This is a genomic window from Streptomyces sp. CA189 (assembly GCF_056428985.1).
Genome location: NZ_JBWJVM010000055.1, coordinates 1 through 57,671 on the forward strand (window position 1 = coordinate 1; position 57,671 = coordinate 57,671).

A 57,671-nucleotide genomic window follows, 5' to 3' on the forward strand; every position below is an offset into this window, starting at 1 on the left:
AGAAGAAACTGAAGCGGGAACAGCGCCGTCTGTCCCGCAAGGCCAAGGGCTCCAGCAACCGGGCCAAGGCCCGTATCAAGGTCGCCCGCGCTCACGCGCGGGTGGCCGACGCGCGGCGCGAGTTCCACCACCAGCTCTCCACGAAGCTGATCCGCGAAAATCAAGCGGTCGCAGTGGAAGACCTGGCGGTCAAGGGACTCGCCCGCACGCGCATGGCCAAGTCCGTCCACGACGCCGGATGGTCGGCGTTCCTGACGATGCTGGAGTACAAGGCAGCCCGGTACGGGCGCACCTTCGTACGCATCGGCCGCTTCGAGCCGACGTCTCAGGTCTGCTCGCAGTGCGGCGTCAAAGACGGCCCCAAGCCCCTCGGTGTGCGCATCTGGCAGTGCCGGGCGTGCGACGCGTGGCTGGACCGGGACATCAACGCGGCGGTCAACGTCGCCAAGGCCGCAGGACTTGCGGTATCAGCCTGTCGAGCGCGGGTAAGACCGGGACTTGTCCCGGCACAGCGCGAAGAAGCAGGAACCCACCGAGACGGTCAGCCGACCGTGGTAGGAATCCCCTCCCCTTAGGGAGGGGAGCGGAAGTCAAGACAAGGTGTTCTGCATGCTGGACCTCCGCCCGGACGCTCAAGGGGGCGCGGCCTAGCGGGAGTCCGGGGGCCGGGCTCGGAGGATTCAGCGGAATCAGAGGAAGTAGAGCCGCCCGAGCGAGATGGAGTCGGCCGGCTCCGAGACCAGCGGCTCCCCGTCGAGCGACACCATGCCCGTGCCGGGATGGACGTCGACGCTGCCGATACGGCTGTTGCGGAGCATGTGCTTCGGCCCGATGCCCCGGGTCCCGCGGACCGCGACCCTGCGGCGACGGGTGGGCATCATGTCGCCGTTCTGGACGGCCGCTTCCGCGACGAACGCCACGGATATGTCGGCCGCGGTGGCCCCGTACGAGCCGAACTGCGGCCCGAGGACCAGCGGTTCGCAGCGGTCGGTGGAGGCGTTCGGATCGCCGGTGACCCCGTACGCCGGGAAGCCGCCCTTCAGGACCAGTTGCGGCTTGGCGCCGAAGTACTCCGGCCACCACATCACGAGGTCCGCGAGCTTGCCGACCTCGATGGAGCCGACCTCGTGCGCGAGGCCGTGGGCGATGGCCGGGTTGATGGTCAGCTTGGCCATGTAGCGCAGCACGCGCTCGTTGTCGTCGCCGCTCTCCGCCGTGCCGTAGGAGCCCTCGCCGTCCAGCGGGCCGAGCTCGGCCTTCATCTTCCCGGCCATGGCGAAGGTGCGGCGTACGGTCTCGCCCGCGCGGCCCATGCCCTGGGCGTCGGAGGAGGTGATGCCGATGACCCCGAGGTCGTGCAGGAGGTCCTCGGCACCCATCGTCCCGGCGCGGATCCGGTCGCGGGCCATGGCGGCGTCGCCGGGCAGGTCGACCTTGAGGTCGTGGGCCGAGACGATCATGCCGAAATGCTCGCCCAGCGCGTCCCGGCCGAAGGGCAGGGTCGGGTTCGTCGAGGAGCCGATGACGTTCTCCACGCCGGCCATCTTCAGGACGTTGGGGACGTGGCCGCCGCCGCAGCCCTCGATGTGGAAGGCGTGGATGGTCCGGCCGTCCAGCACCCGAAGGGTGTCCTCGACCGAGAGGCACTCGTTCAACCCGTCCGTGTGCAGCGCGACTTGTACGTCGTGCTCCTCGGCCACGCGCAGGGCGGTGTCCAGGGCGCGGGTGTGCGCGCCCATGTCCTCGTGGACCTTGAAGCCGGACGCCCCGCCCTCGGCCAGGGCCTCGATCAGCGGGGCCGGGTCCGATGAGGAACCGCGGGCCAGGAAGCCGATGTTGACGGGCCAGGCGTCGAAGGCGTTGAACGCGTGCTTCAGCGCCCAGGGCGAGTTGACGCCGACCGCCCAGACGGGGCCGAACTCCTGCCCGATGATCGTGGTGACCCCGGACGCCAGCGAGGCTTCCATGATGCGCGGGGAGAGCAGGTGCACGTGGGTGTCGACGGCGCCGGCGGTGGCGATCATGCCCTCGCCGGAGACGATGCTCGTCCCCGTGCCGACCACCACGTCCACCCCGTCGAGGGTGTCGGGGTTGCCGGCCCGGCCGATCGCGTGGATGCGCCCTTCGCGGATGCCGATGCTGGTCTTGCGGATGCCGAGCACGGCGTCGATGACCAGGGCGTTGCTGATGACGATGTCGCAGGTGTCGCGTACGGCGGCGTCCTTCAGGTGCAGTCCGTCGCGGGCGGTCTTGCCGAAGCCGGCCAGGAACTCGTCCCCGGGCTTCAGTCGGACTCCACCCGGACGATGAGCCCGGAGTCGCCGAGCCGGATCCGGTCGCCCGCCCGGGGACCGTGGACGGTCATGTAGTCGTGCGGGTCGCTGCTGTCCGCCGGGGCGGCGCCCGGGCGGCCGTGGCAGCTCGCGGAGTCGAAGACGCTGCCGCTCATGCCTGCTCCTGTCCTGGTGCGTGTTCCTCGTACGAGGCCGCGTCTTCCTCTGCGGTTTCCTCGTACGAGGTGAGGTATCCGGTGGCCCGGGCCTTGGCCAGGGCGGCCTCGCGCGCGCCGGGCGCGTCCAGGGGGCCGTCGACGAGGCCGGCGAAGCCGATGGCCACGCGCGCCCCGCCGATGGGCAGCAGGTCCACCACGACGGAGGCTCCGACGTCGAAGCGGACCGAGGAGCCCGCCGGTACGGCGAGCCGGGTGCCGTAGGCGGCGGCGCGGTCGAAGGCGAGGCGCGGGTTCGACTCGAAGAAGTGGAAGTGCGAGGTGACGCTGATGGGCACGCTCGACGTGTTCCGCACGGCAACGCGCACCGTCGGGGTGGTGGGCCCGTAGCCCGCACCGTCCCCCGGCAGGCCGGCGCCCGGGGCGTCGGCCCCGAGCGAACCCTGCTGCCGGAAGGGGTCGTCGATGACGCAGAGCCTCGTGCCGTCGTCGAAGACGGCCTCGACCTGGATCGACGTGACCACGTCGGGGACCCCGGGCAGCACCTCGTCGGCGCGGAGCACGAGGCGGCCCGCCTCGATGGCCTCGGCCAGCCTGCGGCCGTCCCGCGCCGCCTCGCACACCGTGTCGGTGATCAGCGCGGTGGCCTCGGGGACGTTGAGCTTCACCCCGCGCGCGCGGCGGGCGCGGGCCAGCTCGGCCGCCGTGAAGATCAGGAGCCGGTCCCGCTCGGTCGGTGTCAGTCGCATACGGCCTCATCTGTGAAGGGGAGGGCGGGCCCGCCCCCGGTGTACTGCCGGTGCCGGAAGCCGTGCCGGTACTCGTTCCGGAACTGGCGGTCTACGGGCGGGGTTCGGCCATCGTGGAGCAGTGGATGCCGCCGCCCCCGGCCATCAGCCGGTCCACGTTGAGCTGGACCACGGTGCGGCCGGGGAAGGCAGCCGCCAGGGCCCGCTTCGCCGCCGCGTCCTTCGCGGAGTCACCGAACTGGGCGGTGATGACAGCCCCGTTGACCACGTGGAAGTTCATGTACGAGTCGACGAACTCGGGGTTCTTCGAGCGCGTGGTGTCGGGACCGTCGACCTTGATGACGGTCAATCGCCGGCCCCGGGCGTCCGTCGCCGCGGAGAGGATGGAGAACTGCTGGCGGGCGTCGCGCGCCCAGATGTCGTCGCGGCCGGCCGGCGGCAGCTGGACCATGACCACGCCGGGGCGGATGAAGCGCGAGGTCACGTCGATGTGGTCGTCGGTGATGTCCTTGCCCTTGATGCCGGGCATCCAGATCATCTTGTCGGCCCCGTACGCGTGCAGAACCGCGTCCTCGACCTCGGCCCGGCTCCAGCCCCGGTTGCGGTTCTTGTTGACGAGGCTGCTCTCCGTGGCCATCACGGTCCCGTCGCCGTCGGTCTCGATCGACCCGCCCTCGCCGACGAAGTCCGCCTTGCTGAAGGGGAGATGGGACTCGTACGCGATGCTCTCCGCGACGTGGGCGTCGTAGGCGTGGGTCTGCTTGTTGCCCCAGCCGTTGAAGTTCAGGCCGATCGCGTCGATTCCGCCGCGGCCGTCCCGGCGGAAGACCGGTGCGGTATCGCGCATCCAGAGGTCGTCGGTGCCGATGGCGGTGGTCACGGTCACGGACGGACCGCACCAGGAGCGGGCGGTGGCGGCCGTGGAGGAGTCCGGCGCGCACATGACGACGGGCTCGTAGCGCGCGATCGTCTTCGCGATCAGGGCGATGTCCTCCTGGACCCCGGTCAGCGCGCGACCGCCCCAGATCGACGAGCGCGAGGGCCAGGACATCCAGGTGCGGGCGTGGGGAACGTCGTCGAGGTCGACCCGCCAGCGCTGCACCGCCGCGCTCGGCGACCGGAGCGCCCCCGGGGCTGCGGCGGCCGCGGTGCCGAGCGCGACTCCCGCCGCTCCGAGTCCCGCGGCCCCGAGGACGCGCCTGCGGGAGGGGGCGGAGCCGAAGAACCGCCCGAGGAGGGAGCGGCTGTCGTCGGTGGAGTCGTGCATCGAGGGGCCTCCGGATCAAGTGGGGGTGCCGGCCGAGAGCGGCCATGGCCAGAACTCTGTCACTGACTGAAAATTCAGTCAAGACGCGTGCCGTGCGTGATCCCTGCGGATGGAGGGGTGTCCGCGGTGTGCGGGGTGTCCTACGAGGCCTGCGGGTCGGGGCGGGTCAGCTACGGGCGAGGCGGTCCAGCTCGGCGGCGATGGACGACACCATCAGCTCACGCGCGTGCGCCAGGGGCAGGCTGCCGCTGAGCCAGCGCGAGCTCAGCCCCTCCACCAGGGCGGTCAGCCGCTCGGCGGCACCGGAGAGGGCGGCGACTCCGGCCATGGGGCGGACCTGCCCGAGCAGCTCGCCCACTTCCTGGATCCACACACGGGTGGCGTCGGCGAGGTCTTCTCGCAGGTCGGGGTCGAACACCGCGCTGGCCCGCAGCTCTCCCCAGGCGGTGCTGTTCTCCCGCACCGCGGGGTCGTCCTGGAACTCCAGCAGGAGCGTCTGCTCCAGCTCGCCCAGGGCGTCGAGCGGCGGATCGGCGGGGTCCCGCTCCGTGGTGTAGCGGCCGGCGCGGTCGTTGATGAACTCCAGGGTGGCGCGGAGGATCCCCGCGCGGTCCTTGAAGTGGTAGTAGATCAAGGCCGTGGACACGCCCGCCTCGGCGGCGAGCTCCTCCACGCGCAGACCGCGGACGCCGCGCCGGGCGATGACCCGCGCGGCGCCTTCCATGATTGCCGTTCGACGATCAGCCACGGTCCGACACCTTACCCGGAGGGTCCTGCCGATCGCCTGGGCAGGGTGACCGATGTCCAGTCAGAAATCGCTGCGGACGGCGATCCGGGAGGGCAGCGTGTCGAGACCGTAAATCTGGGGCGAAGGCAAGTTGATGCGGAAATCCTCCAAGGCGTGCGTACCTACCAGGGGGGAGACGTCGACGGTGCCTTTCAGGGCGGCCTTGCCCCAGAGCCTGCACTGGGTGAGGCGGGGGAAGGCGTGTGGCAGCCTATCGATGATCTTCTGCCCGGTGAGTGTGTCGTCGAGGCCCGTCACGTCGAGATGGGTGAGTTCCGCCAGGACGATGTCGGACGGAAGGGCGTCGAACGAGGCCGCGTCCAGGGTGAGCCAGGACAGTGCCTGAAGGCAGGAGAATTCCTGCCAGCCTTCGGACGTCGCGGAGCCGGAGAAACCGAGGGATTCGAGCAGTGGGAAGCGGCCGAATCCCTCGAGTTCCGAGTTGTGAGAGACGTCGCTGAACATCTGGAGGTTTCGGAGGGGAGCGTCCGGATGGAAGTCGGCCGGCGTCCAGCTCTGGAGGTCCTCGCCGGAGACCGAGAGGTTGCTGAGTTCCGGCAGCTGACGCAACGGACGGAGGTCCACGTCCGAAGAGATGTCGATGTATAGCCGTCGGAGGGGAAGCCCGACGAGCGGGGAGAGGTCGGCGACCGGGCTACAGGACAAAGTGGTGAACGATTCGAGCCGTGTCTGGCCGACGAGGAACGACAGGTCCGGCAGCGTGCGATTCGAGAGCCTCAAGCTCGTCAGTGCGTGCCGGGAGAGGTACGAGGCGAGCACCTCCTGGGACGGGCCGCTCCTGACGTCCAGGGATTCCACGGGCACCCCCAGCCGTTCCAGGAGGTGCAACTGCTCATCGGAGGTGACGGTGTAATCCAGCCCCTCCGGGTTCAGCAGCGCGATGATCTCTTCCGCGTACCGGGCTGCGTCGAAGCGCGACCAGGACCACACGAGCTGGCTGCGGATCGCGAGAGGCGAGTTCCATTCGTCGGCGTACCGTGCCAGGAAGGGCAGCGTGGCGTCGGACGTGACGTGGGAGGCCGCGACGACCACGTAGCGCCCGTCTGCTGGATCGACGGCGTCCGGGCCGGGGAGCAGGTCCAGGATCAGGGGACCCACCTTTGCCAGTGCGCGGGCCTCGTCCTCGTCGTTCGGCGGGATCAGGTTGGCGGTGCGCTCTTCCACGGCCGCGCGGACGGCCGGCTTCAGCGTCGTGGCGTGCTCCAGGCAAGCCGCGGCGAGGAGGTAGACGCGGAAGCGGACGCGTTGGTCCTCGGTGCCGTCGCCGAGCCTCAGCATGTCCTCGAAGAGGGCCACCCGCTCGCGCGGCCGGGCCAGGGCGACCGCCATGCGGATGACGTCCTCCCACTGGTCGTCCGCGGCGTGCGCGGCGAGCAGGCCGAAGTCGCCCTCCTCCACCGCCGCCCGGGCTCCCAGGAAGTCCTGGAAGGTGCGGTGGATGAAGTGCACGGTTCCCGGGGCCGGTTCGCGGAGCAGGCCGCTGCGCTGGAGGAAGTGGTCGAAGACGGCCGGCGCCTCGCCCAGTGCCGCCGCCTCAGGGACGGCGGGCAGGGCCCGGCCGATGATGTCCTCGGCCTGGGAGCGGTCCATCTCCGTACGGCCGTTCTTGATCAGCCAGTACGCGAGGCGTTGGAGCAGTTCGAGCTGCGGCTCCTCCCGGAGGTCGGGGACCTTCATGTCCCGTTCCCGGTCGCGGCGGCTGATCAGCATCGACAGCGCGGCCTCGTACAAGTCCTTCCGGCCGTACGGGAGATAGCCCCGCCGGTCGCGGTGGAGCGCGCAGATCAGTCCGCACATCAGGGGGTTGGTGGCCAGCCTGCCGAGGTCGGCCTTCGTACGGACGGCGGTGAGGAGCTGCGCCTCGTACGCGTCGAGCTCGGCTGCGGGCGCGGACCCGTCGCGGGCGGCCGCGTGCCAGCGCTTGATGAAGGTGGCGGTGTCGGCAGGTCCCATGGAGGACAGCGCCAGTTCGCGGAACCCTTCTTCCGTGAGCCAGTCCTGACCGACGGCCGACGGGCGCGAGGTGACCAGCCAGCGGTTGTCGCCGTCGTACGTGTCGATGAGGTCCCGCAGCCAGCGGCGGGTTCGCTCCCGCTCGGGCTCCGGAATCTCGTCGATGCCGTCCACGAGGATCAGCCCCCGCCCGGCGGTCAGCACCCGGTGCTCCCAACCGGCGGGCTGGGAGCCTGCGAGGGGGCAGCCGATCGTGGCGAGGAAGTCCTTGGGGGCGGGGAGCCGTTCGCCGTGGCGGGTGAGGGTGCGGAGCGGGAGCACGAAGGGGATCCGCTCGCGGAGGTACGCGGGCCGGTCCGGGCGGTCCTGCTGCGCCGCGGTGACCGCCAGCCACTGGACGAGCGTGGTCTTGCCGGAACCGGCTTCGCCCCGCAGGAGGACGCGGGGGGTGCGAGCCAGTGCTTGATCCGCGGGCTGGGATTCCAGGGTCCGTTGCGCCGCGAGGAAATCGTCCGCGGCCTCGTAGGCGTCCCAGGAAGTCTCCGTGCGCCCCAGCGGGGCCGCCTCCAGGCTGAGGTAGGCCACGTCCAGCGGCCAGCGTGCCGGTGAGTTGCTGAGGTCGATGCCGTAGATGGTGAGCTTGGAGTGCTTCCTGGTCACGTACGGCAGGTACGTCGCCTCGAACGCGGCGTCCACCGCGTCCGGCATCGGCGTGCGGCGAATCAACTCGTTCGTCTTCAGCGTGAGTTCGTCGACCGCCCGGGTCTGACTGACCAGCGCGTGGGCCGTGAAGGTCTTGCGCTGGGTGAAGAACTCCAGGATGTGCAGCGAGGCGGCTCCGAGCAGGGCCTCGTAGAAGTGCGTGGCGTCGGCGGAGAGATGGCGCTCCGGACGGTCGGCCGCGCGGCGCAGTTCGCGGGCGAAGGCCTCCGGGCCGAGGCGGACGGCGTCGACGTCCGTGATCGTGAGGTCGCCGAGGGCGTGCAGGGTGGTGGCGAGGGCGTCGGTCACGGCGTTCTCCTCGTCCGCCGGGATCCGGCGTTCGCCCGTGCTCAGGGCCTGCTGGACGAGGGCGGCGGCCAGGGTGCGCACGTCGGACTCGGTGAGGGTGCGCTTCTCGCCCTTGAACGAGACGTACCCGGAGAGCCGGACCGGCTTGTCGACCAGTCCCGCGCCCGGGGCGTCGGCCACGAAGAATTTTCTGATGAGCGGGCCGATCACGGCCGTCGCCAACTTGAGCCCGATGGCTGTGGGTTCCACGTGTGCCCCCCGCGTAGAGCTGTGACCGGTGCCGTCGTGATTCTAGAGTGCGCGGCGCCCGTGCCGCCGGGGTGGCGGGGCGGCGGGCTGCGGCATCATGGCCAGCGGATCGGGTGCGGGGGAGGGGGAGCGCGGTGGCGGAGGACGAGGTGAGCGGCAGCGTCGTGGTGGCCGGGCGGTACCGCCTGGAAGACCGGCTGGGCCGGGGCGGGATGGGCACCGTCTGGCGGGCCGTCGACGAACTCCTCGGGCGTCCCGTCGCCGTCAAGGAACTGCACGTGGGTGAGGGCGACGGGGACGGTGTGGCCGCGGGGGCGCTGCGCGAGGCGCGTGCCGCGGCCCACGTGCGCCACCCCCATGTCGTCGTGGTCCACGATGTCGTCGAACATGACGGCCGCCCTTGCATCGTGATGGAACTGGTCGACGGCGGGTCGCTCGCCGACCTGATCTCCGCGGGGAAGACCCTCACCCCGGTTGAAACGGCCAGGACCGCACTCGCCCTGCTCGGCGCCCTGACCGCGGCGCACGGCCGGGGGGTGCTCCACCGGGACGTCAAACCGGCCAACGTCCTCGTGGAGTCGGGAACCGGCCGGGTGGTGCTCACCGACTTCGGCATCGCCCGGTTCTCCGGGGCCACCACCATCAGCGAGACGGGCGCCTTCGTCGGCTCGCCCGAGTACACCGCTCCGGAGCGGATGCAGGGAGCCGAAGCCGGGCCGGCCGCCGATCTGTGGTCGCTCGGAACGCTCATGTGCACCGCGCTGACCGGGGAGTCACCCTTCCGCCGCGATTCGCTGGGCGGCGTCCTGCACGCCGTCGTCTCCGCGGAGATCCGCACGCCCGCCCAGGCCGGGCCGCTCCTGCCGGTGATCCGGGGCCTGCTGGAACGCGACCCGGAGCGGAGGATGGCGGCGGCGGAGGCGGACCGGCTGTTGTCGGCGTACCTGGCCGGAGCCGGCCGCGGCGGCCCCGTACCGGCCGACCGTGCGCCCGTACGCCCTGACGGGATGCCCGCATCCGGGTCCGCGGCCGACTCCGACTCCGCCGGCGGACCTCCGCCGGCCCCGGAGTCCGAGGGGCTGACGGCCCCGGCCGTGGCTCCGCGCCCGACGGCCAGGCAGCGCGTCGCCGCCCGGCCGGGCCTGCGGATCGGGCTGATCGTGGCCGCCACCGTCCTGGTGGCGGCCGGGGCGGTGGTGGGAGCCGACCCGCTGCGCTCACTGCTCGGGGTGCAGGAGCCGGGGCAGGGGTCGCGGAGCGCGCCGGCGGCCCCCGGCGGCTCCGCGAGCCTGCCCGCGACCCCGGACGGGGCCGCCGCCACCCCGAGTCCGGTGGGCGTGACTCCGAGCGGACCGCCCTCCGGGTACCGGACCCTCGCCGACCCGCAGGGCTTCGCCATCGCCGTGCCCGAGGGGTACCAGCGGGCCACCGACGACCAACGGGTCTTCTACGTCTCCCCGGACGGGGCCTTCCGCATCGGGATCCGGGTGAAGATGCCGGTGCCCGGCGGCCCGCTCGGCGTGATGCGGCAGGCCCACGCCAGGGGACCGGACACCAACCCCGGCTATCGCGGCGGCGCGGTCGTCGCCACGACCCACCGCGAACTTCCGGCGGCCCTCTGGGAGTTCACCTGGAACGGGTTCACACCGGCCGAGGGCGCCCGGCACACCTACGACCTCTGCTGGGACCAGAACGGCCGGATGTACGACATCTGGGTCTCCGCCCCGGTGGGTGAACTGGACGAAGCCAAGCGGCACTTCGACACCGCCGTGGCCACCTTCGTCCCCGGCGCACCCGGCTCCGTCACCCCCTGAACCCTGCCGCCCCGCGCAGGGTTCAGGTCAGGTCCGCAGCACCACCAGCCCGTCGAGCCCGTCGGGCGTCCGCAGGCTGCCGGGCACCAGCGGGGCGAAGGTGCGCGGGAGCACCAGGCCCGGGGCCCCGTCGCCCTCGGGGGCGTCGAAGAGGTACGCCGCCTCCGAGGCGCTGTCGCTGACCAGATGGGGCCCGTCCGCCCCGGCCGTGGCCCGCGTCAGCGGAGTCCGGAAGAGGCCGCGCAGCTGGCGCAGGGTCTCCGCGGTGACCGGTACCGGCATCGGCTGCGGCTCCGCCGGCCCCCACGAGGACTCCGGGCCGGCTGCGCCGTCGGCCGGGCCGGACCCGCCCGGACCGTCGGCTGCGAACACGGCGTCGATGGCGTCCGTACCGCCCGTACCGCCCGAGCCGCCCATGCCGCCCATGCCGTCCGTGCCGTCCGGCGGGATCGCCCCCGCCAGCAGAAGCGCCAGCAGCACCGGAACCGCCTTGAGGCGGAGCGCCTCGGTGGCCCGGCCCAGCCGGTGCGCGTGGCCGCCGGGCAGCGACAGCGCGAGGCTGCCCGCCGCGTCGCCGAGCGTGAGCGGCACCGCCGCGCACACCACGCCGGGGGCGTACTCGCGCAGGTCGAAGACGGGGGCCCCGGGGGCCACCGCGTCGAGCGCGCTGAACAGGGCCCGGCTGTCGGTGATGGTCCGCTCGGTCAGCCGGGCGGGCCGGTGCCGGGCCACGTGGTCGGCGCGGCCGTCGTGGTCGAGCTGGCTCAGCAGGCACTTGCCCACCGCGCTGGCGTGCGCGGCATCGCGGAAGTCCACCCACTCCCGCACCGGCGGGGCGCCGGGTCCGTCCGCCATCTGGGTGATCCGCACCTCCCCCTCCGCGTACCGGCTCAGGTACACGGCCGCGCCCGCGCTGTCCCGGGCCAGGGCCAGCGTGCGCTGCAACTGGCCCGCCAGACCCCGGCCGCCCGGGGCCGCGAGCCGGTCGAGGGCGGGCCCGGGGGCGTAGACCCCGACGCCGGACCGGTACGCGTACCCCTCCTCGCAGAGCATCGACAGCAGTGGCCCGAGCTCCGCCTCGGCCAGGCCGGCCTCCCGCCCGAGCCGGCCGGCCCGTACGCCGAGCGGCCGCCGCTGCAGGACCCGTACGACGGCCAGGGCGCGCCGCGCCGCCGCCAGGGCCTCGCCCCCGCCGGGCTGGACGACGGTCCCGCGGGCCGCCGCCGTCAGCGCGGGGTGGCGCAGCGGGCCCGCCCCCAGCCGGGGCGGCCGGGGCGGCCGCGCCGGAGCAGGCGCCGGCGGCCGGAACGCGTCCAGCGCCAGGGCCACCCCCGGCCTGGGGAGCGGCACCGGTCCCAGGTCGGGGTCTTCGAGCTGGTCGACGTAGCGCAGGACGGCCGCCTGCGCGCACAGCCGCACCTCGCGGAGCTCCCGGCGCCCGCTCGGCCGGAAGCGGCGCCGGCCCAACTCGCGGGCCCAGAACCGGGCGTCGTGGTGCTCGCCGCGCCGCGAATGGTCGAGGAAGAGGCAGTACGCGGCGTGCGTGGTTCGGCTGCGCCCGGACCCGGCGGCGAACTGCCACCAGAACCGGGCCCCTTCACGCAGTCCGGCCAGGTGCAGGAGACAGCCGAAGACCACGGCTCCGGGCAGGTCGGCGTGGCCGCCGCTCTCGAAGGCGTCCAGCCGCTCCCGGGCCCCCGTGGCGCACACGGAGGCCAGGCAGGCGGCCTTGAGGTCGCGGCCGGCCCGCTCGGCGTCCAGCGGCAGGTCGCGCAGGGGGTCGCTCCAGCCCGGCGCACGGCGCCGGGCGTGGGCTCCGCCGCGCCGGGGGGCCGGTGCGGAGGCCGGCTTCGACGCCGGGGCAGCGGCGTCGGCGCTGCGCAGCAGCCGGGCCTCCGCCGCGCCCACGTCGTAGTGCGGATAGCGGTCGCGCACGCTCGCCCGGGCCAGGAACTGCTCCAGGGAACGCGGGAGTCCGCCGTCCTCGCGCCGGGTTCCGCGGCTCGTGTTGCGGTTCATGACTCGGCGGACGTGTCGAGCAGCCGGGCGAGCCGCCGCTGCGCCTGGCCGAGCTGCGCGCGGACCGTGGCCTCGTCCACACCCATGATCGCGGCGGCTTCGCCGGGGGTGCACTGGAGTCCGTACCGCAGCAGCACGGCGTCGCGCTGCCGTTCGGCGAGCCGGGAGACGGCGGAGTAGAAGCGGATGGTGTCGGTGAGCACCTCGTACTGGTCGGCTTCGGCGTGGGCCTCCTTGAGCGCAGCCTCGAAGGCACTGGTGTCCATCGGCTCCGGGCAGGGGCTGCGGAGGAACTGGCGGTCGATCAGCCGCTGTTTGAGAACGGTCCACGCGTAGGCGTCGAGCCGGTCCATGTGCAGCATCCGCAGCCATTCGCACATGATCGAGTCGAAGGCGGCGTCGACCGCCTCCTCGGCCGCCGCGTCCGAGCCCAGTTGCAGGTACGCGAACCGCATGTAGGCCGGGCGCCGGTCGGCGTGGAAGGCCCAGTACGACAGGCGCGCCGTCGAATCCCACTGGCTCATGGGCGCCGGTCGCCGTCGCCGGCTCGGCAGACCCACGGCCCCGCCGCCGGACTCCTCCGGACCGCTGCCATCGCTCACCGCTCCACCCCATCCCGTGTGCGGGGCAAGGAAATCAGCGCGGGCGCACTCGGAGGGCGCAGAGATGAAAGCTGGCAGAATTACGTTCGGTGATGATCACGTGCTGATCGATGTCGATCACACGCCCGCTCAACCAGCGCAAACGCATATGCCGTTCTCCTGTGCGTCCGTTTCGCGCCCTGCCCGAGGGCACGGCGTGTGACCATCCCAAGATTCACTCGTTTGTCGGAGAGTGGGCACAACACAGCGATTCGGCTCCACCGCCGTGGAGCAGGCCGAGGCCGTCCTCGTCGAGCACTACCCCCAACTGGTACGGCTCGCCTACGTGACGCTCCCGGTCACCCTGGGCCGCCACGTCCGGGTACTCCTCGCGCACAGGGCGGTCCAGCGGGCACTCCCGCGCGGCAGTACGCGGGCCCCGGCCGGACCCGACGGGCCGGGCGGCCCCCTGACCCAGGTGCGCGTACGGGTCCTGCGCGCGAGCCTCGCTCCGTCCGGCCGGGCCCGCATCGCCGCGGCCGGGCTCGGGTGGCCGCCGGTGCCGCCCTTCGTCTGGGGGCTGCGGCTGTGGCCCCCGGCGGGCGGGATCGACGAGCCCGCCCGGATGCTGGGCGCGGCGCCGGGGCCGGTCCGGGCCGCCTTCGTCCTGCACGGCATGGACGGCCTGCCCGAGGAGGCGGTGGCCCGGCTGCTCGGCGCGGCCGGGGTGGCGGACCCGGCGGACGCCGTACGGGAGGCGCTGGCCGCTTGGCGGGAGTGGGCCCCGGGGCCGGGGCCGGGGCATGCGCCGGGGACTGGGTCTGGGTCGCGGGCGCCGGGGGCCGGGGCCTGGGGTGGTTCCGGTGCCCTTGCCGGTACCGGCAGCGGCGGGAGTACGCGTGCCCGCGCCGCGGAGGTGGCTGGGGAAACGCTCCTGCGGGGGCCGGACGGCGTCGGGTTCGATGCCGCCGTGGTCAGCGCCCGCCCCACCGACCTGCTGCGCCGGCGCCGCCGGACCCGGGCCGGCTGGACCGCGCTGCTCGCGCTGGCCCTGGCCGCCGGGATCCTCGCGGCCGACGGGTCGCCGCCCCGCCCCGAGGCCTCGCCGCTCGCCGGACCAGCCGCCGCCGGGGCACTGGACCCGGCCCGGCTGGTCCGCGTTCCGGCCGAGGCCTGGGCGGACACCGCCCGCGTCGACTTCACCGCCTGGCCCGCCCGCGGCGCCCGCACCGCCGACCGCGGCCTGCTCGCCCGCGCCCTGGCGGCCTGGGCCGCCCGGCCCCGGGAGGTGGCGGTGACGGCCGCGCCGGGGACGGCCACCGATGCGCCGCTGCGCGCGCCGCAGCTCCTGTACGCGGGGGACGTCGCCGGGCGGGCCGTGGTGCTGCTGCTCGACGGGGACCGGGTGGTTCGATACGGCGAGTCCGCAGACGGCACCGACGGGCCGCGCGCCCGGGAGCTCGCGTTCGCCCGTACCGACGAGGCGAACGTGACCACCGCCGCCGCGCTGACCCTGAGCCGCTCACCCGGGAACGGGACCACGGACGGGGGCCGGGCCAGATACCTGCTCGCGCCGTGGATCGCCCGGGCCGGCACCCGCGACCTGCTCCGGACGGGGGACGCGGCCAAGCCGCTGGCCGTCTCCGCCGACGGGGTCACCGAGGAGACCGGGGTGCCCCGTACGGACGGCTCCGACGGCTCCGACAGCTCCGGCGGCGCCTGCGCGGCGTGGCCCGTGCTGGAGCTGACCTCCTCCGCCCGCATCGTGGAGAAGCACGCCTTCGTCCTCGCCGACCTGGGCGCGCTGACCCCCGTACACCTGACCTACACGCCGCTGCCCGATGGTCCGGCGGCGGTGGCAGCACGCCAGCCGCGCGAGGCCACCGGCCCGGCCGCGCGGGCGGCGTGGGCGCCGGTCGCCTGCCGGCTGCGGGAGTACCGGGCCGGCGGGGTACGGGCCGTCAACGTCTGGGACTTCGCCGAATCCGAACTCCCCGACGGCGCGGGCCGGGCCGTGTGGACCTGCGCCCGGGCCTCCGGCTGGGCCGGTCCGGGCGACGTCCTTGTCCAGTTGCGCCCGCCCGCCGGACCGCCGCAGGACGTGGCGCGGTCCCGCGAGACCGCCGCGTGCGGACGGTTCGGGCAGCACCTGCTGGCGGGCACCCGGTGGAGGTCTCCGGCCGGCCGCTGGTACCTGCTGGCGGCGGGCAGCCGCGAGGTCGCGGGCATCACGGCGGCCGGCGCCGTCCGCGCGGAGGCCGCGGGCCGGACCCTGACCGTCCCCGTCGCCGGTCCGCAGGGCCCCGCGGCCACCCTGACGGGCAGACTCGCGAGCGGCGTCCGGATCACCGCGATCGACGGCGCCCGGGGCGGCCGCGACTGACCGCCCGCGGCCGCCGCGGACCGTGTCCCACGGGCGTGGACGGCGGTTCGGGCGCTGTCCGGCCCGCTGTACCATGGCCGCAGCGCGAGGGCCGTGACGGAGTGGTCACAGTCCTCGCTTTTGCGTTGCACCCCTCAGTTCTGCGCTGTAACCCCAGTCCACCCCGAAGAAATGCGGCGCGTGGCGTTTCGGCGGTTCGATACGATGAACCGCACGTCACGTTGTAACCGGCATATATGAAATGGAGCATCCGAGGATGGCTCGACACCTGATCACCAGCGCGCTTCCCTACATCAACGGGATCAAGCACCTGGGCAACATGGTCGGGTCGATGCTTCCGGCGGATGTGTACTCCCGGTACCTCCGCCAGCGCGGCCACGACGTCCTCTACATCTGCGCCACCGACGAGCACGGCACCCCCGCCGAGCTCGCCGCGAAGGCGGCAGGCCTCTCGGTCGCCGAGTTCTGCGCGCAGGCCCACGACGCCCAGAAGGCGGTCTACGACGGCTTCGAGCTGTCCTTCGACTACTTCGGCCGCAGCTCCTCGGAGCAGAACCGCGAGATCACCCAGCACTTCTCGCGCCAGCTCGAGAAGAACGGCTTCATCGAGGAGCGCGCGATCCGGCAGGTCTACTCGCCGGTCGACGGCCGATTCCTGCCGGACCGCTACGTGGAGGGCACCTGCCCGCACTGCGGCTACGACAAGGCCCGCGGCGACCAGTGCGAGAACTGCACCCGCGTCCTGGACCCCACGGACCTGATCGAGCCCCGCTCGGCCATCTCCGGCTCCACCGAGCTGGAGGTCCGCGAGACCAAGCACCTCTTCCTCCTCCAGTCCAAGCTCCAGGTCGAGGTCGAGGCCTGGGTCGCGGAGCACGAGGAGGAGTGGCCGCAGCTCGCGTCCTCCATCGCCCGCAAGTGGCTGACCGAGGGCCTCCACGACCGCGCCATCACGCGGGACCTCGACTGGGGCGTCCCGGTCCCGGCCGACACGTGGCCCGAGCTGGCCGCCGACGGCAAGGTGTTCTACGTCTGGTTCGACGCCCCGATCGAGTACATCGCCTCCACCAAGGAGTGGGCGGACGCCGACCCGGCGAACCGCGACTACACGTCCTGGTGGTACGAGGCCGAGGACGTCCGCTACACCCAGTTCATGGCCAAGGACAACGTCCCGTTCCACACGGTGATGTTCCCCGCCACCGAGCTCGGCGTCCGCGAGCCGTGGAAGATGGTCGACTACGTCAAGGCCTTCAACTGGCTGACGTACTACGGCGGCAAGTTCTCCACCTCGCAGAAGCGCGGCGTCTTCACCGACCAGGCGCTGGAGATCCTCCCGGCCGACTTCTGGCGCTACTTCCTCATCGCCAACGCGCCCGAGTCCGACGACTCCTCCTTCACGTGGGAGCACTTCGCCGCGACGGTGAACAAGGACCTCGGCGGCACCCTCGGAAACTTCGTCAACCGCGTCCTGACCTTCTCCCGGAAGAAGTTCGGCGACGAGGTCCCCGCGGGCAGCCCCGCGGGCGAGGTCGAGGCCAAGCTGGGCGCGCAGATCGCCGAACTGCTGGCCGAGTACGAGGGCCACATGGAGGCGCTCCAGTACCGCAAGGCCGCGGCCGCGCTGCGCGCCCTGTGGTCGGCCGGAAACGCCTACCTCGACGAGAAGGCCCCCTGGACTGAGGTCAAGACCGACCTGGACGGCGCGGCGCTCACCCTGCGCACGGCGATGAACCTCATCCACCTCTACTCGGTGGTCTCCGAGCCGTTCATCCCGGCCTCGGCGCGCGCCATGCGCTCCGCGTTCGACCTCGCCGACGACACGGCCACGTGGGTCACCCCGGAGCAGGCCGCGTCCCTCGACGCGGTGCCGGCCGGCACCCCGTTCACGGTTCCGGCGGTGCTCTTCCCGAGGGTCACCGAAGAGGACCTGGAGTCGTACCGCGAGCGCTTCGGCGGCAACCCCGAGGCCTGAGCCGGACCGGCGTCCAGGGCGCCGGGCACCAGGGCATCAACCTGCGCAGGGGCGCGACCCGTTGGGGTCGCGCCCCTGCGCAGGTTCCTCACGGCCGTACGCCGCCGAACGCCCGCGGGTTGAAACGGGTGAGCGCGTGCTCCTCGCGCAGGGATTCCAGCCGCCGCAGCGCGTCGGCACCGTAGAAGCCCTCCAGCAGCTCCGCATCCAGCTCGTGGGATCCTTACAGGTACGGGCGGCCCTTCGCCTGCGCGCAGGCCGCCAGCAGCTCGCGCAGCACGCGCCGGGTCTCGGTCACCGCGTGGGTGTCGGACTTCTCGATGGTGGTGAACACGCCGATCCCGTACTGGACCGGGGTGTCGAGCGACGGTGCGAAGACGAACGGCGTCGCCGCCTCGGGACGCTTGATGACCAGGAAGTACAGGCTGATCAGGTTGTCCGCGAACGGGGACTCGCGGGTCAGCTCCTCCAGCGTCTTCGTGATCCCCTCGAAGCCCGCCTCGTCGAAGACGTAGTCGGCCCAGAGGTTCACGCGCGATGCGTCCTGGAGGACCGGCAGGAGGTGCTGGTCGACCTCCTGGTGCAGCAGCAGGGAGTAGTCGGGTGCGGGCAGCACGGTGCCCGGCTCGCCGGCCTCCACGGCTTCCGCGGGCTCCGCCGCGAAGGACATCTGCGAATACCAGGAGGTCCGGTCGTACATGCCGAAATAGCCGGAAACCGCGGGATCGCCGGCGACGTCTTTCATGAATTCAGCCAGCTCGGACATTCCCGTGTGCGGAATCCTGGATACGGGAGTGACCGCCCGGTACGGCACCGTGCGGAGCACCGCGGTCCTGATGAACCCGACCTGTCCCAGGCCGCCCAGGGCGAATCGGAACAGCTCGGAATTCGCGCCTCGCCGCACTGCTCGCCGCGGACGCGGGGGCCGCCGGGACGGTGGAGGACGAGGCTTTCGACGAAGCGGAGTTCGCGCTCAGGGCCGCCCTGATCGAGGAGGCCGGGGGCCGCGCCTGGACCGCCGCCGAGGCGAGGCGACAGTACGACACGGCACTCGGCGCACTCGACGCGGTGTACCTGCCCGACGAGGTCCGCGAACAGCTCACCGCCCTGGCCGACTTCGTCGTCGTCCGGCGGCGCTGACCGGGGCGGCAGGCCGGGGGCGGTGGGCGGCCGGCGGTGGGCGGCCGCCGTCACATCGCGGCGCCCAGGGCCAGGAAGCCGCAGATCAGCACGAAGAGGATGCCGAGCAACGGCCAGACGAAGCGCAGGTACTTGTCGTAGCCGACCTTGGCCAGCGCGACCCCGCCGATGGTGACGGCGGTGGTGGGGACCCAGAGGTTCATCCAGCCGCTCGCCGACTGCCATGCCGTCACCATCAGCGCGCGGGAGACGCCCGCGAAGTCGGCGAGCGGGGCCAGGATCGGCATGGTGAGGGTGGCGTGCCCGGAGGTGGAGGGGATCAGGAAGGCGAGCGGGAGGTTCACGAGGAAGACGATGATCGCGAAGATCCCGGACGAAGTCCCCTTCACCACGCCCTCGATGGAGTGCAGCACGGTGTCGGTGATCTTCGAGTTGTTCATGATGACCGTGACCCCGCGCGCCAGCATGATGACCAGGGCGGGCGAGATGAAGTCGGCGGCGCCCTGGATGATCGTGGAGCTGAGCTTGGCCTCCCCCATCCGGGCGACCAGGCCGATCAGCACGGCCGCGCAGATGAACAGCGCCGCCAACTGTGCGAAGGACCAGTCCAGTTCCCAGGCGTACGGGGTCGCGTCCGCCTTGCCGGTGAGCGCGCTCGACCAGGGCACCACCGAGAAGATCATGAAGGCGAAGACGAGGACCAACAGAACCAGCACGGTCTTGTGCAGCCGGGTCAGCTCCGGTTCCTCCTCCTCGGCGCCGGTGGCCTTCTGCTCCCGGTCCCCGGGCAGGAACCCGCAGATCGACTTGGAGGGGTCCTTCTGGACCCGCCGCGCGTACCGGATCACGTAGAGGACGGTCACGGTGGTCAGCACGATCCACATGAGGAACCGCAGCCCGATCCCGTCGCCGAGCGAGATGTCGGCCGCCGAGGAAGCCACGCCGGTCGCGAACGGATTCACCGTGGAGCAGAGCACGCCGACGCCCGCGCCGAGGATGCTGGCGCCGACCGCGACCAGCCGGTCGTAGCCGAGGGCCAGCATCATGGGCACCAGCAGTCCGTAGAACCCGAGGGTCTCCTCGGCGAAGCCCTCCACGGTGCCCAGGATCGAGAAGACCACCATCACGGCGGCGATCAGCAGCGCCCCGCGGTCGCGCAGCCGGTGGGCGAGGCGGGCGATGCCGCGGTCGAGGGCCCCGGTGGCGAACACGACGGTGATGAACGCGCCGATGGCGAGCACGAAGAGGAACACGCCCGCGCTGCCGTACAGATCACCGCTGAAGGTGGGGCCGACCTGGCCGGTCTTGGGGTCCTGGAGGCCGTAGAGCCCGTTGACGGGGGAGAGGAACAGGTCGTTCAGGCGATCGGTGAAGCTCTGGGTGCCGTCGACCCGGTGGTAGGTGCCGGCGACCGGGGAGCCGCTGTCGTTGCGGTCGTACTCGCCGGCCGGGACGAGGAAGGCCAGCAGCCAGATCGCGATGGTGACGATGGCCAGGATGGTCAGCGCGCTGGGGAAGGAGAACTTCCGCGCGGGCGCCGGCCCCTCCGGTGGAGCCGGTGCGGCCGGCGGTGGCGGCGGCGGGGCCGCCGGTGGCGGGGTCGCGGTGGTCACCGGGCGCCTCCCGGCGGGTCCTGGGCGGCGCCGGGGGATCGGGCCGCGCCGAAGTCCGCCGCGTACTCCCGGACGAAGGCCGCCATCGCCACCACCGTGTTGCGCACCTCCGACAGCAGCACCCGCTCGTTCGGCGCGTGCAGATTGCACATGCTGTCCTGAGCGCCGAACAGCAGCACCTCCGCGTTCGGAGCCGCCCTCGCGAGGCCGTTCACCAGCGGGATGGAGCCGCCCGTGGCCACGTACGAGGCCTGCGTTCCCCAGGCCTCCTTGAGCGCGGTCAGCGCCGCCCGGTACGCCGGCCCGCCCGTCCGCGCCTCGAAGCCGGGGCCGGTGTCGCCCAGGGTGACGGTGAGCGGGATCCCGAAGGGGCGCTGCGCGCGCAGGTGCTTCACGAGCGCGGTCCGGGCCTCCTTCGGGTCCTGGAGGGGGTGGAAGCGCAGGTTCAGCTTGGCCCGCGCGTACGGGACCACGGCGGAGGCGGCGCCCGCCACGTCCGGGGCGTCCAGCCCGATGACGGTGACGGCGGGACCGCTCCACAGGCGCTCGCCGAGCGAGCCGGTGCCGATCAGCGGCAGCCCGTCCCGGACGGAGGCCAGCTCGCGGAACTCCTCCTCCGTGTAGGTCGTTCCCTCCCAGGGATCCCGGCGCAGCCCGGGCACCGCCACGTCTCCGTGCTCGTCGTGCAGGGTGGCCAGCGCCCGCAGCAGGACCAGCAGGGCGTCCGGGGCGGCTCCGCCGAACTCCCCGCTGTGCCGCGCCTCCGCGAGGGTGCGCACCTCCACCACGACCTCGCAGGCCCCGCGCAGACCGGTGGTCAGGGTGGGGGTGCCGGGCCGCAGGTTGCCGAGGTCGGCGATGACCATCGCGTCGCAGGCGAACCGGTCCGGATCGGTGGGCGGGTAGTCGTCGAAGGGGCTGCCGTACTCCTCCTGCCCCTCGATCACCAGCTTGATCCCGACGGGCGGGCGGCCGCCGTAGACCCGGAGCATGCCCAGGTGGGCGATCACGTTCGACTTGTCGTCGGCGATCCCGCGCGCCCGCAGGGCTTCGGGCAGCCCCCCTTTCGAACTGACGGGGGTCGGCTCGAAGGGCGGGGAGAGCCACAGGGTCGGGTTGCCGGCGGGCTGGACGTCGTAGTGCCCGTAGAGCAGGACCGTCGGTGCGTCCGGGTGCGGGGGCGGGATCTCGCCATAGATGACCGGGGCGGTATCGGGGAGGTCGATGCGCTCGACGGTGGGGACGCCCGCCTCGCGCAGCAGCGAGACGATCAGGTCGTGCGCCTCCAGGACCGGCTCCGCCGGGTAGCCGGGGAAGGCGACCGAGGGGATCGACGCGAGCCGTTCCAGATCGGCCCGGAGGCCGTCCATCAGGGCGTCGACCTGTGTTTCGAGGGTCTGCGAGCCGTCCGCGTCCACCTGCCACCGTCCCTGTGCTCCCCCGGGCGACCCCGCTGAGCTGCGGGATCGGGTTCTCCGATCATCGGCGGGGGGAGCGGTCGGTGGTGTGGCGGAATAGGCCGGACGGGTGCGTTGGTTCATTGGTACATAAAGTACATATGGCCAGAATGATGCTCCACGGAGGTCATCATGGATGTGCTCGTACTCATCGGACGCGTGCTGTTCGTCCTCCTCTTCGCCGGATCCGGGTTCGCGCACCTGACCAAGACCTCACAGATGGCCGGATACACCGCCGCCCGCGGGGTTCCGCTGGCGGTCCCGGCCACGGTGGTGAGCGGGCTGGTCATCGTCGTCGGCGCCATCAGCGTCGCCGTCGGCCTCTGGGCCGACATCGGCGCGCTCGCGCTCGCCGGCTTCTCGTTCTCGGTGGCCCTGCTGATGCACGGCTTCTGGAAGGAGACCGACCCGCAGACGCAGCAGATGGAGCAGACGCAGTTCCTCAAGGACCTCGCGCTGGGCGGCGCTGGACTCCTCCTGTTCGCCTTCTTCGCCTACGCGGGCCACGACCTCGGCCTCATGGTCACCGGCCCGGCGCTCTCCATCGGTTGAGCGGCCGCCGCTCCGCGGTCATCGGCATGAAGCGGGGCGCTGTCTTCGGCGCCCCACGGTCCGCTACGCCGACGCCGCACCTCCCGGGCGGGGATCTTGACCCGTCTGTGGCGTGTCGAAGCACCGCCGTGATCGTTTCTTCAGGCATAGCCCTCATCCCTGCTGCGGAATCGGGAGAACGCGCGGTGACCGCTTGGCAGTACTTCGCCGGGGCCGGCCTGGTGGCGGCGCTCTGCCCGCTGCACGGTCATGTGGCGGTCGCCGGAGACGGCCACGGGCGCGGCGCCCGGGTCGACCTGTGCGTTCCGGCCGGGTCGCGGCCGCGGCCGCCCGCGCCGCCGCCCTCGGTGTCGGCTCCGGCTCCGGCTCCGGCCGTACGGCCGACCGCCCGGGTGCTGCTGCCCGGCCCGGCCGCGCCGACGGTGCGCCACCCGGGGCTGGGGCCGCTCGCCCCCGCGCGGCCCGGCTCGGCGGCGGAGCCCGCCCCGGGGCCGACGGCGCAGGCAAGGCCCGCGCCGGCGCAGCCGCGGGCGGCCGCGGCGGAGGCGGCCGGGGTCACGGAGGCGGCTCCGGGCGAAGGGGTGGCTCCGCACCGGGGCGCAGCGGGGGCCGGGGCGGCGGGGCGGTTCCACGTGCGCCCGTACCACTCCGCGGCCCTGGCGCGGCGCGGCCCGGACGGCATGTCCACCCTGATGCTCATGGTCGTCGTCACGACCCCGGCGGTGCTCGCGGCCGTCGCGCTGCGGCCCCGTTCCAGGAGCCGCGGCTAACGTTCAGTCCGCTCATTTCGACCTACGGAGAACCCTCGTGTCCGAATGGCTGGTCCTGGCCATCGCCATGGCGCTCGTCTGCGCCCTCGTCCTCGCCTTCACCGCGATCCGGCACCGCCGGGTCGCCGACGACGAGGACACCAGCGAAACCCCCGACGTCCTCGAGTACATGGTGATGATGGTCGGCGTGGTCTACGCGATCGTGCTCGGCCTGGCCATCGCGGGCGTCTGGGAGGCGCGCGGCGCCGCCGAGGACAGCGTGCGCCGCGAGGCCCAGTCCCTGTACGAGGTCACCCAGCGGGCTGACGTCTACCCGGCCGCCGTCCGCGACCGGATCCGCGGCGAGGTCAACGCGTACGTGTCCCACACCGTCAGCGTGGACTGGCCGCGGCTGACCTCCGGGGCGCCGGTGTCCCCGGAGGGCGGCGAACTGCTCGGCAAACTGCGCAGCGGCGTCACCCACCAGAGCCCGGGCAACGAGCTGCAGGCGCAGGCCTACCAGCCGCTGCTGGACCACATCGCGGCCGCCGACGACGCCCGCCACGAGCGGACGCAGACCGACGAGTCCACGCTGCCGGGGGTGGTCTGGCTGGGGCTGGTCGCGGGCGGGCTGGTCACCGTGGGGCTGATCTTCACCCTGCAGATCCGGCGCTCGGGACGGGAACTGCTGCTCGCGGGGCTGTTCAGCGCGCTGATCGTGTTCCTGCTGTTCATGGTGTGGAGCTTCGACGCGCCCTTCGGGCGGGACGGGATCGACTCGGCGGCGCCGTTCCAGGACCTGTTCCCGTCCCTGTCCCTGGCCGCCGGGCGCTGATCACCGGGCGCTGATCACCGGGCGCTGGCCACCGGCCCCGCCGCCCGGGGCTCAGCTCCCCGACAGGGACGACTGCCGCCGGCATTCGGCCACCACCCGGGAGTTGCGCAGCGCGTGCGAGATCCGCACGAGGTCGCGCGGACCGTCGGCGGGCGGCGGGGCACCCTCGTCGCTGGCCCCGATGACCCGCCCCTCGGGGTCGGCCGCCCGGGCGCGCACGGCGGCCGCGACCATGGCCGCGTCGGCGACGGCCCGCGCGGTCTCCTCGTCGGCGCCGGCCCCGAGGGCCCGCGCGAGGGCGTCGTCCCGGTGGCGCTGGTCGAAGTACGGGCCGAGGTGCAGGAAGCCGTCGTGGATGTCCGACTCGCGCTGGATCACCCGGATGTCGGCGGCGGACCACCAGGACATCTGGACGCCGACCGGGGTGTGGGGCGCGGAGATCCGGACCTCGTGCCACAGCGGGCCGAGCCGGCGGTACGTGGACCAGTGCTGCCAGCTGTCCGAGAGGCGCTGGCAGAGCAGCGGCAGGACGAACCCGATCGCGCTGACGAGCGCGCCGGCGGCGGCGAGCGGCGGGGCGACGTAGGTGCTCAGGTCGTCGAGCCGGGGGCCGAGGCCGACCCAGCGCCCGATGACGGCGCTCATCTTGGCGGCGTCGTAGCTGAGGTTCAGGATGTAGCCGACGACGATGATCATCAGGCCGGTCCGGAGCCAGCCGCGCACCTGGAGGGACCAGCGCCAGCACATGGCGACCATGACGAAGGCGGCCACGTTGTGCGCGAGCAGGTAGAGGCCGATCATCTGCCCCATGTACGGGGTGTTGGCGTAGAACGTGTCGAAGTCGCGCAGTCGCTCGATCGGTGCGTCACCGAGGAGGAAGAGCGTCATCAGGGTCGTGGTGATTGTGCCGTAGCCCAGGATCCACCGGCGTGAGACCCGCCTGGTCTGCTCGGGCGGGCCGCCGCGCCAGTTGACGATCAGGACCAGGCAGGAAGCGCTGAAGGCGCTCATGAGGCAGTAGACGAGCGGGGCCGAGAAGTTGGTGATGCCGGTCCAGCGGTTGACCGCCATGATGGTGGGCGGGGCGGCGAAGGTGAAGACCGCACCGGCCAGGGTGAGCAGGGCGCAGACCGATCGCAGCAGCGGGTCGCGCCAGTTGTGCCGTAGGGCCGGCAGCTTGAAGGCGAGTGCGATCGCCAGGGCCGCGGCCGGTATGTAGTAGTCCTCGCCGTTCAACGGTCGTTCCTGTGCCCCCGGTATCCGAGCGATGCCTCGATGCGGCCCGCCAGTTGGTCTCGCTGCGCAGGTGCGCGGCGGCTCGCCGATCCGGCGAGCCAGGTCCTGCACCGGCTGCCCAGCAGTAAGCCGAAGGTTTCCGCTTCGGTCTCCTCTTGGACGTCGGCGCGGGTGCGCGCGGCGACCCGGCGTACGGTCTCGCCGATGTCGGCCTCGTCCGTCAGCAGCCGCGCGGCGACGGCGGCGCCGTCGACGTGGTGGCTGCAGTGGCCGGCCTTCATGTGCCACAGCTCGTGCCCGAGGATCACCAGCTGGTGGTCGGGTGCGGTGCGTTCCTCGATGACCACCAGATCGCGGTCCGCCATGTCGAGCCACAGGCCGCTGGCCGTCCCCGGCGGGAACGAGGCCATCCGGAACTCCACCCGGCGGCCGCGGTGCTTGCTCATGCCCTCGCAGAGGGCGGCGTAGAGGTCCACGGGCTCCACGGGCGCGGTCAGGTTGATGCCTGCCACCAGCTCCCCGCACAACCGCCGCTGCTCTCTGCCTATGCTCACCGTTCTCCCCGTCGGCGCGGATCCGGATCAGGACTCAAGGATCAGACCCAGACTTTCGACTGGGTCAGGATTCGTTCGGTTTGACGCTTTCGAGAAGCATGTCCAGCCATTCGGTCACCTTGTCCCGGTGCTTGTCGCTGGGCAGTTGGGCGGCTCTCCAGGCGATGCCCCGTACGCCGTGGTTCTGGAGAAGTCTTGCCAGCGGATCGCCCGCCGAAGCGGCCTGGGCGGGTGCGGTTTCCCGTGCGCGGCCCGCGAAGTCCTGGAGCAGCTGTTGCTCGGTGCGCTGGAGGGCGTCCGTGAGCGCGTCCGCGTCGTGGGCGGTGAGGAATCCGGCGTGTACCCCGAAGAAGCGCTGGATCGCGTCACAGTGTTCCATGGTCGGCCGTCTGTCGCCGTTGATCAGGGCGCCGGCCTGCTGGCGCGACATGGCGGCGCCGTCGGCGATCTCCTGCTGCGTGTAGCGGCGGCCGTTGGGCTTCACGCGGGTACGCCGCAGGAGGTCGAGGCGCTGGAGGAACCGGGTCTGGAGATCGGGCTCGCCGGCGGGCCGGCCGTCCAGCAGGCTCCGCACCACGTCGGCGGGTACGCCCGAGGCCTCGGAGAGGCGGCGCAGGTCGAAGACCTGGTTCAGGTCGCGGCCCAGCTTGCCCGCGAGTTCTGCGACCCGCGTGACGGTGGCTGCCAGGAGCGTGTTGGCCACCGCGACGGGAGCCGGGAAGCCGTCTGTCACCAGTGGTTCTCCTAGATCGCGCGAGGTCGGGGTACGGGCACGTGGTCGGCTCCAGGAATCTATCCGGTCTCTGTCCGTACGGCTAGAACGTGCCACATCTGTGGCGGGATCGAGCTGCCCAGAGGCTGGAATTGCCACAATAGTTGACACTCGAATGAAGTCGGTAGCAGGATCGCCACACGGAAATGAAGATCCAGACCGTAATAAAGATGGGGGGAGCTCTCGGTGCCACATCTCGCAGCGGTGGGCCCGTCCGAAGGGCTCGCCCACATCGTTGGGGAGCGCCTCGCGGGCGAGGAGTCCGCACGCGGCGCCGTGCGGTCGGAGCGACGCAAGGAGATTTTGCGCCAGCGCCGAGAGGAACTGGGGCTGAGCCAGGAGGACCTGGCGGCGCGTTTGCGCATCAGCGTGCGCGCGTACGGCAACTGGGAGCGCGGCCTGGTCAAGGAGTGGACGGACCGCAAGCTGCTCGCCCTGGCCGAGGCCCTGGAAATGAGCGAGCGGCAGTGCTTCTGGCTGTTCCGGATCATGGTCGACCGCGACCCGCCGCCCACCTGGCGCGCGGCCGAGGACAACCGGCTGCCCGACGATCCCGCGCAGCGCGACTACCTGTGTGACTACGCGGCCCTCATGGAGGCCGTGCCCTACCCGAGTTTCCTCGTGGACCACCGCTGGGACGTGGCCCTGACCAACTCGGCCTTCGACCGGCTCTTCCAGTCGGTGCGCCCGCATCCGACGGCCCTGCCGGACGACAACTTCCTGCGCTTCGTGCTGTTCCACCCGGACGCCGCGGCCGTGCTGGAGGACCACGAACCGGCCTGGTGCGTACCGCTGCTGGCCCGGTTCGCGACCGCGCTGGCCGCCGCTCCCGACGACGAGGGGCTGCGCAGCATCCGCCAGGAGGTGGCCCGTGACCCCTTCATGGAGGCCGCCTACCGGTACGGAGTGCCGCACTGGCTGACGACCCACGGGGCCGAGGCCGCCGAACAGGACGGTGCCGTGCGCACCGTGCGCCACCCGGACCCGGGCTGGGGCCTGGTGCGCTGCCGGATGGTGGCGGAATCCGGCCCGATGCTCGACGGCATGGGGCTGACCCGGATGACGCTGGTCCTCTCGACGCCGCAGGGTCTGCCGACGGGTCCGCTGCCCGGCGGTCCGGGAGCGCAGCAGGACCAGCCGCCGCGGCTGCGGGCCGTGCCGTCGCCGGTGGACTGATCCGGCGGGGGAGACTGGTGCCACGAAACGTGGCACTGCGAAGGGCGGTAAGGGCGTGCGGCTGACGATCCTCGGCGGGGGCGGATTCCGGGTACCGCTCGTCTACGGAGCCCTGCTCGGCGATCACGCCGAGGGCAGGGTGTCGCACGTGACGCTGTACGACGAGGACCCCGGCCGGCTCGGCACCATGGCCCGGGTGCTCGCGGACCAGGCCGCCGGGATCGCGGACGCCCCGGCCGTCACGGCCACCACCGATCTCGACGACGCCCTGCGCGGCGCCGACTTCGTGTTTTCGGCCATTCGCGTCGGCGGGCTCGAAGGGCGGGCCGCCGACGAGCGGATCGCCCTGGCCGAGGGGGTGCTGGGCCAGGAGACGGTGGGCGCGGGCGGGATCGCGTACGGCCTGCGGACGGTGCCGGTGGCCCGCGAGATCGCGCGCAGGGTGGCCCGTACCGCCCCCGGGGCGTGGGTGATCAACTTCACCAACCCGGCCGGGGTGGTCACGGAGGCCATGGCCGAGGAGCTCGGCGACCGGGTCATCGGCATCTGCGATTCGCCGGTCGGCCTCGGGCGGCGGATCGCCCGGCTGCTCGGCGCCCGGCCCGAGGACGCCTGGATCGACTACGTCGGCCTCAACCACCTGGGCTGGGTGCGCGGGCTGCGGATCGGCGGGCGCGACGAACTGCCGAGGCTGCTGGCCGACCCGCAGGCGCTGGAATCCTTCGAGGAGGGCCGGCTGTTCGGAGCCGAGTGGCTGCGCTCGCTCGGGGCGATCCCGAACGAGTACCTCCACTACTACTACTACAACCGCGACACGGTACGGGCCTACCAGGAGGCCGAGCAGACGCGCGGGGCGTTCCTGCGCGACCAGCAGCGCGGGTTCTACGCCGAGGCCGGGCGGCCGGATCAGGCGCCCGGGGCGGCGCTGGCCGCCTGGGACCGCACCAGGGCCGAGCGCGAAGCGACGTACATGGCCGAGAACCGCGAGGTCGCGGGGGTCGGTGAGCGCGAGGAGAGCGACCTGGAGTCGGGCGGGTACGAGCAGGTGGCCCTCGCCCTGATGCGCGCCATCGCCCGGGACGAGCGCGCCACCCTGATCCTGAACGTCCGCAACCGCGGGACCCTGTCGGTGCTCGACGCCGAGGCCGTCATCGAGGTGCCCTGCCTGGTCGACGCCAACGGGGCGCACCCGGTCGCCGTCGACCCGCTGCCGCTGCACGCGGTGGGCCTGGTGACCTCGGTCAAGGCCGCCGAGCGGGAGGTCCTCGCCGCGGCGGCGAGCGGATCGCGGGCGGACGCCGTCAAGGCCTTCGCGCTGCATCCGCTGGTGGACTCGGTCGGGGTGGCCCGGCGGCTGGTGGCCGGGTACGCGTCGGAGCATCCGGGGCTGGGCTACCTGCGCTGAGGGCCGCTGGCGGGGCTGCCTGCGCCGAGGTCCGTCGGCGGGGCTGCCCGTGCTGAGCGCCGCCGCGCCGGGGCTGCCCGCGCTGAGGCCGCCGGGCCGCCCGTACTGACGGCCCGTCCACCTGCGGCGACGGCCCCCGCGCCCCGGCCCGGATGGGCTAACGCCGCATGCGGGCGGGCGGGGGCGCTGTGAGAGTGCGAGGTGTGACCACAGCCGAAGGTGCAGCCCCCGCCATATCCGCAGCGGCACCGCCCGTGCTCGACCGGCGATCGCGCAACATCGTGTTCGGCACGATCATGCTCGGCGTACTGCTGGCGGCCCTGGACCAGACGATCGTGGGCACGGCTCTGCCCACGATCGTGGCCGACCTCGGCGGCGGGGACCACATGTCGTGGGTCGTGACCGCGTACCTGCTCACGGAGACGGTCGCGACCGTGCTCGTCGGCAAGTTCGGCGACCTCTTCGGCCGGAAACTGGTCTTCCAGGTCTCCGCCATCGTCTTCATCACCGGTTCCTTCCTGTGCGGCCTCGCGAGCAACATGACCCTGCTCATCGTGTGGCGGGGCATCCAGGGCATCGGAGCCGGCGGGCTGATGGTCACCGCGATGGCCCTCATCGCCGATGTGGTCCCGCTGCGCGAACGCGGGAAGTACCAGGGCGCGATCGGCGCCGTCTTCGGCGTCGCGACGGTCATCGGGCCGCTGCTCGGCGGTCTCTTCACCGACCACCTGACCTGGCGCTGGGCCTTCTACGTCAACGTGCCGATCGCGATCCTGGTCGTGGTGGCGGCCGCGAGGACGATCCCCTCCGTGCGCGCCGCCGGCAAGCCGGTCATCGACTACCTGGGCATCGCGATGGTCGCGATCGGCGCGAGCTCGCTGATCCTGGCCACGAGCCTGGGCGGGAACGAGTACGCCTGGAGCTCGCCGCTCATCGTCGGGCTCTTCGTGGGCGGTGTCGTGGCACTGGCGCTGTTCTGCCTGGTGGAGACGCGTGCCGCGCAGCCGATGCTGCCGATGCGGCTGTTCCGCAACCCCGTCTTCTCGGTCTGCTCCGTCCTCAGCTTCGTCGTCGGCTTCGCCATGCTCGGCGCGATGACCTTCCTGCCGACGTACCTGCAGTACGTGGACGGGGACTCGGCCACGGTCTCGGGCGTACGGACACTGCCGCTGGTCATCGGCCTGCTGATCGCGTCGGTCTTCAGCGGCAACGTCACGAGCAAGACCGGGCACTACCGGATCTTCCCGATCGTCGGCTGCGCCGTGATGGGCCTCGGGCTGTACCTGCTGTCGCTGATGGGGCCGCAGTCCAACGCCTGGCTGGAATCGCTGTACATGTTCGTCCTCGGCGTCGGCATCGGCCTGTGCATGCAGGTGCTGACCATCGCCGTGCAGAACACCGTGGACTACGCCGACCTCGGCACCGCGACCTCGGGCGTCACCTTCTTCCGCACCCTCGGCAGCGCCTTCGGGACCGCCGTCTTCGGCACGATCTACGCCAACACCCTGAAGCCCGCGCTGACGAAGGGGGTGGAGGAGGCCGCGCGCGCCACCGGCCAGGACCCGCAGCAGCTGGGCGCGGCGGCGCAGAGCCCGCAGGGCGTGCACGGCATGGATCCGGCGGCGGCCGGGCCGGTCATCGACGCGTACGCGGACACCCTGCACACGGTGTTCCTGTGGACCGTGCCGGTGGCGGTGGTCGGATTCGTCGTCGCGCTGTTCCTCAAGCAGGTCAAGCTGCGCGACAGCGCGCGGGCCGGTTCCACGGACATGGGCGACGGCTTCGGCTCGCCCGCCACGGCCTCCGGGGACTCGGCGAAGCTGCTGGAACTGGCGGTCGGCAAGCTGGTGCGGAGCATGGGGCCGGAGACGGCGCGCGGGATCGTGAACTCCTCGGACACCCGACTGGACATGGCCGGCGCGTGGGCGGTGATGCAGGTGGACCTGCTGACCCGGACGGTCGGCTACGCGAGCCTCGGACTCATCGCGTCGCGCCGGCACCTGCCCCCGGAGGTACTGCTGCCGGTCTTCGAACGGATGGTGGACGAGGGCTACATGACGCGGCAGAACGGCTTCTACACGCAGACCCCGGCGGGGGAGCGGGAAGCCGGCGTCATCTCGGCCGCGTGGGCCCAGTGGCTGGGCGACCAACTGGAGAAGGACCGGGGCCGTCCGCGCAGCGCGGAGCTGCGGGCCGCGGCGGACGCGATCGCGAAGCGCCTGCTGGCGGAGGACCTGGGCGACGGGAACTTCGCCCCGCGCGCGATGGCGGGGCGGCCGTAGCCCCGGACGGGGAACTCCCCGGCGGATCTGGACGTCTGGTGGGGAAAGGGGTTCTTACGGGTCCTACGGGTTCTACGGGTGCGGGGGTGCCGGGATGCGGATCACACTGGCTGAAGAGGTCATGTTGCTGTCGCTGGACGACGAGTCCGGGTCGGTCAAGCAGCGGCAGTCGGTGAACTGGGCGGTGGCGGGCGCGCTCCTGCTCGAACTGGTCCTCGCGGAGCGGGTGCGGGTCTCGGGCAAGCACCTGGAGCTGGTGGACGCCCCGCCCACCGGGGAGGAACTGCTCGACGGCCGGATCGAGTCGATACGGGCCTGGATGCGCGGCCGCGCCAGGCGCCGGGTGTCCGAATGGCTGACGAAGGACCAGGCCAAGGCCGTCGGCCCGGTCGTGGAGCGGCTGGTCGGGCGCGGGGTGGTCGTGGAGGAGCGGCGCAAGGCCCTCGGGGTGTTCCCGGTGCGCCGCTATCCGGAGGCCGACGGGGCGGCGGAGCGCGAACTGCGCGAGCGGCTCGCCTCCGCGGTCTCCAAGGGCGCCGAGCCGGACGAGCGGACGGCGGGCCTCATCACGGTGATCCACGCCGCCGGCCTGCACGGCCTGGCCTTCCCGGGGATCCCGCGCAAGGAGATCACCGCACGCACGGCGGAGATAGCCGACGGGCAGTGGGCGGCCGAGAGCATCCGCACCGCGATCCGCGACATGCGGCTGGCGATGGCCGCGATCACCGTGGCGACGGCGGCGACGGTGACGAGCTAGGACGTCTGGGTGGGGTAGTCGTACGAGGCCACGTGCGGGAGGGCCCGGGTGAGTTCGGGCCGCCAGGCGCGCAGGACCGCCACGGACGGCGCGTAGAGGGCCGCCGGGAACTCGGCCGGGGCGAACCAGGACCAGCGGGCGATCTTGTGGGGCTCGGTGACCGTGGCCGTGCCCGCGGCCGACGAGGTGACGGCCGCGGCCGTCAGCTGGGTCCGGCCGGAGTCGGCGGCGAGCAGGACCGACACGATCCGGATCTCCTCGGGGGCGGCCCGCAGCGCGGTCTCCTCGGCCAGTTCGCGGGCGGCGGCCTGTTCGAAGCCCTCCCCGGGGTCGACCTTGCCGCCGGGCAGCTCCCAGCGCCCGTCGTGCGCCTGGCCGAGCAGTACCCGGCCGTCGGGGCCGACCACGACCACGCCGACGCCGACGACGGCGTGCGGGCGGGGGACGGCGCGCCCGCCCGGCGCGCCGGGGTCGTGGGGTTCGGTCCGCCCGGCGGGTTCTGTACTCATGTGCGTCCTTCGGTGGATCGGGGTGCTGGGGCGGCGTGCGGTGCGGCCCGGCTGCGACCTTACGTCCCCGAGTGCCGTGCGGGTTTCGGCCCGGCGTCGGCCGCGCAGGCTTCACGCGGTCCGATCGTCGTACGGCGCATCGGTTCCGGGCGACGGTGCCCCAGGCGAACCAGCCGCACGTGCTGCTCGGCGCCACGCGTTCCGGGCTGCGCGATCCGGCCGTGTTCGAGGCCGCCGCGCGGGCCTTCCCGCCGGGGGCGGCCTGGCTGGGACTGGGCGCCGAACCGCTGTCCGGGGTACTGGCCACGGCCGGCCTGGACAACCGCTGGAGTGCCCCGGTCGACGAGCGGGTTCGTGCCCGTCGGAGACGCCGTCACCCACACCAACCCGACGCTCGGGCAGGGCACTTCGCTCACCCTGTGGACCGCGCGCAGGGTGGCCCGTACGGCTCACCAGGACCCGGGATCGGTACGGTTCGCCGCCGAATACCACGCCTGGGCGGCGCGCACCCTCAAGCCCTGGTTCGACTTCCAGGTGGTCGCGGACGGGGCCGTCGGGGAACGGTTCGCGACCCGCGCCGGGCGCACGGGGACGGCCCGCGAGGGTCCGGCACCTGGTCGATCCGCCGGAGCGGACGTACGCCGACCCGCAGATCCGCGCGCGGGTGTCGCGCTGGCTGGCGGCGCGGCCCGACTACACGCCGAACTCCGCCGGCCCGAGCCGGGCGGAATGGGAGGAGCCGACATCCGGCGGACGGCCGGTGGCCGGGCGGCCGCCCGCGGATCAGTTGGTGGACCCCAGCACCTCGCCGAGGTCGTAGCCGACGACCTCCTCCAACTGGGCGTACGTACAGCTCCGCGGCTCCCGGTCCGGCCGCATGCGGCGGAACTGCGCGGTGTGTCGGAAGCGGTCGCCCTCCATGTGGTCGTAGGCCACCTCGCAGACCTGCTCGGGGCGCAACGGCACCCAGGACAGGTCCTTCTTCCCGGTCCAGCGGCTCTGCGCCCCTGGCAGCCGGGCGCTCTCGTGGGCGGCCTCCTCGGCCCAGGCGGCCCACGGGTGACCTGCGGGGTCGGGCATCCGGAGCGGTTCGAGCTCGTCGATCAGCTCGGCTCGGCGCTTCATCGGGAAGGCGGCGCAGACGCCCACGTGCTGGAGGGTGCCGTGGGCGTCGTACAGCCCCAGGAGCAGCGATCCGACAATCGGACCGCTCTTGTGGAAACGGAAACCCGCGATGACGGCGTCGGCCGTACGCTCGTGCTTGATCTTGAACATGAGGCGGGCATCGGGCCGGTAGGGGAGATCGAGGGGTTTGGCGACGACCCCGTCGAGCCCGGCGCCCTCGAATCGTTCGAACCACTCCCGTGCGAGCGCGGGGTCGGTGGTTGCGGGCGCGAGGTGGACGGGGGGCCTAGCGGTGGAGAGCATGCGGGTCAGCGCGGTACGGCGGTCGGCGAGCGGGGTCTCGAGGAGCGCCTCGTCGCCCAGCGCGAGGAGGTCGAAGGCCACGAACGAGGCGGGGGTCGTCTCGGCGAGCAGTTTCACCCGGGAGGCGGCGGGATGGATCCGCTCGCTGAGCCGGTCGAAATCGAGCCGCCCGCCCTGGATGACGACGATCTCTCCGTCGACGACGCACCGGTCGGGCAGATTGGCCTTCAAGGCCGCGGCCAGCTCGGGAAAGTACCTGGTCAGGCTCTTGCCGGTGCGGCTGCCGAGCTCGATCTCGTCCCCGTCCCGGTGGACGATCGCGCGGAAGCCGTCCCACTTGGCCTCGTACTGCATGCCCGGTGGGATCGTGGACACGGATTTGGCGAGCATCGGCTTCACGGGTGGCATGACCGGCAGATCCATGTCTCCGATTCTGGGGTGGTACGCCCGGGCCCGCTCGGTGTGCGGGTCCGCGCGGGTCCGCCTACCGTGGCGCACATGGGTGCAGCGGGCAAAGCGATCGAGCTGGAGGCGGGCGGCCGGGCCGTCAGGCTGTCCAGCCCGGACAAGGTGTACTTCCCCGAGCGCGGCCTCACCAAGGGGGACGTGGCCGCCTACTACCTCGCGGTCGCGGACGGGATCACCCGCGCCCTGCGCAACCGGCCCACGACCCTGGAGCGGTTCCCGGACGGGGTGGAGGGCGAGTCCTTCTTCCAGAAGCGGGCTCCGAAGAACCTGCCCGACTGGATCCCCACCGCCCACATCGCCTTCCCGAGCGGACGCACCGCCGACGAGATCTGCCCGACCGAGCCGGCCGCCGTCCTGTGGGCCGCCAACCTGGGCTGCCTCACCTTCCACCCCTGGCCGGTCCGGCGGGAGGACACCGACCGTCCCGACGAGCTGCGCATCGACCTGGACCCGCAGCCGGGCACCGACTACCACCACGCGGTCGCGGTCGCCCACGAACTGCGCGTTCTGCTGGAGGAGTTGGGCCTGCGCGGCTGGCCCAAGACCTCGGGCGGCCGCGGCCTGCACGTCTTCGTGCCGATCGCGCCGCGCTGGACCTTCACCGAGGTCCGCAGGTGTGCCATCGCGATCGGCCGGGACCTGGAGCGCCGGATGCCAGGGAAGGTCACCACCGCCTGGTGGAAGGAGGAGCGCGGCGAGCGGATCTTCGTCGACTACAACCAGACGGCGCGCGACCGCACCATCGCCTCGGCCTACTCCATCCGCCCGCGCCCGCACGCCCCGGTCTCCGCACCGCTGCGCTGGGACGAGCTGGACGAGGCGGAGCCGCGCGACTTCGACATCGTGACGATGCCGGCCCGCTTCGCGGAACTGGGCGATCTGCACGCCGACATGGACGAGCACGCCTTCGCCCTGGATGCCGCGCTGGAACTGGCCGACCGTCACGAACGGGACCACGGTCTCGGCGATATGCCGTACCCCCCGGACTACCCGAAGATGCCGGGCGAGCCCAAGCGGGTCCAGCCGAGCCGCGCGAAGCACGAGGACTGACGCGCCGGCCTCTCCGTTCCGCGGGGCATGGGGAACTCCTGCCGTGCCGTGCCGTGTCCTTGGTGCGAGCGAGGGCGGGCAGCGCATTCTCTCTCAATAAAAACACGAACGATCGTGCTAATATCTCCTCATCATCCTGACCCGCCAGCTCTGTCTGGCCACTCTGAGGAGATCCGGAGAACCGGGCATGCACCCCATGGCTTCACTCCTGAGCACGACCCTCAACATCACCGCCCGGGTCGCCCCGGGCCCGGTCGGGCGGGTGGCGTTCGCGCTGTTCGTGCGGCCGCTCGGCCGCCCGAAGGTGAAGCCGGGCGAAGCGGAGGTCATGGCCCGGGCCGTGACCGGCCGGCTCGTCGTGGACGGGATATCCGTGACCACGTACCGCTGGGGCGACGGCGACCGGCCGGTTCTCATCGTGCACGGCTGGACCTCGCGCGCCTCGCGCTTCGCCGGCTTCGTCGAAGCGCTGCTGGCCGAGGGCCGGACCGTGGTCTCCTTCGACGCACCCGGTCACGGCGAGTCCGGCGGCCGGGCCACCACCATCCTCCGGCAGCGCGAGATCATCCGCCGACTGCACGCGCGGTACGGGGAGTTCTCGGGCGTCCTGGCCCACTCCTTCGGGGTGATCTCCACCTTCTTCGCGCTGCGGGACGGGATCCGGGCCGACCGGATCGCCGGGATCGGCGCCATCGCCGACTTCGACTTCCTCACGGAGAGGTTCCGCGCGATGCTGGGCGTGAACCAGGCCGTCGAAGACGCCATGCGGCGCCACATCCAGCGGCGGCTCTTCCCTGCCGAGCCCGACATCTGGCCCCGCTTCGACGCGTGCCGCCACCCCGAGGAGATCCCCTCGCGGATCCTGCTCGTGCACGACGCCGACGATGACACCGCGGCCCCCGGCCAGTCCCGCGCCCTCGCGGCGGCCTACGGGGAGCGGGCCCGCCTGATCGAGACGAGCGGGCTCGGCCACCGCCGCATCCTCCTCGACCCACACGTCATCGCGACCACCGTCGAGTTCCTGAACGAAACCCCGTCGCAGACCTGTGCGGCGAGTCCGACCGAGCCCGCGGGAGCGACCAGATGACCTCCATCCACCCCGAACCCAGCGCGCCCGCACCCGTCTCGGAACCCGCGCCCGCGCCGGCGAGCGTCCCGGGGAAAGGAGCAGAGGGCGGCCCCGGGGCCGGGCGGGTGCTCGCGCTGGCCAGTGCCGTCACCTTCCTCGCCTTCCTCGACGCCACGGTCGTCAACGTCGCCTTTCCCGACCTGCGCCGGGCCTTCCCCGAGGTGTCGCTGGCCCGCCTGACCTGGGTCGTCAGCGCCTACGCCGTACTGTTCGCCGCCCTGCTCGCCGCGGCCGGCCGGCTCGCGGACACCCTGGGCCGCCGGGCCCTCTTCCTCGGCTCGACCCTCGCCTTCACCCTGACCTCGCTCGCCGCCAGCGCGGCCCCCACCGCCGAACTGCTCATCCTGGCCCGCGCCTTCCAGGGAGCGGCCGCCGCCGGGATGATCCCCGCCGCGCTGGGCCTCGTACTGGCCCACACCCCGCCCGCCCGCCGGGCCGCCGCCCTCGGCGCCTGGTCGGCGGCGGGCGGGCTGGCCGCCGCCGTCGGCCCGAGCATCGGCGGACTGCTCGTCGAGTGGTGGGACTGGCGCGCGATCTTCCTCATCAACGTCCCGCTCGGCCTGGCCGTCGCCTGGGCCGCCGCCCGCGTCATCCCCCGGGAGCCCCGCACCGGACGCCGGCTCCCCGACCCCGTCGGTACGACGGCCCTCGCCCTCGGCATCGGGGGAGTGGTGGCCGGGCTCTCCCAGGGCGCGGAGTGGGGCTGGACCGACCCGAAGGTGCTCGTCCTGGTCATCGGCGGCGCCCTGGCGGGCGCCTTGGCGCTGCGCCGCTCGCGCAGCCATCCCGCCCCGGCCGTCGACCGGGACCTGTGGCGCGACCCGCTGTTCGCCCGCGCCAACATAGGCGCCCTGCTCTTCGGCGCCGCCATGTACGCGTGGCTGCTGAGCGGCCCGTCCTACCTCATCGAGCGCTGGAACTACTCGGTCCTGCAAGCGGGCTTCGGCGTCACACCGGGCGCCCTCTTCGCCGTGGCCGGTGCGCTCGTCGTCGGCCGCCGGGTCCCCGCCCGCCTCCAAGGGGCCGCCGTCACCGTCGGATCGCTGCTCTTCGCCGCCAACGCCCTGCTGCTGTGGGGCTGGGCCGGGGAGTCCACCTCGTACGCCCAGATCTTCCTGCCCGCAGGCCTCCTCGGCGGCCTCGGCATCGGCGTCGTGGTGACCGCCCTGTCCACGACGGCCTCGGCCGGCCTCCCGCCGCAGCGCTTCGCGGCCGGTACCGGCCTGCTGATGACGGCCCGGCAGCTCGGCGGGGCGCTCGGCGTCGCCGGCGCGGCGGCCCTGCTCACCGGGGGCGGCCCGGGGGACCAATGGCGCGGGGTCTTCCTGTTGACCGCGTTCGCCGCGCTGGGCGCGGCGGTCGCGGGCGCCTCGATGCGGCTCAGCGGTCCGGCGAAGCCGGCGCGGCCGGGAGACTGACGACGGGGGCGTCGCCGGCGGAGAAACCGGCGACGGGGAACGCGAGTACGGGCGGCCGCTCCGGGAGTTCCTCCGGGGCGGCCGTCGCCGCGCGCAGCCGGGCGAGGATGCCCCGCGCGGCCCGGTCGTAGGCCGTGGTGTCCTCGTGCAGCACGGAGTGCGCGTTGGACAGCTCCATCATCGCCATGATCTCGAAGGCGAGCTGTTTCACGTCCTCGACGTCGGACCCGGCCGACTCGGCGAACCCGCCCGCCAGCCGGGCTTCGTCGAGCAGCCGTTCCATGTACCGCGTCCAGTCGCCGCGGATCTTGGCGATCTCGTCGTGGACGGGCCCGGGGCGCGAATCGAACTCGGCGGAGGCGGAGTAGAAGAAGCAGCCGCCGGGGAAGACCCGGCGGCCGGAGTAGCCGAGCCAGCTCTCGCACAGCCGCCACACCTTGGCGAGGCCGGCGGGCTCGTCCCGTACGGGCCGCACGACCTGCTCGACGAAGACGGCCCGGGCGGCCTGCACGGTGGCGAGCTGCAACTCCTCCTTGGAGCCGAAGAGGGCGAACACGCCGCTCTTGCTCAGCCCCAGGTCCGTGGCGATCTTCCCCAGTGACAGCCCCTCCAGGCCGTCCACCGAGGCGGTGCTCATCGTCCGTTCCAGGACGGCCCGCCGCGTCTGGTTCCCGCGTTCCACGCGTCCGTCTGCCATGCCGCCATGGTACCGAATTCACCGCACGCACGGTCGTTCACTCTGAGCTGTTGATCAGGCGTTGATCGGACGTCCATCGCCCCCGGACAGGCTCTGCGGCATGTCGATGAACACCACCGATACCTATACCGCCACTGCCACCGCCACCCCGGCCTGGTACGAGCTCGCCCTCTGCGCCCAGACGGGCCCGGGCTTCTTCTTCCCGGAGCCCGGCTCCTCACTGCGCGACGCGAAGCGGCTGTGCGGTGCCTGCGAGGGCCGCAAGCCCTGCCTGGACTACGCCCTGGCCAACGACGAACGCTTCGGCGTCTGGGGCGGCCTCTCCGAAGCCGAGCGCCAGGCCCTGCGCCGCCGCCCCTGACCGCCCGGCGACCGTGCCGGGCGGCCCCGGCCGGGCGGCCCCCGACCTGCTGGCGGTGTCACCCCAGCAGTTCCAGGATCCGCGAGGTCCCGGTGCCACCCGGCGGCGCGGGCGGCCGGGCGCCGGGATCGGCGAAGGCGATCGTGTGGACGACGGCCTCCAGGATGGCCGTGTACGCATCGGCGTGCTCGGTGGCAGCGCTGGTGAGGTCGAGCAGGAGCAGGTGGCGTCCGTCCGGATACGCCGTGACGGCCCTGGCCTGGAACAGCCCCCGGTCGATGCCAGGGACGGGGAAGACCCCGGAGACCAGGGCGCACGGGAGGCCCGAGGCCAGGTCCAGGAACCGGCGCGCCGAGCCGCTCGCGGGCGCGGACCGGGCGAGGGCCAGCGCCATCCGTGCCACCCCGGCCGCTGCGCCGGCCCCGGCACCGGCGTCTTCGGCGGGCCGGACGGCGAGGGAGAACAGCGAGGTGGAGACGGTCTCCGGGCCCTCGGGGTGCAGGCCGACCGCGGTGTGGACCAGGCGCTGTCCGGGCTGACCGGCCAGTTCGTCGAGGCAGTCCATCAGCCGGGCGAGCTGCGACCCCGCCCCGGCACCGGCATCCGCACCGGCATGCGCACCGTCGGCGAAGCCGCCCAGGGCCCCCAGGACTGCGGCGACCTCCTCCAGGTCGCCCCGGTCCCCGGGGCCGATGTCGTGGAACCCGGGCGGCAGCCGGAACCAGAACGGTGGGACGGAGGGGTGCGTCACGGTTGCACCAGCGTCCAGAGGCGGGCCGACCTCGCGACCGTGGACGGACCGTCCTCCACGGCGATACGGGTGCCGTCGACCACCGTGGAACCGCGGTCGACGGATTCGTCGTCGCCGGTGTAGTCGGCGGCCGCCGTCGCCGCTCCGGTGCCGGCCACGGCCACCCCCACCCGCTCCCTGACCTCCGGTGTCGACGACCGCAGGGCCCACGCGGCCAGCGGGCTCTCCACCTTCCGCAGCTCGTCGGCCGTGTGCCACGTCGTACGGGCGAACGCGCCCGCGCCCGGCGAGACGCCCGCCAGGGCGCCGGCCTCGGGGACCGCCATGGCCGCGCGGGCGGCGAGCGTACCGGCCCTGGCGCCCGAGGCGACCGCGGCCACGCCCGGGACGGCGCCGAGGCCGTCGCCGAGCAGCGTCACGCTGTTCTTCCAGAACGCGGCGTCGAACTTGCCCCGGGTGAAACCCTCGGTCAGCGGCCGCCGGAAGCCCGGGTCCGCGAGGTGCGCGGTCAGGGCGGCCAGCGAGAGCCCGCCCGCGACCAGCATGACCGCCATCCCGGCCGGCGGGAAGAAGAGGGCGACGGCCGCACCGGCCGCTCCCAGAATGGCCGCGGCGTTCGAGAGGGCGTCCGCGGGATCGTTGACGATCTTGTTCCAGACCGACTCCAGCACCCCGGGCTCCTTCGGAGCCAGCCGCTCCGCCGTCGCGGTCAGCGTGTCCGCCACCCGGCGGGCCGCGGCCGAGTGTTCCGAGGCCAGTTCGCGGGCCAGGCGGCGGGCATCGGTGAGGGCCTCGTCGGTGGTGGCCGCGGCGGCCTGGGACGCGTAGCGGGCGGCCAGGGTGCGGTGGGCGGCCAGGGTGTCGTGCCAGCCGGTCAGCCGGCGCGCCGCCTCCGCCAGGGAGGTGTGGGCCGCGTGGAGGTGCCGGGGGAGCTCCCGCGACAGCGAGGCGCGGAAGGCGGTGGCGGCCTCGCCCTGCCAGGCCGAGCTGTGGGAGACCAGGGCGTCGACGACGCGGGAGGTCTCCGCGAGGCAGTCGGCCGAGGAGCGGAGCTTCTTCGCCAGGGCCCGGACCGCGTCCGGGTTCCCCGGGGCAGGGTCGAAGCCGAGCGCGGGGGAGGCGGTCGCGGGGGAGCCGGCCGCCGGGGAGTCAGCCACGGGCGGGCGCCGCCTGCCGGAAGGCCGCGCGGATGGCCTCGTCGAGCTCCGCGTACTCGGCGGCGCTGCGGCGCACACCCGCGCGTACGGCCTTGATCCGCCCGGCGAGCTCCTTGGTGCCGTGGCCCCATCTCTCCTGGAAGCCGTCGCACGCCGCGTCGAGGTCCGCCGTGCCCAACTGGTCGGCCCGGACGTGGTCCAGCTCCCGCCGGGCCTCGCGCAGCGCGGCCAGCGAGGTGTCCAGGGCGTTGGTGAGGCGGGCCAGTTGGTCGATCTCGACCTGGAGCGGCGTCATGGCGGTCATGACGCGAAACCCTGGCAGAGCGGGGCTCTGCCAGGGCAATCGTCGTCACCCGCCCGAGCGAGCGGAAACCGGTCAGGTCAGCGGACCCATGGCCAGCCGACCCATGGCCGGACGACTCAAGGCCGGACTCAGGCCTTGCGGGCCGCGATGCGCGCCGCGCGGGCGGCGAGGCGCTCGTCGAACTTGCGGGCCTCGGAGTCCAGGCCGTTCATGAAGAGGCCGAGCTCCTCCTGGGCCTTCTGCCCGTCGGGGCCGAGGCCGTCGATGTCCATGATCTTCAGGAAGCGGATCACGGGGCTCAGCACGTCGTCGTGGTGGATCCGCAGGTTGTAGACCCCGCCGATCGCCATCTGCGCGGCCATCCGCTCGAAGCCGGGCATGCCGTGTCCGGGCATCCGGAAGTCGACCACGACGTCCCGTACGGCCTGCATCGTCAGGTCCGGGGCGATCTCGAAGGCCGCACCCAGCAGGTTGCGGTAGAAGATCATGTGCAGGTTCTCGTCCTGCGCGATGCGGGCCAGCATGCGGTCGCAGACCGGGTCACCGGACTGGTGGCCGGTGTTGCGGTGCGAGATGCGGGTCGCGAGCTCCTGGAAGGCCACGTACGCCACGGAGTGCAGCATCGAGTGGCGGTTGTCGGACTCGAACCCCTCCGACATGTGCTGCATCCGGAATGCTTCCAGCTTGTCCGGGTCCACGGCGCGCGAGGCCAGCAGGTAGTCGCGCATCACGATGCCGTGGCGGCCCTCCTCGGCGGTCCAGCGGTGCACCCAGGTGCCCCAGGCGCCGTTGCGGCCGAAAAGCGAGGCGATCTCGTGGTGGTAGCTGGGGAGGTTGTCCTCGGTCAGCAGGTTCACGACGAGCGCGATCTTGCCGATCTCGGTGACCTTGGACTGCGCCGGGTCCCAGGCTTCGCCGTCCTCGAAGAAACCGGGGAAGTTCCGGCCGTCGCTCCACGGGACGTACTCGTGGGGCATCCAGTCTTTGGTGACTGTCAGATGGCGGTTGAGTTCCTTCTCGACCACCTCTTCCAGCGCGAACAGCAGCTTGGCGTCGGTCCACGCCTCCGAGCTGCCGAGGTGGGGAGAGGTGATCGTCACGGGTACTCCTGAGTGCAAAGCGAATTACCTACGGTTCCGTAGCCTACGGAGTCGTAGGTTAAGCGCGACATCAAGACCAGCCAAGCCCCAGAGGCGACTCTGTCCGGTTACGTCCCGTTATCTGTGCAGTTTGAAGGGGGGGTGTGGCGTGGCCCGAAGGGACCAAAGTCACGCGAGTAGGTGGTCCGCGGCTCCCGCCTTGACGGCTGAGATCAGCGCACGGAGCGCCTCGATGGAGTCGGTGACGTAGGCGGTCGAGTCGGTGGTTCCGATGTACGCCTTCCCCTCGGCGTCCCGCCCGAAGCGGAAACAGTTCGCCCCCTCGCTGCAGAATGCCTCGTCCCACGCGATGCCGGCCGTCGCCGACGGGGTCGCTGGGGTGGTCGCGGTCGTGGTCGTCGTGCCCATGTCGTTCTCTCGTCTCCTCGTCGGATCCGGTCAGGTGGTCAGTCAGCCGGTCGGCCGGTCGGTCCGGTCAGAGGGTCTGTGCGATGGCGCGGATGAAATCGCGGGAGTCGCGGGCCGGCAGTGCCAGGGAGCGCAGCCGCTCCAGCAGGCCCCGGTAGCGGAGCAGCTTCATCTGCGAATCGAGCAACATCGAGCCGTGCGAACTGTCCAGCTGCACGGTGTCCAGCTCGCTGATCCTGGCGGCCGCGTACGTGAAGGACTGGCCGGCGCCGGGGAACCCGCCGGCGGTGAACGGAATCACGCGCACGGTCGTACGCGCCCGCTCAGACTGCTCCAGTATGTGTTCGAGCTGCGCCCGCGCCACTTTCGGACCGCCGAACTGCATGCGGAGTGCCGCCTCGTGCACGACCGCCTCGTACAACGGCGGTGCCTCGCGGGCGAACACCTGCTGGCGGTGCATCCGCAGGGCGAGCCGGGCCTGCAGGTCGGGCTCGGGCAGCGGGGGGTCGGCGGTGTCGAAGACGGCTCGCGCGTGCGCCTCGGTCTGCAGCAGCCCGGGTATGTGCGTGGTCACGGCGGTGTGCAACTCGACGGAGTGGTGCTCCAGTTCGCAGATGTCCAGGAGTCCGGGCGGCAGCATCCCCCGGTGCTGCTCCCACCACCCCTTGTCGCGCTCCTGGGTCATCGAGGCGAGCAGGTCGACCAGCCCCGTGTCGGGGCAGTCGTAGTTGAAGGCGAGGGTGCGGACACGCTCGGCGCTGATCGCGATCCGGCCGGATTCGATGTTGGGGATCCGGGTGCGGTCCACCCCCATGAGTGCCGCGGCCTGCTGCACCGTCATGCCCGACTGCTCGCGGAGTTTGCGCAGCTCGGAGCCCAGGCGCTGCTGGCGTGCGGTCGGCGTACTCCTGGGTGGCACAGGGTCCCCTCTCCTCCGGCCGGGGCATGCGGGAGCGCCCGCACGAGTCCGGAAATGCCATGAGAAAACATCAAGTCGTCGTACAAGTAGTAGCACTGTGCACCACGTTGCGCTACGGTCGGTAGCGCAAGTCTCACACGGGGCGACCTTCGGCTCTTGTATGACCACACGGCATCCACGCATTCAGTACCTCAGAACCTTGGAGCAGCACGATGACGGGCACTCTCCGTGGCCTGCGGTCGGTCCACGAGTTCCGGCAGGCCCCGCCAGGGGCGGAGAAACTGAGCTACTCCATAGGCCTGCCGGGCGGCGCCCACTGTGCGGGCAGCGCCCGCGGCGCCCTGCGGTCCCTCCTCGTCCGGCACGGACTGCCCGACCTGTGTGACAACGCGGCCCTCGCCGCCTCCGAACTCGTGGCCTGCGCCTACCGGTTCACGCCCGACAAGGAGATGGTGCTCAAAGTCCGCTGGCAGTTCGACGCGCTGCGGATCGTCGTCTTCGACCAGCACCCCGCGCACTCCTCGCCCGCGGCGAGCGAGGAGTGCCGCATCCGGCGCAGCCGCGGGATGTGGCTGCTGTCGGCGGTGGTCGAGGCCTGCGGCGGGGACTGGGGGCTCACCCCGGTGCTCACCCCGATGGGCGGCACCAAGTCCTGGGCATTACTGCCCCTGTCGCGTTAGCGCTCTCTCATCACCTGTTCCCGTCATTCGTGCCACAGCGACCGGCGGACCTCCTCGGCCGTCGTCGGCCGCAGCCCGTCGTCGAGCAGCAGCCACCGCGTGATGCCGATCGACTCCAGGAACGGCACGTCATGGCTCGCCACCACGAGCGCCCCCTCGTAGGAATCCAGGGCGTCGGTCAACTGCCGTACGCTCGCCAGGTCCAGGTTGTTCGTCGGCTCGTCCAGCATGAGCAACTGCGGGGCGGGTTCCGCGAGCAGCAGCGCCGCCAGTGTCGCCCGGAACCGCTCGCCGCCCGACAGCGTGCCGGCCGGCCGGTCCGCCCGCGCTCCCCGGAACAGGAAGTGCGCGAGCCGCGCCCGGATCAGGTTGTTCGTCGCGTGCGGGGCGAAGCGCGCCACGTTCTCCACGACCGAGCGCTCGTCGTCCAGTACGTCGAGCCGCTGCGGCAGGAACCGGGCCGGGACGTGGGCCGCCGAATCGCCCGACCGCGGGGCCAGTTCCCCGGCGATCGTGCGCAGCAGCGTGGTCTTGCCCGAGCCGTTGGCCCCCACCAGCGCGATCCGCTCCGGACCGCGCAGCTCCCACTCGCCCGCGATCGCGGCGCCGTGGACGGGGTGCAACCCGCTCAGGGTGAGCACACGGCGGCCCGGCGGGACCTGGGTGGCGGGCAGTTTGATGCGGATCTCGGCGTCGTCGCGAACCGCCAGCGCCGCCTGGTCGAGGCGTTCCTCGGCCTCCGCCAGCTTTTCGGTGTGCATGATGCGGTGCTTGCCCGCCGACTCCTGCGCCGCGCGCTTGCGGGCACCCATGACGATCTTCGGCTCACGCTTGGTCTCGAACATCTTCTGGCCGTAGCGCTTGCGCCGGGCCAGTTTGGCCTGTGCCTGCGCCAGTTCGCGCTTCTGCCGCTGTACGTCGCCCTCCGCGACCCGGACCATTCGCTCGGCCGCCTCCTGCTCGGCCGCGAGCATCTCCTCGTAGCCCGTGAAGTTTCCGCCGTACCAGCGGAGTTCTCCGTCGCGCAGGTCGGCGATCTGGTCGACCCGGTCGAGCAGCTCCCGGTCGTGGCTGACCAGGAGCATCACCCCGGACCAGGATTCGACGGCCGCGTACAGCCGGCGTCGGGCCCGCAGATCGAGGTTGTTGGTGGGCTCGTCCAGCAGCAGGACGTCCGGACGGCTCAGCAGCAGGGCGGCCAGCCGGAGCAGCACGCATTCCCCGCCCGACAGTTCGCCGGTGGTGCGGTCCAGCCCGATCCGGCCGAGCCCGAGCTGGTCGAGGGTGGCGAGGGCCCGCTCCTCCACGTCCCAGTCGTCGCCGACCGCCGCGAAGTTCGCCTCGGTCGCCTCGCCCGCCTCGATGGCGTGCAGGGCGGCCCGGGCGGTGTGGACTCCGAGCGCCTCGTCCACCCGTAGGGAGGTGTCGAAGGTGACGGTCTGCGAAAGCTGGCCGACGGTGCCGGCTACGGCCAACTGGCCTTCACTCGGGGTGAGTTCCCCCGCGATGAGTTTCAGCAGGGTGGACTTCCCGCAGCCGTTGCGCCCGATCAGGCCGGTGCGGCCGGGGCCGACGGCCAAGTGGAACCCGTCGAAGACGGGTGTTCCGTCGGGCCAGTCGAAGGACAGGTCGGAGCAGGTGACGAAGGTGGGAGCAGGACTCATGGAGGCCTCCAGGTTGCGTGAGTGGTGAGTGCAACGCGGGGAGACAGCGGACCGCGGGTGAGGGCGGTGGTCGGTGTCTCGGACCTCAGAGAAGCAACGTCCTGCTCCGTTTCGACGGCGATGGGGCGTCTACGAAGCTACGGGGCGGCCGGAGCGGCGGGCAAACGAATTAAGCGAGGCGGAGCGACCGGACCCGGGGGACGGGACCGGAGCGGGCGCGAAGGGGTCAGCAGGATCCGCGCATCAGATCGGCGAGGCTCTGGTCCATGTCGAGGTACAGGTGCTCCAGGCCGGGCGGCACGATCGTCGAGGCCCGCTCCAGGAAGCGGTGCAGCTCGGCCGTCACCATCAGGACGATCGCGACCCCCTCGGGGGCGTGGAACTCCACGGTGGTCCGGTCGGCGTCGTACGGGCGCACGCGGACGTCTCCGCAGCCGGACGGGCGGTCCAGGCCGGACTCCAGCAGCTCCCGCGAGAACGTCCACGAGACCTCGATGCCCTCCAGGGTGGCGGGCGCGGGGAAGGCCATCCGGACGGCGAAGGGATCCGACCGGTCGTAGCAGAGCGTGACGGGTACGGTGTCGACCTTCGGCGCGGTGGCGACCAGTCGGGCCTGCACGGCCTGCTCGATGACAGTGATCAAGGCTCGCTCCCTTGCGGCGGATCTCGTGCCGGACCGCGGGGTGGGGGCCCGGCAACGGGATAGACGCGTGATGCGGCGAATCCGTGCACGCGACGTGGAGTGAGCTGTGTCACCGAGTGGCCTGAACATGCCTGTGTGATCGCACAGGGTGACGGGTGGCGTGGGCCTCCCGGACCCGTCCGCGGGCTCCGGAGCGGCCGCAGTACGGCCGGTTCCCGCTCACTCCACAGGCCCAAAGGGACTCCGGAGCGGACCTCCGGACCGATCCGCGTCCCGCTAGAGGGCCGGGGTGTCCCGTACCGTCGCCAGGTCCGCCGACGTCTTCGTCGCGATGAACTCGGTGATGCGGTAGGCGCAGACTCCCGCCGTCGTGAAGGGGTCCTCGGACGCGATCTTCTCGATCTCCGCACGGGAGACTCCGCCGGCCAGGATCACACCCCCGTCGCGCGGGACCTTGCGGCCCGAGGCGAGGAAGATGCCGGCGGCGTAGTAGCCGTCCAGCCAGGCGATGTGCGCGTCCATCTCTTCTTCGACGGCTTCGACGGGCGCGGTGTAGGTGAGCTCCATGACGAACATGATCGCCAGGCTACTCTCGCACCACTATGACGAGTGCGAAGATCCCCGCCGACGAGGCCGGGGCCAAGGCGGTACAGGACGAACTGCGCGGCCGGGTCGTCCTGACCGAAAGCGGACCCCCGCCCGGCGAAGGGCTGATCGCGGGGGTGGACGTGGCCTACGACGACGAGCGCGACCTGGTGGCCGCCGCGGCCGTCGTCCTCGACGCCGCGACCCTGCGGGTCGTCGAGGAGGCCACCTCCGTCGGCCGCGTCAGCTTCCCCTACGTGCCGGGACTGCTCGCCTTCCGCGAGCTGCCGACCGTGCTCGCCGCGCTGGAGGCGCTGACCGTCACGCCCGGTCTGGTCGTCTGCGACGGCTACGGGCTGGCCCACCCGCGCCGCTTCGGGCTCGCCTGCCACCTCGGGGTGGTCAGCGGGCTGCCGGCCATCGGCGTCGCGAAGAACCCCTTCACCTTCACCTACGAGGAACCGGGCGCCCGGCGCGGGGACCTCTCCCCGCTCCGCGCACCCGACGGCGAGGTCGTCGGTCGGGCGCTGCGCACGCAGGACGGGATCAAGCCCGTGTACGTGTCGGTGGGCCACCGGGTGTCCCTGGACAACGCCTGCGCGCACGCCCTGGCGCTGAGCCCCCGCTTCCGGATCCCGGAGACCACCCGGCACGCCGACTCGCTGTGCCGGCGGGCCCTGCGCGAAGCCACCGCATAGGGCCCGACCGAGCCTGCGGCCGGGCCGCAGGCTCACCCGCAGGCTCAGTCGGAGGCCGCCACCCGGAAGCGGATGCCCGCCTTCTGGAGCCGGTCCAGCAGGGCGTCGCCCATCGCCACGGCGGTGGTCAACTGGCCGGAGAGCTCGGGCAGGGCGTCGTAGGCGAGGCAGAGCGCGGACTCCGCCAGCATCTTCGCGGTCTCCCCGTACCCCGGGTCGCCGCCCGAGACCTCGGTGAAGACCCGGCGGCCGCCGCCCTCGCCCACGAACCGCACGCTGAACCAGCTCCGCGCCCGCCGCTCCGCGTCCGGGCCCTGGCCCGGCTCCCAGCGGTCCGCGAGCCATCGGCGCACCGGCGGGATCTGCGCGAGGGCGGCCACCCCGCCGACCGCGGCCGTACCGCCCACCGCGACGGGCAGGTGCCGTACGGAGGCGTAGTGCCGGTAGCGGAAGTCCGGGCCGTACCGCTCCAGCGCGGCGGCCGAGCGGGCCACCACCTGGACGTCCAGGACGGGCAGCGGCAGGGCCCAGGTGCCCGTCTCCCGGCTGAAGCGCGGCGCACCGACGGGCACCCGCACCCGCCGCCCCAGCAGCCGGGGCTCGTGCATCCGGCGCGCGCGGGCGGCGGCCAGGTTCTGCGGTCCGCGGCCCAGCGCGGTGAGCACCGTGGTGAAGGTGCCGCCCGAGAAGAGGGCGTTGGAGCGCAGGAACGCGTCCACGGTCAGCGGGACCCCGGCCGGCAGCTGTCCGACCGTGAAATACGCCCCGAGGTCGGCCGGGATGGAGTCGAAGCCGCAGGCGTGCACGATCCGGGCGCCGCTCTCGCGGGCCCGCGCGTCGTGCTCGACGTACATCCGGTCCACGAACTCCGGCTCGCCGGTCAGGTCCAGGTAGTCGGTGCCCGCCTCGGCGCAGGCGGCCACCAGCGGGGCCCCGTACCAGACGTACGGACCCACGGTCGTGGCCAGCACCCGGGTGGAGGCGGCCAGTTCGCGCGTCGCCGCGACGTCCTGGGCGTCCGCGCGCAGCAGCGGCAGGTCCGCACAGCGCGGGTCGAGGGCGGTCAGCCGCTCGCGCAGCCGCTCCAGCTTCGCGAGGTCGCGCCCGGCGAGGGCCCAACGGCAGTCCGCGGGGGCGTGCGCCGCGAGGTACTCGGCGGTCAGCGCCCCCACGAACCCGGTCGCGCCGAAGAGCACGAGGTCGTACTCCCGTTCCGCGGTGCGCGGTTCGTGCCGGACAGCTGCGTTCATCGGGAGCCTCCCAGACGGTGTCGGTGGTGGCTGAGGCTAGCGGGTGGCCGCCGTACGACGGACAGCGCCCCGGGTGCGGCCTGCGAGGGCCGTTCCCGGGGCGCTGTACGGGCGGCCGGGCGGGTGCTCGGCCTCTTGGGTCAGTCCTCCTGGTACAGGCCGAAGACGTCGAGGATGAGGTCGATGTCTCCGTCGCTCTGGTTCCAGAAGTTGACGATGCCGGTCTCGCCGGTGCTCGTCTGAACCAGGTTCGGGACGGTCTTGCCGGGCGTCCAGTTCAGGGTCGAGGAGGTGGGCGCCACGGGCTCGCCCGTGCTCGGTTCGGGTCCGACCGAGAGGAAGCCGCTGTCCTTGGTGTTGGTCACCGTGGCGTTCAGTACGAAGCCCGTGACGCCGTAACCCGGTGCGGACAGCGGAGCGTGGATGTAGTCGCGGCCGGCCAGGGGGCCGTACACGTCGTCATCGGGGTCACGGGTGTCGACGAAACGCGCCGGCTCTTCGAAGGGCAGGTAGGAGCCCTTGCTCTGCGGGCTGTAGTAGCCGACGACGTCGACGATGACGTCGGCCGGGTTCCAGCCGCCGTTGCGGATGCTGATCCTGCCGTCGGGGCCGACCGGGACGATCACCGAGTTGGCGATGGTCTGGCCCGTCGTGAAGTTCACGTTGGACGCGGTCGGCACCTGCTGCCCGCTCGGGAAGACGGTCAGGTGGCCGTCGCTCCTCGGGTTGGTGACCGTGACGTTGAGGGCCACGGCGGTGACCCCGGAGGCGGGCACCTGGCGGAGGCCGGTGATCTGGGTGCTGAAGATCGCGTAGCCGGGGACCTGGCCCTTGGGGGCGCCGAGGGCTATGCGGCTGTCGACGAAGCGGGCCGGGGCCAGCGGGGTGTAGCCGCTGGAGGCGGACTGGGTGAAGTAGCCGGTGACGTCGGCGATCAGGTCGACCGATTCCCAGCCGCCGTTGTAGAGGTCGACGTAGCCGTTGGCGCCGACGGGCACGATGACCAGGTTCGGGACGCTCTGGCCGGGTGCGAAGTTGACGTTCGACGTGGTCGGACGCGTGGTGCCGTCGGCGAAGGCGGTGATGTGGCCGCCGCTCGTGGTGTTCGTGACGGTGACGTTGAGGACCACGGCGGTCACGCCGGCGGGAATGGTGCCGTTGCCGCCGATCTTCACCCGCGCGGAGGTGTACGGGGCGACCTTGTGCGCGATCGCACCGGTGCCGTTACGGGTGTCCAGCAGGCGGGTCGGGCCGTACGGGGTGTAGTCCGAGCCCGCGGTCGTGACGGACAGCTGGTTGGAGGCCACCACGTTGTTGGTGCTGTCCGTCACGGTCACCTTGACCGTGTACGTGCCGAGCTCGGTGTAGGTGTGCTGCTCGGTCAGGGTCTGGCTGCCAGAGGCGTGGACGACCGTCGAGTGCGTGTCGCCGTAGTCGATGACGACGGTGAGCGGCGTGGCCTCGCTGGTGATCTCGCTCTTGAGCTCGATCGCGTGCGCGCTGAGGGGGGTCGCGGTCAGTCCCACCTTGAGGCCCTGGTTGCCCTCGGCGGTCGCGGACAGCGTCGTGGCCGTCGGCGCGCTCTTGGCGGCCGGGGCGGTCCGCAGGGTCGACTGCCCGGCGGGGCTCGTGGACTTGGGCGCGTCCTCCAGGACGTCCTGGGCCAGGTCCGGAGTGCTGATGCCCTGGGCGCCGCCGTTGGCCGGCCCGGCCGCCTGAGCCATGCCCGGTACGAGGGAAATGCCCGCTGCGAAAACGGCTGCGGATGCAGCGAGTCGGCGATATGACACCGAGCCTCCGAAATGTCAGTGAGCCCCTGGTCAGGGGCTGAAAGAGCGCTCAGGCTACAGAGCCCGCCGACCGGCCTGGGAGGGGGGTCCTTCCGTTGCCGTCCTGTTGCCTTCCGCTGGCCGTCCGTTGCCGGGAGGGCGACGGACAGCGCCCCGAGAGCGGCCTGGACGGCCGTTCCCGGGGCGCTGTGTGCGGTGGCTGGGTTCAGCCGCATTCACCGCTCACCGGCGGATTAGTCGTCCTCGTAGTCGCCGAAGATGTCCACGATGACGTCGATGTTGCGGTCGCTCTCGTTGAAGACGTCGACGATGCCGTGGTAGCCGGTGCTCGCCTGGACCAGGTTCGGGACGGTCTTGCCCGGAGTGAAGTTCAGGGTCGAGGAGCTGGGCGAGTCCGGCGCGCTGTCGTAGTCGCCGTCGTACGCCTCCTTCGAGTTCGGGTCCGGTGCGACGGCGAGGAAGCCGACGTCCTTGGGGTTGGTCACCGTGGTGTTCATGACGAAGGCCTTGGTGCCCGGGTACTTCGTGCTGAGCCTCATGGGGATGTAGTGGCGGCCCGGCAGCGGGCCCCACTTCCATTCGCGGGTGTCCAGCCAGCGGAACGGCTGGAACGGTACGTACGCGGCCTGGCTGGCGGGGCTGTAGTAGCCGACGACGTCGACGATGACGTCGGTGCCCTTCCAGCCGCCGTTGCGGATGTTGATCCTGCCGTCGGCGCCGATGGGGACGATCACCGAGTTGGCGACGGTCTGGCCGCCGCGGAAGTTCAGGTTGGAGGCCGTCGGAGCCGTCGTGGAACCCGGGTAGACGGTCAGGTGGCCGGCGTCCTTCGGGTTGGTGACGGTCACGTTGAGGGCGACGGCGGTGGCCCCGGCGGGGACGCTGCCGACACCCGAGATCGCGGTGCCGAACCCGGTGTAGCCCGCGACCTGTCCCTTGCGGGTGCCGAGCCCGGTACGGGTGTCGACGAAGCGCTCAGGGGTGATCGCGGTGTAGCCGCTGGCGGCGGACTGGGTGAAGTAGCCGGTGACGTCGGCGATCAGGTCGACCGTCCCCCAGCCGCTGTTGTAGAGCTCCACGTAGCCGTCGGCGCCGATCGGCACGACGACCAGGTTCGGGACCGTCTGGCCGGGCTCGAAGTTGAGGTTCGAGGTCGTCGGGCGGGTGGTGCCCGCGGCGAAGGCGGTGATGTGGCCGGCGTGGGTTGCGTTGGTGACGGTGACGTTGAGGACCGCCGTGGTCGCACCGGCGGGGATCTTGCCGACGCCTCCGACCTTCACGCGCGCCGAGGCGTCCCGGCCGACCTTGCCCTTCGGGGCGCCCGTGCCGTCACGGGTGTCGAGCAGCCGGGTCGGGGCGTGCGGGGTGAACTCGGAGCCCATCGTCGTGATCGAGACCGTGTTCGTGACCGAGGTGCCGGCGGCGGTGTCCTCGACCTTGACGGTGATGAGGTAGGTACCCACCTCGGTGTAGGTGTGCAGTCGGCGCTCAAGCCCGGCACCGGTGGCGCCGTAGGTTTCCTGCCAGCTGTTGTCGCCCCAGTCGATGGTGACCTGGAGGGACTGGTCGGCCGCGGCCGTGAGCTCGGCCGCCAGCTCGATCCCGTGGGCGCTGGTGTGCGCGGCCGTCAGCCCGACCTTGTACGCCGGGTCGGCGGCGGTCTGCGCCTGCGGGGCGCCGGCGGCCTTGGGCGTGCCGGCAGCCGGGGCCGCGGACTTGGTGGTGCGCTCGGCCGGGCTGGTGAAGGTCCTGGTGGGCCGCACCTCGCTCAGGTCCTGGTCGGGCAGCGCGACCCCGTGGGCCGTGCCCTTGCCCGTCGCGGGGTCGGCCGCCTGGGCCAGCCCCGGTATGAGAGAAATGCCTGCCGCGAGGATGGTCGCGGATGCTACGAGTCGGCGATGAGACACCGAGCCCCCCCTGTCGTGTGTGTGCCGGCCCTTGAGCAGGGCCGGAGAACCCGCCGGTCTGACCCGCGGGTGGTCGCACGCGGGGCCCTCCCTGGCCCGGCGTGCGGTGGGTGGTGCCCCGGGGAGCGGCCTGGACGGCCGCGCCGCGGGGCACCGTGATCCATTGTGGTGCACGGATGGCGGCCTCGTGGGGCGGCCTCCCGTGCCTACCGGTGGATCAGTTGTCCATGTAGACGCCGAACATGTCGATGATGAGGTCGATGTTGGCGTCGCTCCAGTTGAAGAAGTCGATGACACCGGTGTTGCCGCGGCCGGCCTGGACCAGGTTCGGGACGGTCTTGTTCGCGGTGAAGTTCAGGTTCGAGGACGTCGGGATCGGCACCTCGACGTCGGTTTCGTTCCTGTAGTCCTCGCTGGTGTTCGGGTCCGGAGCGACCGCGAGGAAGCCGGCGCCCTTGGCGTTGGTCACCGTGGTGTTCAGGACGAAGCCCGTGATGTTCTGGTTGACTTCGCCGTATCCGCGCGCGATGTACCGGCGGCCGGGCAGCGGCTTCGTCTTGCGGGTGTCCTCCAGTCGCTGCGGCGCGAAGGAGGGCACGTACGCGCTGGAGCTGTTGGGGCTGTAGTAGCCGACGACGTCGACGATCACGTCGGCCGGGTTCCAGCCGCCGTTGCGGATGCTGATCTTGCCGTCGGCGCCGAGGGGGACGATCACCGAGTTGGCGATGGTCTGGCCGGAGCTGAAGTTCAGGTTGGACGCGGTCGGTGCGGCCTTCCCGGTGGGGAAGACGGTGAGGTGGCCGTCGCTCCTCGGGTTGGTGACCGTCACGTTGAGCGCCACGGCCTCGGCCCCGGTGGGGACGCCGGGGTTGCCCGCCATCTTCGTGCTGAAGGTCCCGTAGCCGGGGACCTGGCCCTTGCCGGTGCCGAGACCGATGCGGGTGTCGACGAACCGGGTCGGGGTGACCGAGGTGTAGCCGCTGGAGGCGGACCGGGTGAAGTAGCCGGTGATGTCGGCGATCAGGTCGACCGATTCCCAGCCGCCGTTGTAGAGGTCGACGTAGCCGTTGGCGCCGACCGGCACGATGACCAGGTTGGGGACCGTCTGGCCGGGCTCGTAGTTGAGGTTCGAGGTGGTCGGACGGGTGGTGCCCGCGGCGAAGGCGGTGACGTGGCCGCCGCTCTTGGTGTTGGTGACGGTGACGTTGAGGGCCACCGCGGTGACGCCGGCGGGGATGGTGCCGTAGCCGCCGACCTTCACCCGCGCGGAGGCGTACGGGGCGACCTTGGCCGCCTTCGGCGCGCCCGTGCCGTCACGGGTGTCCAGCAGCCGGGTCGGGGAGTACGGGGTGAAGTCCGAGCCCTTGGTGGTGATGGTGAGGGAGTTCTCCTCCGAGAGCTGGTTGGCCGTGTCGGTCACCTTGACCTTGACCGTGTACGTGCCGACCTCGGCATACACGTGCCTGGCCTGCACCGATGCGGTGCCGTTGGCGTAGGCCGTCTCCGAGGTCTGGTCGCCCCAGTCGATGCTGAGCGTGAGCGTGGTGTTCACGCTCGTGACGTCCATGGACAGCTCCAGGGAGTGGGCGTTGGACGCGAGGCCGTGCAGGGCGACCGCGAGCTCGGGGTTCGGGTCGGAGGCGGCCAGTGTGGACGCCACCTTGCCGTTGCCGGCGGCCGGGACCTGGACCGAGCGGTCGGCCGGGCTGTCGAACGTGGTGGTCTCGGCCGCGATGGCCGAGTCCAGGTCGGGCTTGGATATCCCCTGGAGTTTGCCCGCCGGCGCGGGGTCGGCCGCCTGGGCCAGCCCCGGTACGAGAGAAATGCCTGCCGCGAGGATGGTCGCGGATGCTACGAGTCGGCGATGAGACACCGAGCCCCCCCCCAAATGTCTGTGCGCCCTGGAACAGGGCTGAAAGCCCGCTCAGACTACAGAAGCACCGGGCCGTGGATCACCCGGGTTTATCTGTTTGCGTTTGCATGGATTGGGCCCCGCGGTCCGATTCCTCCGGCCCCTTCGCGGCCTGCCGGTCTAGCGTGAGGAGGGACGGGTCCGTGCGAGCGGGCGGGGCCCGCGGCGACTGGAGGTTCGCGTGAAGGCTGGGGTGCGCACGTGGGAGGCGGTCCGGGAGTTCGCCCTGGGGCTGCCGCAGGCGCGGGAGGAGTTCCCGTGGGGTCCCGAGGACTGCGTGGTGAAGGTCAACAAGAAGATCTTCGTCTTCCTGGGGAACACCGACGGCCCGTCGCCCGGGATCTCCGTGAAGCTCAAGGACGAGGCGCTGCACGGTCACGCCATGACCGCGCCCGGCGCGGAGCCGACCGGATACGGGCTGGGGAAGGCCGGCTGGGTCTCCGTGCCGCTGGGGCTGAAGGGTGCGCCCTCCGCCGAGGTGCTGTGCGAATGGGTGGAGGAGAGCTACCGGACCGTCGCGCTCAAGCGGGACCTCAAGGAGCTCGACGCGCGGACCGCCGGACCCGGCGCATGGGGAGACTCCGCAACCGGCTAAGCGCTTGCTCTTGTGCTGAGTGGAACAGGTTCCTAGCATCACTGGTGTTACATCAGTTGTGTCACACAGTGGCGGCAGTGGTGCCACCGGATGCTGGGGGCTCGATGGCAGTGACAGGGAACCTGACGGGGAGCGTGCCCGGGAGCGGCGGGGGCCCGCTCGCGGGCGTGCGCGTCGTCGAGCTGGCGGGCATCGGGCCGGGCCCGTTCGCCGCCATGGTCCTCGCCGACCTGGGGGCCGACGTGGTGCGGGTGGACCGCCCGGGCGGCGGCGGGCTGGCCGTGAATCCGGCCTACGACATCACCAACCGCAACAAGCGCTCCGTCCTCGTCGACCTGAAGTCCGCCGACGGCCCGGCCCGCGTGCTGGACCTGGTCGAGCGCGCCGACGTGCTCATCGAGGGCTTCCGCCCCGGGGTCGCCGAACGGCTCGGCGTGGGCCCGGCCGACTGCCACGCCCGCAACCCCCGGCTCGTCTACGGCCGGATGACCGGCTGGGGCCAGGAGGGCCCGCTCGCCCACACCGCCGGGCACGACATCGCGTACATCGCCGTCACCGGCGCCCTCGGCATGATCGGCAGCCCGGGCGAACCCCCCGCCGTGCCCGCCAACCTGGTCGGTGACTACGCGGGCGGCTCGCTCTACCTCGTCATCGGCGTCCTCGCCGCCCTCCAGCACGCCCGCACCCCGGGTGGCGCCGGCCAGGTCGTCGACGCGGCCATCGTCGACGGGACTGCCCACCTCACGGCCATGATCCACGGGATGATGGCGGCCGGCGGCTGGCAGGACCGGCGCGGGGCCAACCTGCTCGACGGCGGCTGCCCCTTCTACGGCAGCTACGAGACCTCCGACGGCGGGTACATGGCGGTCGGCGCACTGGAGCAGCAGTTCTACGACACCTTCGTGGAGCTCCTCGGCATCAAGGACCAGGCCCCCGCCCGCAAGGACCTGGCCCGCTGGGGCGAGCTCCGCGAGGCCGTCGCCGCGCGCTTCAAGTCCCGTACCCGCGAGGAGTGGACGGCCGTCTTCGCGGGAACCGACGCCTGCGTGGCACCCGTTCTCTCGCTGCGCGAGGCCCCGCACCACCCGCACCTGGCAGCCCGGGGCACCTTCGTCGAGGCCGCCGGGATCACCCAGCCAGCCCCCGCGCCCCGCTTCTCCGCGACCCCGGCCACCACCGTGGGCGGGCCCGCGCTGCCGGGCGCGCACACGGAGTCCGTGGCGGCGGACTGGGGCGTGCCGGGGCTGCTCGGGAAGGAGGCCGGCGCCTGATGGAACTCTCGATGATGCTCGACTGCTCCGCGGACCCGCGCCGCGCCGCCGACGCGGCGGCAGAGCTGGAGGCGGCCGGGCTGAGCGGTCTCGGACGCCGTGTGGGCCGCCGAGGCCTGGGGCTTCGACGCCCCGACGATCATGGGGTGTCTAGGCCGCACCGAGCAGCTGGGGATCGGCTCGGGCATCCTGGACGTCTACTCGCGCGTCCCCGGGCTCACCGCTCAGCCGGCGGGTCTGGACGCGATGTCCGGCGGCCGGGCGCTGCTCGGCCTCGGGGCCTCGGCCGGCAGGTGGTCGAGGGCAGGCTGGGACCCGCCAACGTGAAGATGACGGCCGAGATCGCCGACGGCCGGCTGCCCGCCCTCTTCGTACCGGAGAAGGCCGGCGCCGTGTGGGGGAGCGCGCTCGCCGAGGGCGCGGCCCTGCGCGCGCCGGAGGGTTACGTGCGCGAGCGCGGCGAGGCCTTCCGGGCCGCCGGGGTCACCATGCTCAACGTCACGCCCGTCGGGCCCGAGCCGGCCCGGCTCGTCGAAACCGTGAAGAACTGGCTGTAAGGAGCCGTCTGATGAAGCGCCAGATCTTCGACGCCGACCACGAGGCGTTCCGTGAGACCGTCCGCACCTTCCTCACCAAGGAGGTGCTGCCGCACTACGAGCAGTGGGAGAAGGACGGGATCGTCAGCCGCGAGGCCTGGCGGGCCGCCGGCCGGCAGGGTCTGCTGGGCCTGGCCGTCCCGGAGGAATACGGGGGCGGCGGGAACGCCGACTTCCGGTACGCGGCGGTGATCGCCGAGGAGTTCACCCGGGCGGGCGCCGCCGGGCTCGCGATCGGCCTGCACAACGACATCATCGGGCCCTACCTGACCTCACTGGCCACCGAGGAGCAGAAGCGCCGCTGGCTGCCCGGCTTCTGCTCCGGCGAGATCATCACCGCCATCGCGATGACCGAGCCGGGCGCGGGCTCCGACCTCCAGGGGATCCGGACCACCGCCGAGGACGCGGGCGACCACTGGGTGCTCAACGGCTCCAAGACATTCATCTCCAACGGCATCCTCGCCGACCTGGTGATCGTCGTGGCGAAGACCACCCCCGAGGGCGGGGCGCACGGGATGTCGCTGCTGGTCGTGGAGCGCGGCACCGAGGGCTTCGAGCGCGGCCGCAACCTCGACAAGATCGGCCAGAAGGCGCAGGA

General features: G+C 72.3%; 47 protein-coding genes and 4 pseudogenes (1 of these 51 running past the window's edge). 22 read left to right on the top strand and 29 right to left on the bottom strand.

The window, feature by feature from the left end; genetic code table 11:
- A partial coding sequence (locus AC061S_RS30795) for an RNA-guided endonuclease TnpB family protein (protein ID WP_478689160.1) occupies positions 1–575 on the top strand: 575 nt, incomplete at its 5' end.
- A gap of 114 nt (positions 576–689) precedes the next feature.
- Here the strand turns inward: AC061S_RS30795 and AC061S_RS30800 are convergent.
- From AC061S_RS30800 to AC061S_RS30820, 5 genes and pseudogenes are all read right to left on the bottom strand, one after another.
- A pseudogene (locus AC061S_RS30800) lies at positions 690–2,365 on the bottom strand (urease subunit alpha).
- 80 nt (positions 2,366–2,445) lie between these two features.
- Entirely contained in the window at positions 2,446–3,198 is a 753-nt protein-coding gene (locus tag AC061S_RS30805; protein ID WP_478689161.1) for an urease subunit gamma, read from the bottom strand.
- Positions 3,199–3,289: 91 nt separating this feature from the next.
- Complete coding sequence (locus AC061S_RS30810) at positions 3,290–4,465, bottom strand: agmatine deiminase family protein (protein WP_478689162.1); 1,176 nt, start codon at positions 4,463–4,465, stop codon at positions 3,290–3,292.
- Between the two features lie 166 nt (positions 4,466–4,631).
- Complete coding sequence (locus tag AC061S_RS30815) at positions 4,632–5,213, bottom strand: TetR/AcrR family transcriptional regulator (protein WP_478689163.1); 582 nt, start codon at positions 5,211–5,213, stop codon at positions 4,632–4,634.
- Positions 5,214–5,273: 60 nt separating this feature from the next.
- Entirely contained in the window at positions 5,274–8,486 is a 3,213-nt protein-coding gene (locus AC061S_RS30820; protein WP_478689164.1) for an NACHT domain-containing protein, read from the bottom strand.
- A 134-nt stretch (positions 8,487–8,620) separates the two neighbouring features.
- Here AC061S_RS30820 and AC061S_RS30825 point away from each other — a divergent pair, with 134 nt between their 5' ends.
- A complete protein-coding gene (locus AC061S_RS30825) occupies positions 8,621–10,300 on the top strand; it encodes a serine/threonine-protein kinase (RefSeq protein WP_478689165.1) in 1,680 nt (559 codons plus the stop codon).
- 459 nt (positions 10,301–10,759) lie between these two features.
- Here AC061S_RS30825 and AC061S_RS30830 read toward each other — a convergent pair.
- Both AC061S_RS30830 and AC061S_RS30835 read right to left on the bottom strand, forming a co-directional pair.
- Positions 10,760–11,479, bottom strand: a pseudogene (locus tag AC061S_RS30830) (IclR family transcriptional regulator domain-containing protein); the annotation flags it as partial.
- An 836-nt stretch (positions 11,480–12,315) separates the two neighbouring features.
- Positions 12,316–12,843 carry a sigma-70 family RNA polymerase sigma factor gene (locus AC061S_RS30835; protein ID WP_478689166.1) on the bottom strand — a complete coding sequence of 176 codons (528 nt, stop codon included), beginning with the start codon at positions 12,841–12,843 and terminating at the stop codon, positions 12,316–12,318.
- 310 nt (positions 12,844–13,153) lie between these two features.
- On the opposite strand from AC061S_RS30835, the gene AC061S_RS30840 reads away from it, so the two are divergent.
- Positions 13,154–15,283, top strand: a complete 2,130-nt coding sequence (locus tag AC061S_RS30840) for a hypothetical protein (RefSeq protein WP_478689167.1) — start codon at positions 13,154–13,156, stop codon at positions 15,281–15,283.
- Between the two features lie 256 nt (positions 15,284–15,539).
- A complete protein-coding gene (metG, locus tag AC061S_RS30845; protein WP_478689168.1) occupies positions 15,540–17,255 on the top strand; it encodes a methionine--tRNA ligase in 1,716 nt (571 codons plus the stop codon).
- Positions 17,256–17,478: 223 nt separating this feature from the next.
- Here the strand turns inward: metG and AC061S_RS30850 are convergent, their stop codons facing one another.
- Positions 17,479–18,000, bottom strand: coding sequence for a hypothetical protein (locus AC061S_RS30850; RefSeq protein WP_478689169.1), 522 nt, complete (start codon positions 17,998–18,000; stop codon positions 17,479–17,481).
- A gap of 128 nt (positions 18,001–18,128) precedes the next feature.
- On the opposite strand from AC061S_RS30850, the pseudogene AC061S_RS30855 reads away from it, so the two are divergent.
- Positions 18,129–18,395 (top strand): annotated as a pseudogene (locus tag AC061S_RS30855) (polyprenyl synthetase family protein); the annotation flags it as partial.
- A gap of 50 nt (positions 18,396–18,445) precedes the next feature.
- Here AC061S_RS30855 and AC061S_RS30860 read toward each other — a convergent pair.
- Positions 18,446–20,008, bottom strand: a complete 1,563-nt coding sequence (locus AC061S_RS30860) for a YfcC family protein (RefSeq protein ID WP_478689170.1) — start codon at positions 20,006–20,008, stop codon at positions 18,446–18,448.
- Positions 20,005–21,378 carry a M20/M25/M40 family metallo-hydrolase gene (locus AC061S_RS30865; RefSeq protein ID WP_478689207.1) on the bottom strand — a complete coding sequence of 458 codons (1,374 nt, stop codon included), beginning with the start codon at positions 21,376–21,378 and terminating at the stop codon, positions 20,005–20,007. The genes AC061S_RS30860 and AC061S_RS30865 overlap by 4 nt, the downstream gene beginning before the upstream one ends.
- Positions 21,379–21,597: 219 nt before the next feature.
- Between AC061S_RS30865 and AC061S_RS30870 the strand changes: the two genes are divergently transcribed.
- From AC061S_RS30870 to AC061S_RS30880, 3 genes are all read left to right on the top strand, one after another.
- A complete protein-coding gene (locus AC061S_RS30870; RefSeq protein WP_478689171.1) occupies positions 21,598–22,017 on the top strand; it encodes a DoxX family protein in 420 nt (139 codons plus the stop codon).
- 185 nt (positions 22,018–22,202) lie between these two features.
- Positions 22,203–22,787, top strand: a complete 585-nt coding sequence (locus tag AC061S_RS30875) for a hypothetical protein (protein WP_478689172.1) — start codon at positions 22,203–22,205, stop codon at positions 22,785–22,787.
- Between the two features lie 37 nt (positions 22,788–22,824).
- Complete coding sequence (locus AC061S_RS30880; RefSeq protein ID WP_478689173.1) at positions 22,825–23,601, top strand: bestrophin-like domain; 777 nt, start codon at positions 22,825–22,827, stop codon at positions 23,599–23,601.
- Positions 23,602–23,652: 51 nt separating this feature from the next.
- On the opposite strand, the gene AC061S_RS30885 is transcribed toward AC061S_RS30880, so the two are convergent.
- From AC061S_RS30885 to AC061S_RS30895, 3 genes are all read right to left on the bottom strand, one after another.
- Entirely contained in the window at positions 23,653–24,837 is a 1,185-nt protein-coding gene (locus tag AC061S_RS30885; protein WP_478689174.1) for an MAB_1171c family putative transporter, read from the bottom strand.
- Positions 24,834–25,391: a toxin-antitoxin system, toxin component gene (locus AC061S_RS30890; RefSeq protein ID WP_478689175.1), complete on the bottom strand. Its 558-nt coding sequence runs from the start codon at positions 25,389–25,391 to the stop codon at positions 24,834–24,836. The genes AC061S_RS30885 and AC061S_RS30890 overlap by 4 nt, the downstream gene beginning before the upstream one ends.
- Positions 25,392–25,455: 64 nt before the next feature.
- Positions 25,456–26,124, bottom strand: a complete 669-nt coding sequence (locus tag AC061S_RS30895; protein WP_478689176.1) for a helix-turn-helix domain-containing protein — start codon at positions 26,122–26,124, stop codon at positions 25,456–25,458.
- 225 nt (positions 26,125–26,349) lie between these two features.
- Here AC061S_RS30895 and AC061S_RS30900 point away from each other — a divergent pair, with 225 nt between their 5' ends.
- The 4 genes from AC061S_RS30900 (at position 26,350) to AC061S_RS30915 (ending at position 31,783) form a co-directional block, all read left to right on the top strand.
- Positions 26,350–27,339 (top strand): helix-turn-helix domain-containing protein, encoded by a 990-nt coding sequence (locus AC061S_RS30900; protein ID WP_478689177.1) that lies wholly within the window; start codon positions 26,350–26,352, stop codon positions 27,337–27,339.
- Positions 27,340–27,394: 55 nt separating this feature from the next.
- Positions 27,395–28,744, top strand: a complete 1,350-nt coding sequence (locus tag AC061S_RS30905) for a 6-phospho-beta-glucosidase (protein ID WP_478689178.1) — start codon at positions 27,395–27,397, stop codon at positions 28,742–28,744.
- 203 nt (positions 28,745–28,947) lie between these two features.
- On the top strand, positions 28,948–31,026 hold the full coding sequence (locus AC061S_RS30910; protein WP_478689179.1) for an MDR family MFS transporter: 2,079 nt from the start codon (positions 28,948–28,950) through the stop codon (positions 31,024–31,026).
- Positions 31,027–31,120: 94 nt separating this feature from the next.
- On the top strand, positions 31,121–31,783 hold the full coding sequence (locus AC061S_RS30915) for a GOLPH3/VPS74 family protein (protein WP_478689180.1): 663 nt from the start codon (positions 31,121–31,123) through the stop codon (positions 31,781–31,783).
- Here the strand turns inward: AC061S_RS30915 and AC061S_RS30920 are convergent.
- Together AC061S_RS30920 and AC061S_RS30925 are read right to left on the bottom strand one after the other, a co-directional pair.
- On the bottom strand, positions 31,780–32,292 hold the full coding sequence (locus tag AC061S_RS30920; protein WP_478689181.1) for a nucleotide triphosphate diphosphatase NUDT15: 513 nt from the start codon (positions 32,290–32,292) through the stop codon (positions 31,780–31,782). The genes AC061S_RS30915 and AC061S_RS30920 overlap by 4 nt on opposite strands.
- A 783-nt stretch (positions 32,293–33,075) precedes the next feature.
- Positions 33,076–34,143 (bottom strand): ATP-dependent DNA ligase, encoded by a 1,068-nt coding sequence (locus AC061S_RS30925; RefSeq protein WP_478689182.1) that lies wholly within the window; start codon positions 34,141–34,143, stop codon positions 33,076–33,078.
- Positions 34,144–34,218: 75 nt separating this feature from the next.
- Here AC061S_RS30925 and ligD point away from each other — a divergent pair, with 75 nt between their 5' ends.
- The 3 genes from ligD to AC061S_RS30940 all read left to right on the top strand — a co-directional run bounded on the left by ligD (position 34,219) and on the right by AC061S_RS30940 (position 37,785).
- Positions 34,219–35,238, top strand: coding sequence for a non-homologous end-joining DNA ligase (gene ligD, locus AC061S_RS30930; RefSeq protein ID WP_478689183.1), 1,020 nt, complete (start codon positions 34,219–34,221; stop codon positions 35,236–35,238).
- A 196-nt stretch (positions 35,239–35,434) separates the two neighbouring features.
- A complete protein-coding gene (locus tag AC061S_RS30935; protein ID WP_478689184.1) occupies positions 35,435–36,325 on the top strand; it encodes an alpha/beta hydrolase in 891 nt (296 codons plus the stop codon).
- The gene (locus AC061S_RS30940; protein ID WP_478689185.1) at positions 36,322–37,785 is read left to right on the top strand and encodes an MFS transporter; all 1,464 of its coding nucleotides are present in this window, start codon (positions 36,322–36,324) and stop codon (positions 37,783–37,785) included. Before AC061S_RS30935 ends, AC061S_RS30940 begins: the two co-directional genes overlap by 4 nt.
- Here AC061S_RS30940 and AC061S_RS30945 read toward each other — a convergent pair.
- Positions 37,748–38,482 (bottom strand): TetR/AcrR family transcriptional regulator, encoded by a 735-nt coding sequence (locus AC061S_RS30945; RefSeq protein WP_478689186.1) that lies wholly within the window; start codon positions 38,480–38,482, stop codon positions 37,748–37,750. The two genes, AC061S_RS30940 and AC061S_RS30945, sit on opposite strands and share 38 nt — an antisense overlap.
- 100 nt (positions 38,483–38,582) lie before the next feature.
- Here AC061S_RS30945 and AC061S_RS30950 point away from each other — a divergent pair, with 100 nt between their 5' ends.
- Entirely contained in the window at positions 38,583–38,843 is a 261-nt protein-coding gene (locus AC061S_RS30950; RefSeq protein ID WP_478689187.1) for a WhiB family transcriptional regulator, read from the top strand.
- A gap of 58 nt (positions 38,844–38,901) precedes the next feature.
- On the opposite strand, the gene AC061S_RS30955 is transcribed toward AC061S_RS30950, so the two are convergent.
- The 6 genes from AC061S_RS30955 to AC061S_RS30980 form a co-directional block, all read right to left on the bottom strand.
- Entirely contained in the window at positions 38,902–39,594 is a 693-nt protein-coding gene (locus AC061S_RS30955) for a hypothetical protein (protein WP_478689188.1), read from the bottom strand.
- Positions 39,591–40,751, bottom strand: coding sequence for a hypothetical protein (locus tag AC061S_RS30960; protein WP_478689189.1), 1,161 nt, complete (start codon positions 40,749–40,751; stop codon positions 39,591–39,593). Before AC061S_RS30960 ends, AC061S_RS30955 begins: the two co-directional genes overlap by 4 nt.
- Positions 40,744–41,055, bottom strand: coding sequence for a hypothetical protein (locus tag AC061S_RS30965; RefSeq protein WP_478689190.1), 312 nt, complete (start codon positions 41,053–41,055; stop codon positions 40,744–40,746). Before AC061S_RS30965 ends, AC061S_RS30960 begins: the two co-directional genes overlap by 8 nt.
- A gap of 128 nt (positions 41,056–41,183) precedes the next feature.
- A complete protein-coding gene (locus AC061S_RS30970) occupies positions 41,184–42,155 on the bottom strand; it encodes an acyl-ACP desaturase (protein WP_478689191.1) in 972 nt (323 codons plus the stop codon).
- Positions 42,156–42,323: 168 nt separating this feature from the next.
- Positions 42,324–42,563, bottom strand: coding sequence for a hypothetical protein (locus tag AC061S_RS30975; protein WP_478689192.1), 240 nt, complete (start codon positions 42,561–42,563; stop codon positions 42,324–42,326).
- A 67-nt stretch (positions 42,564–42,630) separates the two neighbouring features.
- Positions 42,631–43,482 carry a helix-turn-helix domain-containing protein gene (locus tag AC061S_RS30980; RefSeq protein ID WP_478689193.1) on the bottom strand — a complete coding sequence of 284 codons (852 nt, stop codon included), beginning with the start codon at positions 43,480–43,482 and terminating at the stop codon, positions 42,631–42,633.
- Positions 43,483–43,694: 212 nt separating this feature from the next.
- On the opposite strand from AC061S_RS30980, the gene AC061S_RS30985 reads away from it, so the two are divergent.
- Positions 43,695–44,162: an ATP-binding protein gene (locus tag AC061S_RS30985; protein WP_478689194.1), complete on the top strand. Its 468-nt coding sequence runs from the start codon at positions 43,695–43,697 to the stop codon at positions 44,160–44,162.
- A 23-nt stretch (positions 44,163–44,185) separates the two neighbouring features.
- On the opposite strand, the gene AC061S_RS30990 is transcribed toward AC061S_RS30985, so the two are convergent.
- The 3 genes from AC061S_RS30990 to AC061S_RS31000 all read right to left on the bottom strand — a co-directional run bounded on the left by AC061S_RS30990 (position 44,186) and on the right by AC061S_RS31000 (position 47,045).
- Complete coding sequence (locus AC061S_RS30990; RefSeq protein ID WP_478689195.1) at positions 44,186–45,826, bottom strand: ABC-F family ATP-binding cassette domain-containing protein; 1,641 nt, start codon at positions 45,824–45,826, stop codon at positions 44,186–44,188.
- A 226-nt stretch (positions 45,827–46,052) separates the two neighbouring features.
- A complete protein-coding gene (gene ssgD / locus AC061S_RS30995) occupies positions 46,053–46,469 on the bottom strand; it encodes a spore wall synthesis regulator SsgD (RefSeq protein ID WP_478689196.1) in 417 nt (138 codons plus the stop codon).
- Positions 46,470–46,745: 276 nt separating this feature from the next.
- Positions 46,746–47,045, bottom strand: a complete 300-nt coding sequence (locus tag AC061S_RS31000) for a YciI family protein (protein ID WP_478689197.1) — start codon at positions 47,043–47,045, stop codon at positions 46,746–46,748.
- Between the two features lie 26 nt (positions 47,046–47,071).
- On the opposite strand from AC061S_RS31000, the gene AC061S_RS31005 reads away from it, so the two are divergent.
- Positions 47,072–47,752, top strand: a complete 681-nt coding sequence (locus AC061S_RS31005) for an endonuclease V (protein ID WP_478689198.1) — start codon at positions 47,072–47,074, stop codon at positions 47,750–47,752.
- Between the two features lie 44 nt (positions 47,753–47,796).
- Here AC061S_RS31005 and AC061S_RS31010 read toward each other — a convergent pair whose 3' ends face one another.
- The 4 genes from AC061S_RS31010 to AC061S_RS31025 all read right to left on the bottom strand — a co-directional run bounded on the left by AC061S_RS31010 (position 47,797) and on the right by AC061S_RS31025 (position 54,572).
- A complete protein-coding gene (locus tag AC061S_RS31010) occupies positions 47,797–49,002 on the bottom strand; it encodes a saccharopine dehydrogenase family protein (RefSeq protein ID WP_478689199.1) in 1,206 nt (401 codons plus the stop codon).
- A gap of 140 nt (positions 49,003–49,142) precedes the next feature.
- Entirely contained in the window at positions 49,143–50,726 is a 1,584-nt protein-coding gene (locus AC061S_RS31015) for a hypothetical protein (protein WP_478689200.1), read from the bottom strand.
- A 299-nt stretch (positions 50,727–51,025) separates the two neighbouring features.
- Positions 51,026–52,699 (bottom strand): hypothetical protein, encoded by a 1,674-nt coding sequence (locus AC061S_RS31020; protein ID WP_478689201.1) that lies wholly within the window; start codon positions 52,697–52,699, stop codon positions 51,026–51,028.
- A gap of 217 nt (positions 52,700–52,916) precedes the next feature.
- Positions 52,917–54,572, bottom strand: coding sequence for a hypothetical protein (locus tag AC061S_RS31025; RefSeq protein WP_478689202.1), 1,656 nt, complete (start codon positions 54,570–54,572; stop codon positions 52,917–52,919).
- 208 nt (positions 54,573–54,780) lie between these two features.
- Between AC061S_RS31025 and AC061S_RS31030 the strand changes: the two genes are divergently transcribed.
- The 4 genes and pseudogenes from AC061S_RS31030 to AC061S_RS31045 all read left to right on the top strand — a co-directional run.
- Positions 54,781–55,206: an MmcQ/YjbR family DNA-binding protein gene (locus AC061S_RS31030; RefSeq protein ID WP_478689208.1), complete on the top strand. Its 426-nt coding sequence runs from the start codon at positions 54,781–54,783 to the stop codon at positions 55,204–55,206.
- A 104-nt stretch (positions 55,207–55,310) separates the two neighbouring features.
- Positions 55,311–56,477: a CaiB/BaiF CoA transferase family protein gene (locus AC061S_RS31035; protein WP_478689203.1), complete on the top strand. Its 1,167-nt coding sequence runs from the start codon at positions 55,311–55,313 to the stop codon at positions 56,475–56,477.
- Positions 56,477–57,034, top strand: a pseudogene (locus AC061S_RS31040) (LLM class flavin-dependent oxidoreductase). The gene AC061S_RS31035 and the pseudogene AC061S_RS31040 overlap by 1 nt, the downstream one beginning before the upstream one ends.
- An 11-nt stretch (positions 57,035–57,045) precedes the next feature.
- A protein-coding gene (locus AC061S_RS31045; RefSeq protein ID WP_478689204.1) for an acyl-CoA dehydrogenase family protein crosses the window boundary here: on the top strand, positions 57,046–57,671 show its 5' portion. The gene runs 517 nt beyond the window's last position; only the first 626 of its 1,143 coding nucleotides appear in the window; its start codon is at positions 57,046–57,048; its stop codon lies beyond the right edge, outside the window.

Excerpts from the sequence above, each read along its gene's own strand:
- AC061S_RS30805 (WP_478689161.1), bottom strand. The coding sequence starts at position 3,198 with ATGCGACTGACACCGACCGAGCGGGACCGGCTCCTGATCTTCACGGCG.
- AC061S_RS30810 (WP_478689162.1), bottom strand. The coding sequence starts at position 4,465 with ATGCACGACTCCACCGACGACAGCCGCTCCCTCCTCGGGCGGTTCTTC.
- AC061S_RS30835 (WP_478689166.1), bottom strand. The coding sequence starts at position 12,843 with ATGAGCCAGTGGGATTCGACGGCGCGCCTGTCGTACTGGGCCTTCCAC.
- metG (WP_478689168.1), top strand. The coding sequence starts at position 15,540 with ATGGCTCGACACCTGATCACCAGCGCGCTTCCCTACATCAACGGGATC.
- AC061S_RS30850 (WP_478689169.1), bottom strand. The coding sequence starts at position 18,000 with ATGAAAGACGTCGCCGGCGATCCCGCGGTTTCCGGCTATTTCGGCATG.
- AC061S_RS30865 (WP_478689207.1), bottom strand. The coding sequence starts at position 21,378 with ATGGACGGCCTCCGGGCCGATCTGGAACGGCTCGCGTCGATCCCCTCG.
- AC061S_RS30870 (WP_478689171.1), top strand. The coding sequence starts at position 21,598 with ATGGATGTGCTCGTACTCATCGGACGCGTGCTGTTCGTCCTCCTCTTC.
- AC061S_RS30915 (WP_478689180.1), top strand. The coding sequence starts at position 31,121 with ATGCGGATCACACTGGCTGAAGAGGTCATGTTGCTGTCGCTGGACGAC.
- AC061S_RS30920 (WP_478689181.1), bottom strand. The coding sequence starts at position 32,292 with ATGAGTACAGAACCCGCCGGGCGGACCGAACCCCACGACCCCGGCGCG.
- AC061S_RS30925 (WP_478689182.1), bottom strand. The coding sequence starts at position 34,143 with ATGGATCTGCCGGTCATGCCACCCGTGAAGCCGATGCTCGCCAAATCC.
- ligD (WP_478689183.1), top strand. The coding sequence starts at position 34,219 with ATGGGTGCAGCGGGCAAAGCGATCGAGCTGGAGGCGGGCGGCCGGGCC.
- AC061S_RS30935 (WP_478689184.1), top strand. The coding sequence starts at position 35,435 with ATGGCTTCACTCCTGAGCACGACCCTCAACATCACCGCCCGGGTCGCC.
- AC061S_RS30940 (WP_478689185.1), top strand. The coding sequence starts at position 36,322 with ATGACCTCCATCCACCCCGAACCCAGCGCGCCCGCACCCGTCTCGGAA.
- AC061S_RS30945 (WP_478689186.1), bottom strand. The coding sequence starts at position 38,482 with ATGGCAGACGGACGCGTGGAACGCGGGAACCAGACGCGGCGGGCCGTC.
- AC061S_RS30950 (WP_478689187.1), top strand. The coding sequence starts at position 38,583 with ATGTCGATGAACACCACCGATACCTATACCGCCACTGCCACCGCCACC.
- AC061S_RS30965 (WP_478689190.1), bottom strand. The coding sequence starts at position 41,055 with ATGACCGCCATGACGCCGCTCCAGGTCGAGATCGACCAACTGGCCCGC.
- AC061S_RS30975 (WP_478689192.1), bottom strand. The coding sequence starts at position 42,563 with ATGGGCACGACGACCACGACCGCGACCACCCCAGCGACCCCGTCGGCG.
- AC061S_RS30985 (WP_478689194.1), top strand. The coding sequence starts at position 43,695 with ATGACGGGCACTCTCCGTGGCCTGCGGTCGGTCCACGAGTTCCGGCAG.
- AC061S_RS30990 (WP_478689195.1), bottom strand. The coding sequence starts at position 45,826 with ATGAGTCCTGCTCCCACCTTCGTCACCTGCTCCGACCTGTCCTTCGAC.
- AC061S_RS31000 (WP_478689197.1), bottom strand. The coding sequence starts at position 47,045 with ATGTTCGTCATGGAGCTCACCTACACCGCGCCCGTCGAAGCCGTCGAA.
- AC061S_RS31005 (WP_478689198.1), top strand. The coding sequence starts at position 47,072 with ATGACGAGTGCGAAGATCCCCGCCGACGAGGCCGGGGCCAAGGCGGTA.
- AC061S_RS31010 (WP_478689199.1), bottom strand. The coding sequence starts at position 49,002 with ATGAACGCAGCTGTCCGGCACGAACCGCGCACCGCGGAACGGGAGTAC.
- AC061S_RS31015 (WP_478689200.1), bottom strand. The coding sequence starts at position 50,726 with ATGGCTCAGGCGGCCGGGCCGGCCAACGGCGGCGCCCAGGGCATCAGC.
- AC061S_RS31035 (WP_478689203.1), top strand. The coding sequence starts at position 55,311 with ATGGCAGTGACAGGGAACCTGACGGGGAGCGTGCCCGGGAGCGGCGGG.